Below are 52,749 nucleotides of genomic sequence, written 5' to 3'. Positions count from 1 at the left end.
GTGCGCCGTGCCGAGCGCACCGCCGTCGCCGCCTCGCATGGCGTCAACCTCAATCCGGCGGCGCTCACCTATCTCAATCGTTTGTCCGATCATCTATTCGTCTCCTGCCGCGCGTTGAATGCGGACGGGGAAGGCGACATATTATGGGTGCCGGGCGCTTCGCGCTGAACTATCGGCTTTCGCCAGCGCATTGTTCCTGATATGTTCGCATTCATATTGAGTCGGACCCAAGATCCGTCCGATGCGTTGAGCGTGTGCGATCCACGGGGATGTGGCCTGTGGGGGTGATGGCATTTTCTGGGGATTGATATGGCGACACGGCTCGATCAGGCCGCGACACCCGATGCTTTGCACGCACTGTTCCGGCAGGTGCGATCATTAAGCGAATCTCTCGTCGCCCCGCTCTCCGATGCCGACGCCACGGTCCAGGCGATGGACGACGCTTCTCCCGCCAAATGGCATCTGGCGCATACCACCTGGTTTCTCGAAACCTTCGTGCTGCGCGATCATGTTCCCGGCTATGCGCTGTTCGACGATCGCTGGCCGTTCCTGTTCAACAGCTATTATGAAGCCGAGGGCGCGCGCCACGCCCGGTCCCGGCGCGGGATGCTCACCCGCCCTGCGCTCGATGAAATTCTCGCTTGGCGCCGTCATGTCGATGATGCGCTCGACGCCGCATGGCCCGGCCTGAACGATGCGGCGCGCGGGCTGATCCAATTGGGCTGCCATCATGAGCAGCAGCATCAGGAATTGCTGCAGACCGATATCCTCAGCCTCTTCGCGCTCAATCCGATCGCGCCCGCTATCTGGGGGGAGCCGCGCAACGTCCCCGCCGCACCGCCGGGCGCGATCCGCTGGATCGAAGGCGCTCACGGAATCGTGGAGATCGGGGCCGCAATGGATGGTGTGAACTTCGCCTTCGATTGCGAAGGCCCGCGACACCGTGCCCTGCTCTCCCGTCACGCGCTAGCCGATCGGCCCGTCAGCAACAGCGAATGGCGTGCCTTCATGGATGATGGCGGCTATGCCAATGCGGAACATTGGCTGGCCGATGGCTGGGCCTGGGTCTGCGCCAACGGCATCGAAGCGCCGCTTTACTGGCGGCGTTTTGACGGCGACGATTGGGGTGCCTTTGCGCTGGACGGACTGCATCCGGTCCATCCTGCGGCCCCGGTGACGCATATCAGCTATTATGAGGCGGATGCCTTTGCCCGCTGGGCCGGCGCGCGCCTGCCCACCGAGCCCGAATGGGAAAGCGCGGCGGCCGGAATCGACCCCGCCTCGGGCCATCAGCTTGATCGCGCCGGCCCCGTCCGGCCCCGCGCCGCGCCCGATGGCCACGGTCTCCGGCAGATGTTCGGCGATGTCTGGGAATGGACCGGCAGCGCCTTTCTGCCCTTTCCCGGCTTCCGGCCCGCGCCCGGCGCGGTGGGCGAATATAATGGCAAGTTCATGTCCGGCCAGTTCGTGCTGAAAGGCGCAAGCTGCGCGACGCCGCGGGGTCACAGCCGCCCTTCCTACCGCAACTTCTTCTATCCCCATCAGCGCTGGCAATTCACCGGCGTGCGCCTTGCAAAGGATCTGTGATGCTGCTCGAACGAGACACCGTCGCCCCCGCCGCGCCGTCGGACGCCGATCCCGCCTTCCGCGCCGATGTGCTGAATGGCCTTGTCGATCGGCGCAAGGCGATCCCCGCGCGCTGGTTTTATGACAAGGCCGGATCCGAGTTGTTCGAACGGATCACCGATCTTCCCGAATATTATCCCACCCGCGTGGAAACCGGCCTGCTGAAAGCCTATGGCGGAGAGATCGCAGCGATGGTAGGCAAAGGGCGCGCTATCGTGGAATTCGGATCGGGTTCGTCCGCCAAGACCCCGCATCTGCTGCGCGCCATCAAACCGGCCGCCTATGTGCCGATCGATATCTCGGGTGAGTTCCTGCGCGAATCCGCCGCCGCGCTCGCCGCGGATTTCCCCGAAATCGCGGTCGCCCCGGTGGAGGGCGATTTCATGAAGCCGATTCAGCTTCCCCAGGGCATCGCCGCCATGCCCAAGCTCGGTTTCTTTCCCGGATCGACCATCGGCAACATGATCGCCCGCAGTTCGGTCGATCTGCTGCGCACCATGCGCGAATCGCTGGGCACCGGCGCGATGCTGCTGATCGGGATGGACCGGGTGAAGGGCGAGGACATTCTTGTGCCCGCCTATGACGACGCCGCGGGGGTCACCGCGGCCTTCAATCTCAATCTGCTCTATCGCATCAATCGGGAGCTGGGCGGCACCATCCCGGTAGACGCCTTTCGCCACCGCGCCGTCTGGAACGATCTCTATGCGCGGGTCGAGATGCACTTGGAAGCGACACGTGATCTGGATTTCAGCGTGGAGGGCCGCACCTTCGCCATGCGCGCGGGCGAAACGATCCACACCGAAAACAGCCACAAATACGGCCCCCGCGACGCACGCCTGTTGCTCCGCGCCGGCGGATGGAGCGTGCGGCGCGAATGGACCGACGCGGATGGCATGTTCGCGCTGATCCTGGCGGAAGCCCGGCCCGAACGATTCGCGCCCTGAGCTTGCATCATCAGCCGTCAGCCGCCATCTCAGCAGCATGAACACCCAGACCCCGCCCCTGAAAGCCGCGATCATTCCGGTCACGCCGCTGCAGCAGAATTGTACGCTGCTATGGTGCACAGAAACCAACAAGGGCGCATTCGTCGATCCGGGCGGCGATCTGGACAAATTGAAAGCCGCCGCGGCTCAGGCGGGGGTGGAGATCGAAAAGATCCTGATCACCCATGGTCATATCGATCATTGCGGTGAGGCCGGCGTGCTGGCCAAGGAGCTTGGCGTGCCGATCGAAGGGCCGCATGAGGATGATCGCTTCTGGATTGCGCGCCTGCCCGATGATGGCCGGAAATACGGCATTCACGGCGAAATCTTCGAGCCTGATCGCTGGCTGGTGGATGGTGATCAGGTGACGGTCGGCAATCTGACATTCGATGTGATCCACTGCCCCGGCCATACGCCCGGACATGTCGTGTTTCACCATCCCGAATCGCAGCTCGCCATCGTCGGCGACGTGATCTTTCAGGGATCGATCGGGCGGACGGACTTCCCCATGGGTAATCATCAGGATCTGCTGGATGCGATCACGCAGAAATTGTGGCCGCTGGGGGGAAATACCGCCTTCGTCCCCGGCCATGGCGCGATGAGCAGCTTTGCGCACGAACGCCGCAGCAATCCCTATGTCAGCGATCAGGCGATGGCAGCGGGCTAAGGAACGCCGGCCAACGGGCTGCGTTATGCAGCCGTAATGGTTTTCCGCTGCGCCCTGCTCCCGCTGATCCTGACGCTTGTCGCGTGCGGCGGCTATCCGCGTGATCCTGATGGCACGCTGGATCGGGTGCACAGCCAGCATGTCTTCCGCGTCGGGCTGATTGCGTCCGGCGGCGGGCCGGACGCGGAGCGCTTCATCAAGCGCATTGCAGACGTCACCCATGCCCGCCCCGAAATCCGTCACGGCGGAACCGAGCCGCTGCTGCTCGATCTGGAGCGCGGTGCCCTCGATCTGGTAATCGGCGAACTGGCGGACGACAGCCCCTGGCGCGATCGCGTGACGATCATCGAACCTCTGGCCGAACGCGGCACGCAGAAGCAGCCGATCCTTCTCAATCCCATTGCCAGGAACGGCGAAAACGCGTGGATCATGCTGCTGGAGCGCGAAGCGCGGAACAGCGGCGGGCCAAAGCCATGAGGCACCGTGGCCATCCCGCAGCGATCCGTCAGGATATGGCGCGCGCCGTGCGCCTGGAGTGGTGGAATGTCGGCTGGACGATCAGCATCATCATCGTGATGGGCATCACCATGGGCGGCAGCCAGGCGATGAAGACCGCCTGGGTGGAAGATACGCTGGGGCTGATCCCGCCCCTCGTCTTCCTGATCGCATCGCATTTCGAAGCCCGGCCCTCCACCAAACGGTTTCACTTCGGCTTTCACCGCGTGAACAGCCTTGGCTTTCTGGTCGCCGCAGTCGCATTGGCGACCGTGGGCCTGTTGCTGCTCTGGGATTCGGCCATGACGCTGATCGCGGGCGAGAATGTCACCGTATCATCTGTGCGCTTTCTGGGCCACGATATCTGGCTGGGCTGGTTCATGCTGGCCGCGCAGGCCTATTCGATCATCCCACCGCTGATCATCGGTCGCAAGGAATTGCCCATTGCCGAAAGGCTGCGGGACAAGCTGTTGCACACCGACGCACTGATGAACCGCGCCAATTGGTTGACCGGCGCGGCCGGGATCGCGGGGATCGCGGGCCTTGGCATGGGGTGGTGGTGGGCCGATTCGGCGGCGGCCGCCTTCATCTCGCTCGGCATCATTAGCGACGGCGTGAAGTCGCTGCGCGTGGCGACCGCCGAGTTGGTCGATGGTGTGCCCCGCGCGCTGGACAGCGATGATCTGTCGGACGAGGCCGCTTTGATCGCCAAGGCGCTGCGCGCGCATTTCCCCAAGACCCGGATCCTGCTGCGCGAAACCGGGCGCTATATCCGCGCCGAAGTGATCGGTGCTCATGCCCCGAAGAATTTCGATGCCGATTCGTTCGACATACCCGGCCTGGAATGCCGCTGGCGGCTGGAAAGCATCGCCTTCCACCCGCCCGGCAAGCCCTAGCCGATCGCCGCTACATTGGTCACGATCGGCTGATAGGCCAGAAAAGGCGTGTAGAGCGCAAACAGCGCGAGCCCGATCAGCACCAGAAAGGTCACCGCGATGCCGCCGCCCCGCAGGATCATCGGCTTGCCCGCGTCCATGCCAAAGGCGTGCGCGATCCGGGCGAGCATATAAAGCGAGCCGACCGCCCACAGCCAGTCGCTCGATCCGCGCGAAAGCTCGATCGCGCCGATCAGGATCAGCACGAACGGCGTATATTCCACGAAATTGGCATGGGCGCGCATCCGGGCGGTCAGCGCGGGATCGCCACCATCGCCGATCGAGACCTTGGCGGACCCGCGCACGCGCCCGACGCGCATCGCCAGCCAGATATTGAGCAGCGCTGCCGCCGCGGCCATCGTCAGCGTGATTGGCAAAGTATACATGGCATCCCCCGTTTCGGTTTCGGCGCGAAACTCGCACGCCGGACCATCACGTGCAACGGTGCTTGCAACGCCGCGGAAAATGGGTATACGCGCAGCCTCGCTCGCGACGAGTCCGGCCGCTTCGGCCAGCGGCCCTTATGGGCTGTCGGTTGCCAGATGGACGGCAAGGGCGTAATCGCACATTTGATTTTTTAGAACTGGAACAGGTGCCGCAATGGCTGTCCCCAAAAGAAAAACTTCGCCGTCCAAGCGCGGTATGCGCCGCAGCCACGATGCCTTGAGCGTCGAAAGCTTTCAGGAATGCCCGAATTGCGGCGAGCTGAAGCGTCCGCACAATCTGTGCACGGCGTGCGGCCATTATAACGGACGCGAGATCGTTTCCGTCGAAGCCTGAGTCTTCGTTTCTAAGGAGTATGAAGCCGGTGGGCACATCGCCGCGGATCGCAGTCGACGCGATGGGCGGCGATGAAGGCCTTGCGGTCATGCTCGCCGGAGTCGCACGCGCACGCCATCAATATGAAGGTATGCGCTTCCTGCTCGTGGGCGATGAAGCTCAGATCAAGGCCGGGCTCGAAAAGCACCCCAATCTGAGCGCGGCATCGGAAATCGTGCACGCGCCCGAAACCGTGGCGGGCACCGAAAAGCCAAGCCAGGCGATCCGTCGCGCCAAGGTCACCTCCATGGGTCTCGCCATTCACGCCGTGAAGGTCGGGGACGCCGGCGCTGCGGTCTCCTCGGGCAATACCGGGGCGCTGATGGCGATGGCGAAGGTCGCGCTGCGCACGATGCCCGGCATTGATCGCCCCGCGCTCGCCGCGCTGCTGCCAAGCCTGGGCGAGAATGATTTCGTGATGCTCGATCTGGGCGCGAACACCGAGTGCGACACCCAGAATCTGATCCAGTTCGCGGTGATGGGTGCCGCCTATGCCCGCACCGCGCTTGAGCTGAACCGCCCGCGCGTCGCCTTGCTCAACATCGGCACCGAAGACCTTAAAGGGACGGACGAAATTCGCGACGCGGCCACCATGCTGCGTGAAGCGACTTACCTTCCCATGGATTTCCGCGGCTTCATCGAGGGCGACCGGCTGTCGCGCGGCGAAGTCGATGTCATCGTCTGTGACGGCTTTTCCGGCAATATCGCCTTGAAGACGGCGGAAGGCACGGCGCGATTCGTGGGTGATCTGCTCAAGCGCGCCTTCACCAGTTCGCTGCGGTCCAAGATCGGTTTCCTGATCTCTCGCCCGGCCACCGAATTGCTCAAGCATCATCTCGATCCCAACAATCATAATGGCGCGGTCTTTCTCGGGCTGAACGGGCTGGTGGTGAAGAGCCACGGCAGCGCCAACGAGATTGGCGTGGCAAACGCGATCGGCGTTGCCGCCAAGATGGTGCGCGACGATCTGACCCGGCGGATCACCGACGATCTCGCCAATTTCAAGGCGCATGTGGCGCCGGAGGCTCTGAAGGCATGACACGGCGCGCAGCGGTTTTCGGCACGGGTTCGGCGCTGCCTGCCCGACGCGTCTCCAATGCCGAACTGGCAGAGACCGTCGATACATCGGACGATTGGATCGTGGAGCGCACCGGCATCCGCTTTCGCCATATCGCATCGCCTTCGGAAACCACGTCCACCCTTGCCACCGAAGCCGCGCGCAAGGCGCTGGACGCCGCGGGCATGGAGGCCAGCCAGATCGATCTGATCATCCTGGCCACCGCGACCCCCGATCAGACCTTTCCGGCGAGCGCGACCAAGGTGCAGACCGCGCTTGGCATCGATGATTGCGTCGCTTTCGATGTGCAGGCGGTATGCTCTGGCTTTCTCTATGCCGTGTCGGTGGCAGAAAGCATGATTCGCGCGGGATCCGCCACCAATGCGCTGGTGATCGGGGCCGAGACGTTCAGCCGCATCCTCGATTGGGAAGATCGCAACACCTGCGTGCTCTTCGGCGATGGCGCGGGTGCGATCGTATTGGGCGCGGACGAGAGCGGCCGCGGCGTGCTGGCGGCCAAGCTCCATGCCGATGGCCGCCACAATGACCTGCTCTATGTCGATGGCGGCCCCTCCACCACAGGCACGGTGGGCAAGCTGCGCATGAAGGGCCGCGAGGTTTTCCGTCATGCGGTCACCAATTTGGCGAGCGTGCTGGGCGAGGTGATGGATATGGCCGGGCTGACCGCCGACGATATCGACTGGATGGTGCCGCATCAGGCCAATGCCCGCATTCTGGACGCCACCGCGCGCAAGCTCGGCCTGCCGGCGGAGAAGGTGGTCGTCACCGTCGATCAGCACGCCAATACATCCGCGGCATCCGTCCCCCTGGCGCTCGACGTCGCGGTGCGCGACGGACGGATCAAGAAAAACGACATTGTGGTGCTGGAAGCGATGGGCGGCGGTTTCACCTGGGGGGCTGCGGTGCTACGCTGGTAAAAGCGATTCATTGCATATCGATTCCGTAACGATATAATCAAATGGAGCGCCGCAGAGTCGAGAGGATGATCATGATTGCCGCGACAACACTCACACGCGCCGATCTTGCCGATTCGGTCCACCGTGAAATCGGTCTCTCACGGGCCGAATCGTCCAAGCTGATCGAGCAGATCCTTGGCTTCATGTGCGGGGCGCTGTCCGATGGGCAGAATGTGAAGATTTCCGGTTTCGGCAGCTTCGTGCTGCGCGACAAGGGCGAGCGCGTCGGCCGCAATCCCAAGACAGGCGTCGAAGTGCCGATCGAGCCCCGCCGCGTGCTCACCTTCCGCGCCAGCCAGATGCTGCGCGATCGTATCGTCAAGGCGGGCTGATCCAGTCATGAGCGAAAAGGCCCAGGGTGCCTTTCTCACGATCAGCGAGCTTGCCGAAGCACTCGGTCTGCCCCAGCATATCCTGCGCTATTGGGAAACGCGTTTCCCGCAGCTCCGCCCCCTCCAGCGCGCGGGCAAGCGCCGCTATTACCGCCCCGATGATGTGACGCTGGCAAAGAAGATCGATCGCCTGCTCAATCAGGAAGGCTATACGATCAAGGGCGTGCAAAAACTGCTCAGCGAACGTGTCCCTGCGCCAGCGACGCCCACTGCATCAGCGCCGTCAGGCGTTCCGGCCAGCCCTCGCGCCGATCTCCTGCCGGAGCTCAAACGGCTGCGCACCCATCTCGCGGACGCGCTTGCCGCCGCCTGATCAGATGTCCCGCGCCATGATGTGATCGGTGAATGCAGTATCGCCGACCATGAATTTCTGAGTGCCGATCCGCGCAAAGCCGAACCGCTCATAGAAGCGCCGCGCCGCGACATTCACTTCATAGACGCACAGATACAGCCGGTTGGCCCCCCGTGCGCGCGCCTCTTCGATCACCGCTTCCACCAGACGCCGGCCAAGGCCCGCATTCTGCCATCCGGTGAGTGCATAGATGCGCTTCAGCTCAAGGCCGCCGGGCGGCACCGGCACATCCAGTTCAGGCTCCGTCATCATCGCATAGCCGATCGGCGCGCCCAGCGGCGTCTCGATGATCCACAGCGCCGTGGCGGGATCCACGGCCCATGCCGCATAGCGACTTTCCGAATGCTGATCGGTGCAATGCGCCACCAGCGCGTCGCCCGGATGATCGTGCGCAAAGGCGGTGAGAAAGGTGGCCTGCCCCAGCAGCGCCAGCTTCGCCGCATCGTCAGCCCCCGCCCGACGAAGCCGCGGGGTTTCAGCCATCGATATCGGGGCCGAGGCCCGGATCGAGATCGCGCGGCCGCTTCAGCCGCATGAACCGGCCGCTATTGCTCTTCACATCGGCCCAGTGATCCACATCGAATTGCAGCGTGGCCAGTGCCGCCGTGGGCAATTTCTCTTCCACCGCGTCGCGCAATATGTCCCCCGCCACATCAGGAACGAGCAAAAGGATCAGATCCTCAAGCCCCGGATTATGGCCGCACATCAGGATATGCGCGGCGCTGTCGGGGGCTTCGTTGACCACATCGAGCAAGGTGACGCACGAGGCGAGATAGACGCGCCGATCCCAATTGGGATGAAAGGTGCGGCCCAGCCCCTCATAAAGATGATCGAGCGTCTCCGTGCAGCGCACGGCGGGCGAAGAGATGATGTGATCGTAATCCAATCCCTCGCGGCGGATATATTCGCCCATCAGCCGCGCTCCGCGAATCCCGCGCTTGTTCAACGCCCGATCGAAATCGCGCGCCACCGGATCGTCCCAGCTCGATTTGGCATGACGCAGCAGGGTCAGGGTCTTCATTGCGTCTCCGTCAGCGCAGGCAAGCCCGAGTCTTGCCCCGAAATCATGACGGAGGAAAGACGCTCTTTTACCCGGGTGACGGCCTCGTCCAGCGTCACGCGCAGGATCGGCGTGCCGGGCGGGAAGGCAGTCAGCAACCGGGACGGCATCGCGGCGGACAGCATGACGAACATCCCGCGATCGTCGGCGCGGCGGATCAGCCGCCCGAACGCCTGCGCCATCCGCGCACGGATCAGCCGGTCATCATAGGCGCTGCCGCCGCCTGCCAGACGCCTTGCCGCGTGAAGCACGGTCGGCTTGGGCCAGGGCACGCCTTCCATCAGCACCAGGCGAAGCGAATCGCCAGGCACGTCCACACCGTCGCGCAGCGCATCCGTGCCGAGCAGCGAGGCGCGGGGATCGTCGCGAAAGATATCGACCAACGTGCCCGTATCGATCGGATCGACATGCTGGGCGTAAAGCGGCAGGCCTTCGCGCGCCAGCCGGTCCGCGATCCGGGCATGAACCGCGCGCAATCGGCGGATCGCGGTGAACAGGCCCAGCGTGCCGCCCTCCGCCGCCATGATCAGCCGGCCATAAGCGCCCGCGAGCTGCGCGATATCGCCCTTCTTCACATCCGTGACGATCAGCACCTCGGCCTGCTTGGCGTAATCGAACGGGCTGGGCGATTCAAACCTTGTGGCCGGGCGCATCAGATGATGCGCGCCGCTGCGGGCCTCGGCATTCTCCCAATCGCCGCCGCCCTTCAGCGTGGCCGATGTGATCACCACGCCATGTGCGGGCTTCAGCACCACTTCGGCGACGGGCCGCGTCGGATCGAGCCAGTGGCGGTGTAATCCGATATCATATTCGCGCCCCTCCACCCGGTCGACCGCGAGCCAGTCGACGAAATCGGGGTTGGCGGGACCGCCCACGCGCGACAGCAAGGAGAGCCAGCCCGCCAGCGTATCGGTGCGCCAGCCCAGACTCGCGATCGCCCCCTCGATCCGCGCCCGCGCCTGCGCATCCATCCAGTCCGGCGAATCCTCCATCACCGCTTCGAGGCGCTTACCCAGTTTCACCAGCGGGCGAAGCAAGGCATCCAGCGCTTCGGCGGCATTCTGCGCCGCGCTCACCAAGGCGCCATCGGGCTCGGCCATCTCGGTCTCCAGCCCATAGCCCGCGTCCTCCGCCCCGCCGCGCGCATAGACCGTGCCGCGCACCGCCGCGAGCAAGGCCTCCACCGGCCCAAAGGGCGCACTTTCGTTCAGCCGCTGCAACCAGCCATCGGACGGCAGCAACTGCGCCGCCTGCACCGCAGCGCCGATCGCCGTGCCACCCTCCTGATCATAGCTCGCCACATCGGACAGCCGCGCGGCGAGACCGCGGCGACGGCCCTTCGATCCGCTTTCAGGCCCGGTCACCCAGCGGCGCAACTCGATCGCCTCCTGCCCCGAAAGCGCGGTGGAAAACATCGAATCGGCGGCGTCGAACAGATGATGCCCCTCATCGAACACGATCCGGCTGGGCTTGTTCTGCGCTTCGCGCCCGCGCGCGGCGTTGACCATCACCAAAGCATGATTGGCCACAACGATATCGGCGTCAGCGCTGGCCCGCGCCGCGCGCTCGATGAAGCATTTCCGGTAATGCGGGCAGCCGGCATAGACGCATTCGCCACGCCGGTCGGTGAGCGCGGTCTGCCCGTTGCGGCGAAACAGCGTGCCGAGCCAGCCGGGCAGATCGCCGCCCACCATATCGCCATCCGCGCTGAACCCCGCCCAGCGCGCCACCAATTGCGCCAGGATTGCAGCCCTGCCCTGAAACCCGCCCTGCAGCGCATCCTCCAGATTGAGCAGGCACAGATAATTCTCCCGCCCCTTGCGCAGCACCACCTTGGTGCGACGAATGCGCGCATCGGGGAAAAGCCGCTCGCTTTCGCGGCTCAATTGCCGCTGCAGCGCCTTGGTATAAGTGGAGATCCACACCGGCCCCTCGGCGCGCTCGGCCCAGAGCGAGGCGGGTGCCAGATAGCCCAAAGTCTTGCCGATCCCCGTGCCCGCTTCGGCCAGGATCATATTGGGTTCGTCGCGCCGTTCGCGCGGTTCAAACGCCGCCGTCACCGCCTCGGCATAGCTGCGCTGGCCCGGCCGCGCTTCCGCGCCATGCCCGGTCAGATGGTCCAGCCGGGCGGTCACATCCTCCACCGGCAGCGAGATCGTGCGCGGCGCGGCGCGGGGTGCCTTCTCCTCCCATTCGGGCAATTTGGCGAACAGCCAGCGTTCGTCGCGCACCGGTTTGTGCAGTCGCTCGATTAGCGCGCCCGCCCAGGCCCAGCGCATCCGGAACAAGGATTGTGCGCTGCTCCATGCGCCCTCGCGCTCGGCCCAATGCGGATCGGCGGGGCGCGACAAGAGCGCCTCGGCAGCACGCCGCAGAAACCCCGCAGCCTCCGCATCATTTTCCGGCGGCGCAAGACCGATCGCACGCGCCAGTCCTTTGGGCGTGGGCACGGCAAAGCGCGCGGGATGGATGAAGGCGAACAATTCCAGCAGATCGAGGCCGGAGAGTTCGGGATAGCCCAGCCTTTGCCCGATCAGCGGCGCATTGAGCAGGATCATCGGCGTTTCCGCGGCGCGGGCGATCGCCTCGCCACGGCCTATCGATCGCGTCTCCCCATCAGGAGAGGTGATCCAGATGCCGCCATGGCTGGCATGAAGCGCAGGATATGGGAGCGGCGCGTTCATCCCGCCGCGCGCCGGTTCAGCGGGGTTGCGCGTCCACGATCAGCTTTTCCAGCCGCGCGACATCGGGAATGCCCAGCATGTCGAACCGCTCGGTGGTGCGGCTGCCCTCGCTGTCCACATGGCTGTGCGTCTGGATCCGCAGATCGCCCCAGCCATCCGCATTTTCGCTGCGGTCGATCGGCCCGATCCGGTCGGTAAAAACGCTGGAGACGCTGGCCTTGCGCCCTTCCACCAGACGCATCAGCCGCTTCGACGTAAGCGCATAGACCGTGTTCCGGGCGCGCCGCATCGCCCGCACCGGGGTCAGCATCATCCCGATGCCGACCGCGATGAACGGCAGGCCGAACAGCGGCATGATGATCCCGAATGTCCAGGTCACCGCATCGGGCGTCTTGCTGCTCGCCATCCAGGGCAGCAGCGCCATGCTTTCCCAGACGAGGGCGAATATCGTCCACGGCACCGCGAACAGCCAGATGCCGAAACCGCCCCAGAGCCGGTTTGCGCGGGGCTGCGCGGACCATAATATGCGCTCCCCCGCCGCCATCTCGCGATCGAGCGCCTGTCGCAAAGCGGGCGATAGGGGGGGCATAACCGGCGTCATCATGGTGCCCGCTATGACAGGTCCGGGTTGCGATAAGGTTTCTCATGCAAAGACCGGGCTTCATATCCATCGTGGTTTGCTGCAAAGGCGTCGCCACTGGGTTAGAAGAGACGAGAACAAATGGCAAACGATCCCGCGCTGCGCGCCGCTGCAATGGACTCCAAGGCTTGGCCGTATGAGGAAGCGCGCAAGCTCCTCAAGCGCTATCCCAATGGTGCGCCGGACAAGGGCCATGTGCTGTTCGAAACGGGCTATGGCCCCTCGGGCCTGCCGCATATCGGCACGTTCAATGAAGTGCTGCGCACCACGCTCGTGCGCCAGGCGTTTCACGCGCTCTCGGATATTCCCACCCGGCTGATCGCGTTCAGCGACGATATGGACGGTCTGCGCAAGGTGCCGGACAATGTGCCCAATGGGGAGATGCTGGCCGAATATCTCGGCAAGCCGCTCACGCAAATCCCCGATCCGTTCGGCACGCATGAGAGTTTCGCGCATCACAACAATGCCAAGCTCCGCGAATTTCTCGATCGCTTCGGCTTCGATTACGAATTTCTGAGCGCCACCACCTGCTATCAGGCCGGTCAGTTTGACGAAACGCTCAAGAGCGTTCTGCGTCATTATGACGGGATCATGGGCGTGATGCTGCCCACGCTGCGCAAGGAACGCCAGGCGACCTATTCGCCAGTCCTGCCGATCTCGCAGAAATCGGGCATTGTGCTTCAGGTGCCCGTTACGGTGGTGGACGCCGACAATGGCATCGTCCGTTTCGAGGATGAAGGCGAGATGGTCGAGCAATCGATCCTCACCGGCGCGGCCAAATTGCAGTGGAAGGTCGATTGGGCGATGCGCTGGGTCGCGCTCGGCGTGGATTATGAAATGTCGGGCAAGGATCTGATCGATTCGGTCACGCAGTCGTCCAAGATCGCGCGCGTGCTGGGCGCACGGCCGCCCGAAGGCTTCAATTACGAGATGTTCCTCGATGAGAAGGGCGAAAAGATCTCCAAATCCAAGGGCAATGGCCTCAGCCTCGATCAGTGGCTGACCTATGGCCCGGACGAGAGCCTCGCTTTCTACATCTACCGCGAACCCAAAAAGGCCAAGGCGCTGCACATGGGCGTGATTCCCCGCGCGGTGGACGAATATTGGCAGTTCCGCGGCAATTGGCATGATCAGGCGTTAAAAGAGCGCCTGGGCAATCCGGTGCACCATATCCATGATGGCCATGTGCCAGAGGAAAAGCTGCCGGTGACCTTCGGCCTTCTGCTCAATCTCGTCGGCGTGATGGGCGAAGCGGGTAAGGATCAGGTGTGGGGCTATCTCACCAATTATGTGCCCGATGCCAGCCCGCAAGCCTATCCCGCGCTCGACAAGCTCATCGATCTGGCTCTGGCCTATCACCGCGATTTCGTGGCACCCACGTTGAAGCGCCGCGCACCGGTTGCCAATGAAGCCACGGCGCTGCGCGATCTTGATGCCGCACTGGCGGCGCTCCCCGATGATGCCTCGGCGGAGGATATCCAGAATGAAATCTATGCGATCGGCAAGAATGAAGCGCATGGCTTCGAAAACCTGCGCGACTGGTTCAAGGCGCTCTACGAAACCCTGCTCGGTGCCGAACAGGGGCCGCGCATGGGCAGCTTCATCGCGCTCTACGGGATCGCGAACAGCCGCAAGCTGATCGGCGAAGCGCTGGCGCTGGCCTAGTCCCCAACACCGTCATTCCCGCGCACGCGGGAATCCCGCTTTTCCGCGAAGCATCCGAAGAAAGAAGAAGCGGGATCCCCGCCTTCGCGAGGATGACGGGGCGGGTGAAATCACACCCGCCCCCCCAACATCACTTCGTCGCGGCGATCCAGTCGTCGATCTTCTTCTCGAGCACCGTCATCGGCAGCGCGCCGGTCATCAGCACCTGCGCATGGAAAGCGCGCGGATCCAATTTCGCGCCCAGCGCCTTTTGCGCCTTGGCCTTCAACCGCTGCATCGTGAGCGCACCCACTTTATAGGCCAGCGCCTGACTGGGCATCGCGATATAGCGCTCCACCTCGGCGGTCGCGTCGGTCTTTCCCATGCTTGAATTCTCGAGCATGTAGGTGATCGCCTGATCGCGGGTCCAGCCCTTGGCATGGATGCCGCTATCGACCACCAGGCGCATCGCGCGCAGCATCTCGTCATCCAGCCCGCCGAAGCGCTGATATGGATCGGTTTCCATGCCGAGTTCCTTCCACAGCGACTCCGAATAGAGTCCCCAGCCTTCGACATAAGCGGTGTTGCCGCCATAGCGCATGAAGGCGGGCAGTTCCTCATTCTCCTGCGCCAGGCTGATCTGGAAATGATGTCCCGGCGCTCCCTCGTGGAGATAGAGCGTCTCCATCCCCGGCTTGGTGCGCGACGGCAGATCATAGGTGTTGAAATAGAAGATGCCCGGCCGCGTTTTGGAGGGATCCTTGGCGTCATAGGCACCGGGTTCATAAGAGCCGCCCGCCTGCGTCTTTTCGCGCCATTCCTCATAATAGCGGATTTCGAGCGGCGTCTTGGGGATGGTGGAGAATTGCGAACCGATGGCCGCGTCCACGCGCTTGCCGATGGCGTAGAAGCTGTCGACCATCTCCTGCTTGGTGCTGAATTTGAACTGCGGATCGGTCCGCATATATTCGAAGAACTGCGCCAGCGTGCCCTTATAGCCCACCTGCTTGCGGATCGCCTCCATCTCGGTCTTGATCCGCTTCACTTCGGACAGGCCCAGATCGTGGATCTGGTCGGCGGTATAGGGAAGCGTGGTGCTCTGCTCGATCAGCAGATTGTAGAGCTTGGTCCCGCCCTTCATATGCACCAGCCCCACGCCATCGCGCGATGCTGGCAGATACTCATTTTTCAGGAAATCGCGGATCCGAACATTGGCCGGCTGGATCTGATCGCGGATCATCGCGGTATATTCGGCCTTGAGGCGCGCCTGATCGGCCGCGGAAATCCCCGCGGGGAATGTCTTCACCGGGCCGTAAAAGGGCGAATTCTCCACGCCCTGTGCGATCTGCGTATCGAATTGCTCGATCATGTTCTGCACGGTGAGCTTGGGCTGGGTGACGCCTGACGCCATGCCTTCGCGGAAGCGACCGATCGAGCGATCCAGCAGCAGCACATAATCCTTATGCCGCTTCAGATTATTCTCATAATCCGCCAGCGTCTTGAACGGTGCCGCGCTCTGGCCCGATGCCAGGCCCGGATAGAAGACATGAAAGCCCGCGAAATGATCGATCGGGCGCACGGCCGTCAGCGCCAATATATCCGGCGCATAGCTTTTTAGGTTGTTCTTCGCCTGCCATTCGAACACGTCATAAGCGATCTGGTCGGTGGGATTGAGCGCGGCGCGGTCGATGGCCTTCAGGCGCGCGAGATCCGATTCATTGGCCGCGCGTTCTGCATCGTAATAGGCAGCGGAGATATAATCGCCGAGCCGGTCGGCATAGCGCATATCGCCGCGGAACAGCGCATTGATCGGATTGCGCTTGAGCGCGGCCTCGTCGCTTTCGGCAAACAGCGCCTTCAGCCGGACGTCCGCATTCTGCGCGGCCGCGGCCACGGGAGCGGCCTGCGCCAGTGATGGCGTGGCGGGAAACAACAGCGCTGCCGATAGCAGGAGCAGCGCACGCTTGGTGGATGATGATGTCATGAAGCACTCCGGAAATTCTATGTGTGTTGCCGAAGTATAACAGTGGAGCGCAAACGGCAAGCGGCTCCGGGAGCAGGGAGTCTCCCGGAGCCGCCGCCCGTGCAAATCCTGCCGCGTTTAGCGATAGAAGTTGCGGATCACGTCGACGACATAGCCGCGCCGGGTATCGATCAGCAGCACGTCGTCATAATGGCGCACCCAGCGCTGGTAACGGCCCGGATTGGGCAGGCGATAGCGCCAGGGATCGGCGATCCAGTAGCGCTGTCCATAATAGCCCGCGCCGATGCGAACGCCGGGGCGAAAGGTCTGATACCGCCAGGGTGCCCGAAAATTGCCGCGGGAATAAAGGCTGCGATTCTGGTCACGATAACCGCGCCAGTCGTTGCGGCCCCAATTACGGTTGCGATCCTGCCGATCCTCGCGATATTCCTGCCGCGCATCCCGCACGTCGCGGCGCTGATCGCGCACCTCGCGCGCCGGTTCGCCGCGGCGGACCGCACGGGTCACATCGCGCTGCTCTTCGCGGATTTCCTGGCGATCGCGCCGCAATTCGCCGCGGGACTGCGCCATGGCTGCGGACGGCATGACCGTCGCCGCCATCAGGCCGATCAAAATCAATTTACGCATCACAAAGCTCCTTCATCTCCAGCGGCCCACGTCTCTCGCGTATTCGCGGGTGGCGCTGCCGATAAACAGGCTTTTGCCCGAGTCGGCCTGAACGATGCGGGAATGGACCTGTCAGCGAAACGAAAGCCTGTGTCGCAAAATGTAATGAGCGGGGCGGGCGGCAACTTCGTCTTTGTCATCCTCGCGAACGCCATGACCGCGCTTCTGGTTGAAACGTCCGAAAGAAGAACAAGCGGGATTTCCGCTTTCGCGGGAATGACAGAAAAGGGGCGAGCCCCTCCCCTCAAATCCAGGGGCGCTCGCGATACCATTTGGTCACGATATATTTGGCGCCGGCGGTCACCGGCAGACCGGCGTGCGTCGTCTCCAGATTGGGTGCACCATCCGGGCCGCAATTGTTCCACGCCAGCAGCAATCCCACGCGCGGCGCAATGCTGATCTTGGCGTGTTTGAACGCCGTTTCCCCGCCGCCCTCGGGCTGGTTGAGATAGATCATCACCGTCCAGGTCCGCTGCCCGGCATGGGCTTCCTGCGCCGGCCAATAGGCTTGATCGACATGGAAGAAATCGTGATGCGGCTTGAATTCCTGGCCCTGGGTGTAGCGCTGTCCCTGCAGCGTTTCGCCGTGGCGCGCATCGATCCCCGTCAGCGCACAGATCCGCGTGTCGATCTCCAGCACCAAGGGATCCCAGCGATCGACATTGCAGCTATAGCTGGTGCGATAGCTTACATCCTCCTTGCTCCCGTAAAGGTCGCTTGGCTGGGCGTTGGCGTCGATCATGTCGATCAGCCCCTGGCATTCGGCGGCGCTCAGGAAATCGGGGCGAACGAACAAAGCCATGGCCTTGATTGGCAATTGCTGCACGCCCGGCGCGGCGCGCAGTGTCTTGCTCACATCAGCGCCGATCCCGGCGATGGCCAGCGATGGCGGCCCACCCGGACCGCGATGGCCCGCCGTCTGCGGCGTGCGACGCTGGCTGTCCGCGGGATCGGGCGGCGGCTTGCCCAGGCGCGTGGTGATATGGCTCATCGACGGATACGCGCCGTCAAACGTCCAGATTCGCCACGTTCAGGGCGTTTTCCTGGATGAACTCCCGGCGGGGTTCCACCACATCGCCCATCAATCGCGTGAAGATTTCGTCGGCCACATCGGCTTGGGAGATTTCCACGCGGAGCATCGCGCGATTCTGCGGATCCAGCGTGGTTTCCCAAAGCTGTTCCGCATTCATCTCGCCCAAGCCCTTGTAGCGCTGGATCGACAGCCCCTTGCGGCCCGCCGCGAGGATCGCATCGAGCAATTCGGAAGGCCGCGACACGCTGACGCCCTTGGCTTCGATGACGGGCGCTTCATCCTCGGCATCCGCATCTGCGCTGGCACCCTTTGGCAAGGTGATCAGCCGCGATACACCCGCATAGCTTTCGATCTGCTCGGCGATCAGCGCATGGAGGCGGCGCGCCTCCTGGCTGACGAGGAACGCCGCTTCGATGATGTGATGATCGGTCACCCCGCGCCACAGGCGTTCGAGATGATAGCCGCCCTCTTCGCTGATCCGCCCGCTCCAGCGACCTTCGGGATCAGCGCGGCCCAGCCAGGCGGCCGCCTGCTGGATCGCGGCCGTCCGCCGTTCGGTGCTCAGATCGGGTTCCAGCGCACCCATCAGCGCCAGCCCCTCGATGATGGCGGGATCGTAGCGCCGCGGCACATAACGCATCAGGCTGCGCATCCGGCGGGCATGATCGACAAGCTGCTTCAGATCCTCTCCGAAACGCGCCCCGCCGCTGGTTTCCAGCTTGTTCATCGAAACGCCGGCTTCGACCAAATAATCGTCTAGCCGCGCATCATCCTTCACATAGACTTCGCTCCGGCCGCGCGCGACTTTGTAGAGCGGCGGCTGGGCGATGTAGAGATGCCCCTTCTCGATGATCTCCGGCATCTGCCGATAGAAGAAGGTCAGCAGCAAGGTCCGGATATGCGCACCGTCCACATCGGCGTCGGTCATGATCACGATCTTGTGATAGCGCAGCTTTTCCAGATTGAAATCGTCGCGGCCGATGCCGGTGCCCATTGCCTGGATCAGCGTGCCGATCTCCTTGGACGAGAGCATCCGATCGAAGCGCGCGCGCTCCACGTTCAGGATCTTGCCCTTCAGCGGCAGGATCGCCTGGATATTGCGATCACGCCCCTGCTTGGCCGAGCCGCCTGCGGAATCGCCCTCGACCAGAAACAGTTCGCACTTGCTGGGATCGCGTTCCTGGCAATCCGCCAATTTGCCCGGCAGCGAGGCGATATCCATCACCCCCTTGCGGCGCGTGAGTTCGCGCGCGCGCTTGGCGGCTTCGCGGGCGGCAGCGGCGTCGATGATCTTGGCGACGATCGAACGCGCGTGCGCCGGATTTTCCTCCAGCCATTCCGCCATCTTGTCCGCCATCAGGCTTTCCATCGGCGAACGCACTTCGGACGAGACGAGCTTGTCCTTGGTCTGCGAGCTGAATTTGGGATCGGGCAGCTTGACCGAGACGATCGCGGTCAGCCCCTCACGCATGTCGTCGCCCGTGAGCGACACCTTTTCCTTCTTCAACAGCCCGGATTTCTCGGCATAGCTGTTCAGGGTGCGGGTCAGTGCGGCGCGGAAGGCCGCCATGTGCGTGCCGCCGTCGCGCTGCGGAATGTTGTTGGTGAAGGCCAGCACATTCTCATAATAGGAATCGTTCCATTCGAGCGCGATATCGATCCCGATATCGTCGCGCTGGCCGTTGATCGCGATCGGCTCCGGAAACAGCGGCGTCTTGGCACGATCGAGATATTGCACGAAGGCCGCGATGCCGCCTTCATAGTATAACTCGTGCTCCACCTTTTCGGCGTGGCGCGCATCCACAAGGAAGACGCGCACGCCCGAATTGAGGAACGCCAGCTCGCGATAGCGATGCTCCAATTTCTCGAAATCGAATTCGACGATCTTGAACGTGGCGGGGCTGGGCAGGAAGGTGACCTTGGTGCCCTTCTTGCCGCCCGACGGACCGACTTCCTTCAGCGGCGCAACCGCATCGCCAAAGGCGAAGCGCATATAATGCTCCTTGCCGTCCCGCCAGATGTTGAGATCCAGCCACTCGGACAGCGCATTGACCACCGAGACGCCCACGCCATGCAGCCCGCCGGACACCTTATAGGCATTGTCGTCGGAGGTGTTCTCGAACTTGCCACCGGCATGGAGCTGGGTCATGATCACTTCGGCGGCGGACACGCCTTCTTCCGCGTGAATTCCGGTGGGAATGCCGCGGCCATTGTCTTCCACGGACACCGATCCATCGGGGTTCAGCGTGATCGTGATCAGGTCGCAATGCCCGGCCAGAGCCTCGTCGATCGCATTGTCCGAAACCTCGAACACCATGTGATGCAGGCCCGAACCATCGTCGGTATCACCGATATACATGCCGGGGCGTTTCCGAACGGCGTCGAGGCCTTTCAAGACCTTGATCGAATCGGCGCCATAGTCGTTGGAATTGGGATTTTCGTGGGTGTCTTTGCTCATCACAGGTCCATAGCGATGCGCGCGCGAAAACCCAAGAAAAACTGACTTTGGGAGATGCCGGCAGCCCGCCTCATATAGGGATTGCGCATGTCGGCTTGAAGGGGGTGCCGCGCGGGCGGCGGTCCGGTCAGCCTGCGGTCCAGCCGCCGTCCACCGACAGGTTCGATCCCGTGATCTGCGAGGCCGCATCGCCGCACAGGAACAGGGCGATCGCCGCCACCTGTTCGGCGGTCACGAATTCCTTGGTGGGCTGCCCGGCCAGCAGCACATCGTTGATCACCTGCTCGCGGGTCATGCCGCGCGCCTTCATCGTATCGGGGATCTGGCCTTCCACCAGCGGGGTCCAGACATAGCCGGGGCTGATGCAATTGGCGGTGATGCCGAACGTCGCCACTTCCAGCGCCACGGTCTTGGTGAAACCGGCCAGGCCATGCTTCGCCGTGACATAAGCCGATTTGAACGGCGAGGCGACCAGCGAATGCGCCGACGCCGTCTGGATGATCCGGCCCCATTTGGCCTGCTTCATATGGGGGATGGCCAGCCGGGTGGTGTGGAAAGCCGCGTTCAGATTGAGCGCGATGATCAGATCCCATTTGTCGACCGGGAATTCTTCCACCGGCGCGACATGCTGCACGCCCGCATTGTTGACGAGGATATCCACGCCGCCGAATGCCGTTGCGGCTTCGGCCATCATCGCCTCGATCTGGTCCACCTTGGTCAGATCATGCCCGCTGTAGAGCGCCTTGCCGCCGCTGATGGCTTCCAGCCCCGCGCGTTCCGTCTCGATCGCCGCGGCGTCGCCAAAGCCGTTGATGACCACATTCGCCCCCTCGGCTGCAAACGCCTTGGCATAAGCGAGGCCGATGCCGGAGGTGGAGCCGGTGATGAGCGCAGTCTTGCCTTTGAGGAACATGGGGCGTGTCGTCCTTTAACGCGGGGTCAGATCGAAAGCGGCGGTCTTGCCGTCCAGGATATTGGTCGCGAGCAGCCCCGCCTTGGAAATCGTGCCCTGCACGGCTTCGCGCCCCGCCGCCCAATGCTCGGCCATCGCGCGCGCCGAAAATTCATAATCCCTCGCGCCGCCTTCCCACGCCGTGGCGCGGTAGATGAGCTGGACCACGTTCACCGCGGACTCATGCGCCATCGCCGCCAGAATTTTGACGTCCGCATCCTCCGCCAGCTCGGGCGGGAGCTTGTCAAGCACAGCGCGGATCGCCTCGCGCTCCTTGCGCAGCTTCAACAGTTCGTCGGACACCTGACGGGTGCGGCTGGAAAAGCGGATTTCCTTCTCGCGCGCCATCACGTCCATGATCGTGCGCGGCATCTCGTGCGAGGCGGGAAACAGGTCGATCTGGAACACCAGGAGATCGCCCGACTGGTTATCGAGCACATGGGTGAGCGGCGTATTGGAGACCAGCCCGCCATCCCAATAATATTTGCCGTCGATTTCCACCGGGGGCAGGCCGGGCGGCAACGCGCCGGACGCCATCACATGGCGCGCGTCGATCCGCTCACTGCGATTGTCGAAATAATGGAAATTGCCGCTCTCGATCTCCACCGCGCCCACGGAAAAGCGCATCGGCCCGCTGTTGAGAAGATCCCAGTCGACCAGATCGTTCAGCGTGCCTGCCAGCGCGCTGCTGTCGTAAAAACTCAGCGCCTCGCAGCTTCCCGGCGCGGCCAGCGTCGGCGGCGTCGGCCGGGGGCTGAAGAATCCCGGCACGCCGAAGGTGGCGACGAAACCGGCGGACCATTCATGGATGAACTCGCGCAACTGGTCATTGTGCCACATCGGAAAGCTCGGCAGCCTAGAAGTGACGATATTCCAGAAGGCCCGCAATGCCTCGACGCGCTTTTCGGGCGGGTTGCCCGCGATCAGCGCGGCATTGACCGCGCCGATCGAAATACCCGCCACCCAGTCGATCTCCACGCCGGTGTCAGCCAGCGATTCGAACACGCCCGCCTGATAGCTGCCCAGCGCGCCGCCGCCCTGCAGCACTAGGGCGACCTGATCGGGCAGCGGCAGCGCCGCGTTCTTCGCGGTGCGTTTCCTCGGGGTCTTGGGATCGTTCAACGCCATGATTGTGCGCTGCAATATCAGATTTTCGCGTGCAGAGCCAAGCTCCATTGCCGCTCCGTCCGATTTGCGCCATCAATCGGCGCAAGGAATGTTTTGAGGGAGGTCGCGATGCGGCTCGACGACGAAGAAGAAAGCAGCAGCTTCGAAGACCGTACTGGCGGCGGCGGGCGCGGCGGCTTCGGCTTTCCCATGGGCGGCGGTGGCGGCGGCCTCCGGCTTGGCGGCGGCAAGATGGGCTGCGGCGGCATCGTCATCATCCTGATCATCGCGCTCGTGATGGGCGTGAACCCGCTGCAATTGCTGGGCGATGGCCAGCTTTCCACGCCCGCGCCGACCAGCCAGGTTGGCCAGCCTGCGGGCGCGCCGGGGGCGGACGGCTCCACGATCGATCCAGGGTTGCGCAGCACCGTGCTCAAGGTGCTGGGATCGACCGAACGGCGCTGGACCGATATATTCGCCGCCAATGGCCAGCGTTATGAAAAGCCCACGCTGGTTTTCTATGCAGACAATGATCAATCCGGCTGCGGCGCGGCGCAATCGGCGATGGGGCCATTTTATTGCCCGGCGGACCAGCGCATCTATCTCGACGTCAGCTTCTTCGATGAACTCGCCACCCGCTTCGGCGCCAAGGGCGATTTCGCGGGCGCCTATGTCATCGCGCATGAGGTGGGCCATCATATCCAGACCATCACCGGCATATCGGACAAGGTGCGCGCCGCGCAAAACCGCGCCAGCCGCGCCGAGGGCAATGCGCTCCAGGTGAAGATGGAGCTTCAGGCGGATTGCTATGCCGGCGTCTGGGCCGCCAATGACAAGAACCTCATGGAACCCGGCGACATGGAAGAAGGCCTCACCGCCGCCAATGCCATCGGCGACGATACGCTGCAGAAAGCCGCCGGCCAGCGCCCCGTGCCCGAAAGCTTCACCCACGGCAGCTCGCAGCAGCGGATGCAATGGCTCAAGCGTGGCCTGGACACGGGCGACCCCGCGCAATGCGATACCTTTGCGGGCGGGATTTGAGCGAAGCGCTCAAACTGCGGAGCCATGCGCTACAGCGTGATGACATTACATGGCTCGGTCATTGCGAGGAGCGCAGCGACGCGGCAATCCAAGGTGGCAAAACCGCTATGGATTGCTTCGCTACGCTCGCAATGACAGGTTGGATCGACCTAAAATCATCGCGCTCTAGATTCCCGCGACCCTGCGCAGCTCTAGGTTGATGCGGGTCTGCCACCCGTCTCCGCTTTGCTTGAACCATTCGACCAGGTCACGATCCAGACGGATCGTGACCGGCTGCTTCGGATCATCGGATTTGGGTCTACCGCGTCGAACAATCTTATTTCCTTGAAAGGCATCCGCCTCCTCAAACCATTCGTCATCCAGCACCGGCCTCACGTCATCCGGGTCGATCGCGCTGTTCGTAATATTTTTGTCTTTCTTTCTCATTGGCTTTCCACATCGTAATAATGCGACGTTCATTTTCCCGAGGCGTCCACACAACGATCACCACCACTTCGTCATTTATCATGCCGACAGTGATTGTTCGCTGTTCCTCGCCGCTGTGCTTTGTGTCGGCACGGGAAAGGTAGAAGCCTGAAAACACCTGCTTTGCATCCGCTAGATCGAGGCCACGCTCCGCAATCACTTTTGCGCGTTTGCCCTCGTCATAGCTTTATCGCATATGTCCGGCCTGCTTTATTTATGTGCATACAATAAATCTGATAGGAAGGCAATAATGTACATACGGAAATAATTTGATCCGATGTCGTCAGGGCGATCTGACGCTAAATCCGCACCAGCATCTTGCCCGTATTCTCACCCGAAAACAGCCCCAGAAACGCATCTGGCGCGGCTTCAAGCCCCTCGTGCACCGTCTCCCGGCTCTCCAGCTTTCCGGCCGCGAGCAAGCCGCCCATATCCTGATAGAATTCGCCCATCCGGTCGAAGAAATCGGTCACGATGAAGCCGCGGATGCGCAGGCGCGCAGCGACGATGCGCATGATATAGCGCAGTTGCACGGGCGTCGCGTCATTGTAACCATGGATCATCCCGCACATCGCGAAATGCGCCCCGTCATTGGCCACCGCGAGCGCGGCATCCAGATGGTCGCCGCCCACATTATCGAAATAAACGTCAATGCCCTTGGGCGCGGCCTCGCTCAGCTTTTTCACCAGCGAGCCTTCGGTCTTGTAATCGATCACCGCATCCGCGCCCAGGCTCTTCACCCAGGCGCATTTGTCCGCCCCGCCCGCGCTGCCGATCACGGTCATGCCCTTGGCCTTGGCGATCTGCGTCACGGTCGATCCCACCGCGCCCGCCGCCGCCGAGACGAACACGGTGTCGCCTGCCTTCGCCTGCCCCACGTCGAGCAGGCCGAACCAGGCGGTCATCCCCGGCATTCCGAGCATTCCGAGGAACACCTGCGGCGCTACGCCGAGCGCGGGCAGCTTGGTGAACTGCGCCGCCGGCCCCTGCGCGGAATCGCGCCAGCCGAACATGTGCTGCACCAGATCGCCCACGGCCAGGCCATCCGCCTGGCTTTCGATCACTTCGCCGATCGCGCCGCCGTGCATCGGCTCACCCAGTTCGAACGGCGCGGCATAGCTTTTGGCGTCATTCATCCGCCCGCGCATATAGGGATCGACCGACATCCAGAGGTTGCGCACGCGCACCTCACCCGCGCCGATCGGCGCGTCCGCGATCTCGCACAGTTCGAAATTGTCATGATCGGGCAGGCCCGTGGGCCGTGATTTCAGAGTCCAGGCGCGGGTCATCATCATCTCCTAAAAACGGGCTGGTCGCGCAGTCGCGATCTTGCGGCATCAGTCTAGAGCGAAATCCACCGCACGGCCAATCCGCTACGGAAAAGGTGAGCCCCCCGGGCGGCACGAAGCCGTTGCATCGGGCGCTGGGCGACGTTAAAAAAGCCGTGCAGCGATGCTGCGGCAGGGAGCGGGGCTGTAGCTCAGATGGGAGAGCGCTGCGTTCGCAATGCAGAGGTCAGGAGTTCGATCCTCCTCAGCTCCACCAGCTCCGCCCGTTTCAAAAAAACAGGTGAAATCAGCCCTCGCTGTTCAGCCGATCGACCAATTGCTGGATCTCGGCGGGCTCCAGGATCCAGGTGCGCGTCTTGCGGCCTTCGCGGCGGACGGGCTGGGTCAGCAGGATCCGCGCCTCGGCCTGTGCGAAGGGCTTGAACGCCGCGAAATGCTGAGCGCAATCGCGGATCGTGCCGATCACGGGCGTGGTCCCGTCCAGATCGATGAGCGTGGCGGGCTGGTCCCAGGGGATGGAAAGCATCGGCGTCCTTTCGGGTTGAGACTTCCCTTTTGCAGAAAAGCGCAGCCGATCAAATCCCCTGTCGGCGCTTCCGATATCGTCCGCCAAGACCATTCATGGATCTCACCCCACGGCGCGGTGCGGCTCCGCCAGCCAGGCAGTCATCTCGGCCCCCGGCATCGGCCGGCCGAACAGCCAGCCCTGCAGCCGGGCGCAGCCGGCGCGGCGCATGATCATCGCCTGCTCGGCAGTCTCCACGCCTTCGGCGGTCACCGGCAGATCGAGCGCGTCGCCGATCGCCACGATCGCGCGCGCCATGTCCGCCGCTTTCTGGCGCAGCGCGGCCTGCGCGATGAAGCTCTTGTCGATCTTGATGCTGTCGAACGAAAGCCGGCGCAGATAGCCGATGCTGGCAAAGCCCGTACCGAAATCGTCGAGCGCGATGCGCACCCCCATCGCGCGGAGCTGCTCCAGAATCTCGCGCGCGGCTTCGGGCCGGCGCAGCAGATAGCTTTCCGTGATCTCCAGCTCCAGCCGGTGCGCGGGAAAGCCGGTTTCATCCAGCACGTCGCGCACGGTGCGCGCCAGCCCGCGGTCCCAGAATTGCGCGGGGGAGAGGTTCACTGCCACGTCCACGCCCCAGTGCAGCGCTTCCGAACAGGAGGTCGCGAGCACGCTGCGGCCGAGCGCGATGATCAGACCGCTCTGCTCGGCGATCGGGATGAAGATATCCGGCGCGATCATCCCGTGTTCGGCGTGCGACCAGCGCGCCAGCGCCTCCACGCAGACGATCTGGTGATCGCGGGCGGACACGATCGGCTGAAACACCACGCCGATCTCGTCGCGCTGGATCGCGGCGCGCAGATCGCGCTCCATCCGCTTGCGTGTGTCCCGCCCGGTATCGAGCGAAGGATCATAGACCCGCCAGCAATTCTTGCCCGCGGCCTTGGCGGCATACATCGCCGCATCGGATCGGTAGATCACCTTTTCCGCGGTATCATTGTCGCCGCCCCGGCTTTCCGCCACGCCGATGCTGATCCCCAGCGAGACGCCATAGCCGCCCACTACGAACGGCGCGCGAAACGCCTCGATGATCGTGTCCGCCAGTCGCTCGACCACGCCGATCTCGCGATCGATCAGCAGCATAGCGAATTCGTCGCCGCCCACGCGTGCCAGCAATTCGCCATCGCCGCCGATCATCGGGAATCGCGCCGCCGCCTCGCGCAGCAGTTCGTCGCCGGCACCATGGCCATAAACGTCGTTGGTTTCCTTGAATCCATCCAGATCCATATAGAGCAGGGTGACCGGCGTGCCCGCCCCGAAACAGGCGTCGAGCCGGTCCAGCATCGCGCGGCGGTTGCACAGGCCCGTCAGCGTATCGTGATAGGCCAGATGCTGCGCGCGCGTTTCGCTGAGCTGAAGCGCATCCACCGCGCGGCGCGCGCGGCCCAGGATCATTCCTGCGGCCAGCAGGGCGACGATGCCCACGATCAGGAAGGCGGGCAGGATGTCATGCCGCAGCGCGGTGCCGGGCTTTTGCATCGCCCATGCCAGCGCACCCACGCGCGAGCCGCCCGCGCCATGGAGCGGCACCTGATGCCAGCCTTCCGGCAACGCACCGGTCAGGAGCCTGTATCCAAGCCCGTGGCTTTCGCCGCCCATGCCCGCCAGGAAGGCGGCGTTCACCTCGGTCGCCACGATCATGGCATAGGGGCGTCCGGGCGGCAGTTGCACCTTGGACGTCAGCGGCACGATCGCCGCCACGGAATAGATATAGAGCGTGTCGCCCGCACGGCTAAAGCCCGAAACGATCGGATCGCTGCTGGCCGGCATCTTGCGCACCGCGTCCAGGCTGTGCGCAAAGGCGGGGCCGATCAGCGTGCGGGGGTCCGCGCCCGAACGGTCCCGGCGGCCCTTGCTGTAAGCGTAGATCGGGCGATCCTGGCCATCGACCACGATCACATATTCATAGCCGCGCGTATTGCCGAGATAGGGGCCAAGATTGTCGTCCGCCCAGCCACTGTCGAACCGCTGCACCAGATGAAGCACGGCCTCATCCCACATCGCGTAATCCCGCAGATCGTGAACCACCATTTCGGCGGCGTTGCGGACCGCGGTCTGCACGATCTCGATCTCGCGCGTCTGCTCCATCTTGTCCTGCACATGGGTCAGGTGCAGCAGCATGACGAAGATGAAACTGAAGCTGGTGCCGATCAGCAGCGCGATCGGCAATAGATATTGCGCCGGTAGATATCTTTTAAGTCTGTTTAACCGATCATGCACGCAACGCCTCACAGTCCCCGTCCGGGGCTGTAACCGGCGTTAGTTAACAGAGGCTTAGAGATTGTCCCGCGCGCCACGGACTTTGCTTCCAGAACGGACCCTTTTGCGGGCTTTGAGTGTTCTCCCTTGAATGATGGCGCAGGAAAGCGCATCGGAGCCGCGCAGAAGCTGGGGCGAATCTCGGCATACAGGGAATTGACGACATATGAGTGGTTACAAGGATCCGGCGTTTCAGGATCGCATCGCGCTGGCAGCCGCCGCGCGGCAAAAGGCGCTGGACAAATTGAAGGCGAAGCCGCCGGTGGACGAGGCCGTGCTGGCCGAGCGTCGCGCCGCGCGTGAAGCCAAGGAAGCCGCCGAAGCCGAGAAGCGCGCCGCCCGCAAGCTCGCGATGGAACAGGCCAAGGCCGAAAAGGAAGCTGCCAAAAAGGCGGCCGCCCCCGTGGTCAAGACCGCCGAAGAGCTGAAGGCCGCACGCGACGCGCGCTACGCCGCCCGGAAGAAAAACAAGAAATAGGCCGCTATATCCGGGCTTTCGCCTCTGGCGCGGCCCGGAACAGGCGTTTCAGCATTCGCCGGACCATGATGAGCACGGCCACCGCCGCCAGCGTGAGCGCCACCGCGATCACGACCGCCGCCACCGGATTGGCCAGCGCCAGCAATAGCAATCCGCCCGTCGCGACATCCTCTCCGGTGGAGACCGCGATGTTGCTGAACGGTTCGGGGCTGGCGTTGACCACCGCGCGCGTGCCGGCCTTCGCGCCATGGCTCAAAAGCGCCGCGCCGCCGCCCAGCAACAGGCTCGCGACCTGCCATGCCGGATCCTGCGCATCCACGATCGCCAGCGCCAGCAGGGCGCCGCCCGCGGGCCGGATCAGCGTGTGGACCGCATCCCAGGCCGAATCGAGCCACGCCACCTTGTCCGCAAAGAATTCGACGATCAGCCCCAGCGCCGCGATGCCGATCACCCAGGGATTGGCCAGCACATCGAGCGCCGCCAGATGCTCGGGCAGCGCCACCCAGCCCGTGCGCATCGCCAGCCCCGTAGCGAAGACGCACAGATAGAGCCGCCAGCCCGAGAGCAGGCTGACGCTGGCGGCAAGCCCGATCAGTTCCACAGCGCCCATAAGACAGGCTTGCACAGCCGCGCCGCCCGCGCAAACATCAAAAACCGGTTCCCACGATCCCCTCAACTGTTCTAGCGGGAGAGCATGACCGCGCCGCCCCCCATTCCCGCCGCCACGCTCGTGCTGTTTCGCGCGGGCGACCATGGCGCGCCCGAACTGCTGATGGTGGAGCGCGCGGGCGGCATGGCCTTTGCCGCGGGGGCGCTCGTCTTTCCCGGCGGGCGCGTCGATCCCGACGACCATGCGCTGGCCGCGTCCTTCCCCGCGCACGACGGGGACGAGGCAGCCGCGCGCATCGCGGCGATCCGCGAGACGCTGGAGGAAAGCGGCCTCCCGATCGGCTTTGCGCACATGCCCGACGCGGAAGAGACCTCCGCGATGCGCGCCGCCCTGGCGGCGGGCGAAGCGTTCAGCGCGATCCTGGCGCGGCGCGGCCATGCGCTCGATCCCGAAGCGCTCACCCCCTGGGCGCGCTGGTGCCCCAATTTCAAGGAAGCCCGGTCCTTCGATACGCGCTTCTATATCGCCCGCCTCCCCGCCGGATCGCCTGCCGCTACCGTGGACGAGACAGAGAATGTGCATCTTTTCTGGGCCAGCGCGCAGACCGTGCTCGATATGGTGGCGCGCGGCGAGGCCAAAGCCATCTTCCCCACGCGGCGCAATCTGGAGCGGCTCGCACTCTTCGCCGACTTCGACGGCGCGGCCAGCCATGCAACGAACATCCCCATCCGCCTGATCCAGCCCTGGGTGGAGCCGCATCCCGATGGCGATCTGCTCCGCATCCCCGATGATCAGGGCTATCCGGTCACGACCGAACCCGTGGCGAGCGCCCGGCGCTTCTGATGGCGCGCCGCAGGGCCAGAAGACGCGGCTGGTGCCAGCGCCGGATCCTCACGATCCTGATCGTGCTGACCCTGCTCGCCGGCGCAGCCCTGCTCCTGCTCGCCCGCACCCGCCCGCAGGATCTGCCCTGGACCCCGCTCGATCTCGCCCAGCCCATGGGCCTGTTCACCGGCCGCAAGATCGCCGCGCTCGGCGCTCAACCCGCGCTTTGCCGTCAGCTCATGATCCGCGCCGGCGCGCAGAATGACGTCATGCCGCCCTTCGGGGGAGACGGCGAATGCCGCGTGGCAAATCCGGTCAAGCTCGGCGGCGGATCGCGCGCGATCACGCTGCGGCCGCACAATCCGGCGATGACCTGCCCGGTGGCCGCGGGCATGGCGGTGTGGGAATGGGAGGTGATCCAGCCCGCCGCGCGCCGCATCCTGGGTCAGCGCGTCGATGCGATCGAGCATATCGGCACCTATAATTGCCGCCAGATCCGCGGCGGCGGCCCGCTCAGCCAGCACGCCACCGCCAACGCCATCGACATCGGCGCGTTCATGCTGGGCGACGGCACGAAGGTCAGCGTGCTCGATGACTGGACGAAAGGCGGCCCCAAAGCCCAATTCCTCCGCGCCGTCCGCGACGGAAGCTGCGGCCTGTTTTCGACGGTGCTCTCCCCGGATTACAACGCCGCCCACGCCAACCACCTGCATCTGGATCAGGCCGCGCGCGGGGCACGGGGTTGGCGGACGTGTAAGTGAACTGCCGCCGCTCCCGCAGGAACGGCGGTCTTGAAGCTCACTTCTTCTTGGGCAGGATCGGGTAGTAGACGCCCGGATGCTCAGCGGTCAGATCCACTTCGGTCACGTCAAGATCCCAATGCGAAATCGTGAATTCCCAGCGCTTCTTTTCGCCGGCGACATAAGCGTCAATATCAGGATAAAGCTCCTGAATGATCTCGCCGCGGGTTTTTGTGAGCGGCTTGACCGTGCTCGGCGGCGGGGACACGCTGACGATCATGAAATCCCATGACGGCTCGATCGAGTGGCCGGAATTTGCATAAACGGTCGAACTGGTCGTGACGCCCTGTTTGATCTGATATTCCATGATCGGACGATGCCATTTCAGATACAGCGCCAACCATTCATCCTGCTTGCCGGGAGGTGTCTTATAATAGCTGACGCCCAGGCGCGGGCGGTCCGGCAGCGAGCGCCCTGACAGCGCCTGCGCCGATGCCGAGGTGGCCGCGATGGGTGTCAGAAACGCCCCCATCAGCAATGCGGCGGTCAAACGGACTGATTTCTTCATATTCTTGCCTTTCTCTTCGTTGGAACTGCGTTGGAATGGAGCCGTCAAAACTTTGCGCTGAAGGCCAGGTAGAAACTTCTGCCGATCACATCGTAAGTGCTGGCCTCGGTCGCGCCGGCGACGCCATTGACGATCAGCGGCTGCTTGTTGGTGAGGTTATTGATGCCGCCACGCAGCGCATAATCGTCGCTCACGCGGACCTCGGCGAATGCGTCGAACAGACTGTAGGAAGGCACGCCGGGAGCCGTCGCCGCAGGGTTGGTCGCGCGCGCCGCGGCTTCCATCGCGCCCAGATAGCGCCAGCGTCCGCCCAGGGTCAGCGCTTGGTCGCGATAGGACAGCGTGCCGACGGACTTCCATTTCGGTAGCGATCCCGGCTGGCTGGTGGATGTGCCGCCCACGGTGCCCGCATAATCGGCATAGCTGCCGCCCGGCGTTGTCTGCACCTTGAAGCTGTGGAGATAGGTGACGACGGCGTTCAGATTGAGCGAAGCCTCTGGCGACAGTCCCACTGCATCCAGGCCAATGCGCCAGTCCGCCTGGAAATCGATTCCCCGCGTCTTGTAGCCGCCCAGATTCTGGGTGGGCTGCAACACATTGGTGATCCGGCCCGTGGCTGGGTCGCGCGTGATATTGCTGCAGAAGAAGTTGTCCGCGGCGAGCGTGGGGTTGGAGCCATCGACATTGAAGCATTTCTGGACGCTGAGCAGAGACGAAACGACGCCGATCGCGCCCTTCACGCGGATATCGTAATAATCGACCGACAAGGCGATGTTGGAAAACCATGGCGTCGCAAAGCGCGGGTTGAAGGTGGTGCCAATAGTGTAGGTGTCAGCGACCTCGGGCCTGAGGTCACGATTGCCAACGCTGGTCGCGTCGCTGTCATTCTGCAGACTGGCCCAGCTGTCGATCAGCGCAAGCGGCACCCCCTGAGCGAGGCAGAGCGCGCGCGCCGCGGCAGCATTGCTGCCGGTTCGGGCGGGATTGGCCACGTTGCAGGGATCACCCTGTCCATTCTGAGGAAGGCCGAACGAGGGTGTCGAACCGCTTGGCGCAGCGAACAATTCGCCCACCGAAGGCGCGCGGACGGCGCGGGCATAGCCGCCGCGGATATGCACCGCCGCGATCGGCTCCCAATTGCCGTCTGCCTTGTAGGTGTGGACGCCGCCGGCAAGGTTATAGTCGGAATAGCGATAGCCAAGGCTGAGCTCGAGCGACTTGATCAGCGGGAGATCGGACAGAAGCGGGAGGAGGAATTCGGCATAGGCTTCTTTCACATTGCTCGATCCTTCGCTGGCGCGGGTAAAGGGAACGCCCACCACGTCGCCCGCAGACAGGATCGCATCCGGTCGGTTTTCATAGCTGTTGCGTCGATAGCCCACCCCGGCGGCGAACCGGGCCGCGCCGCCCGGCAACGTAAACAGCCGCCCCTGCAGCGTGGCCTCGACAACATCCTGTTTGAGGATGACGTCCCGCACCGGAGCAGCCACCAGATAAGCCTTGCACGAGTCCGAAAGGGCGTTGATGCCGAACGGATTATATCCGCCCGTGCACAGGCTCGCCCCGCCGTCAGGCGCGGCAATCAACGCCGCGAGCGAAGATTTCAACACCGACCCTGGCGACTGTTCGTGAATGTTCGTCCGCCCGGTCGATCCATAGATTTCCCAGGTGCCATCCAGCGCGCGGAAATGGCCCCGCGCGCCCGCAAGGATCTGATAAGTCTCCAGATTGCGGTTCGTGACGCGCGGCCCGGCTTCATAAAAGCGCTTTTCCAAAGTGACGTTGGCGTTCGGATTCGCCCGTGAGGCGAGCAGAGGCCGGAGCGCCGCCGGGATGAACGCATTGGTGATCGGAATGCTGAGCGATGTGTTGCCCGCCTCGGCCACGCTGAACGTGTCATATTGCGCGTAATTGCCCTGCGCGAAGATCGTGATGTCGTCGGTCAGATCAAAGCTGGCGCGCCCGAAGGCACTATAGCGTTCAAGCGGCGACTGCAGCGTCAGAAACGCGTTCAGATTATTGACCTGCCGCCCCGTGCTGTAAAGTAAACCGCCCTGATTGCCGCGCAGGTTGAACACGCCATTGCTGGCGCTGAAGATCGTGCCGTCCGCGTTGAAGCTCAGTCCCGATCCCCGCACCACGGATCCCGCGGCCACGCCATATTGCGCAAACAAGGCGTCGATACTGGCCTGGCTGGGCGCATTTGCCCCGGGCGCATAGACGCCGGTGGGCAAGCGCAAATCGGTCCCGCCCTGATTGGCGCGGAAGAAGGCGCGCGACTGATAATCGATCGTGTCGCGGTGCGAATAGGAGCCCGAAACAGTGATATTCCCGCGACCGGCGGCGAAATTCGTGCCCGCTGTCACGGTGACATCGGCCGCCGCGCCGTCCCCTTGGGACGATAGGCCATATTGGCCGTCGAGCTGAAGCCCTTCGAACTTCTGCTTGGTCTTCACATTGACCACGCCTGCAATCGCGTCCGATCCATAGACGGCGGACGCGCCCCCGGTGATCACCTCGACGCTGTCGATCAGTGCGCTCGGGATGGTGTTGAGATCTACCACCTGCTGGATATTGGAGGGCTGGAGACGACGCCCGTCGAGCAAGACAAGGTTCCGGAACGTGCCAAGGCCACGCAGATTGAGCGATGCCTGTCCGCTCGTATTATAGCCGGTCTGCGTCGCATTTTCGCCGAGGCCGAACTGGGGAAGCTGCGAAAGAGACTTGTCCAGCGTAAGCTGGCCGGTGTTTTTGATGCTGTCCTGTGTGATCGTGGTGATCGGCGAATCCGAAACATAGTCTCGGCGCGCGATGCGCGATCCGGTGACGACGATATCACCCGTCTCCTCGCCCGCTGCTTCCCCCGATCCTTCTGGAAGCGCCGCATCTTGCGCGAGTGCTGCGCCCGAAATGGAAAGCGCCGCCGCGCCGATCATCAAGCGCGTGAGCACGCTGCCATGGAACGCTGAATCGAGAATGCGCATTGTTTGCTGAGACCCCTTGTTTCGATGGGCCGGCCTTATGCAAATATATTGTCTACTGAATAGATAGAAAATGTTATTTGCATTTCTTGACAGCGAGCGGACATGCGCAATGCGCATGTCCGGAAATCGTGATTATTTTCTGCCGAGGGCCGCGCGCATCGTGTCGCCGTCGATTTCGGGCCGGATCAGCCATATCTCCAAACCAATAAATCCCCCATGCACGAATCTTGCCAATTGTTGCATCGCTCACAAGTTGGTAACCGGTGATCCATGATGACGCGCCTGAAGGAGTGGGCATGAACGACGTTGCGACCATGGAAGCGCCGATGACGGCGGAGGCGGCGCGGGCCGTGACGGATGGGCTGTCGGTGGTCTCGATCGCCAAGGCCTATGACAAGCGCGCCGTGCTGTCTGATGTTTCGCTCTCCGTCGCGCGCGGGGAGGTGGTCGGGCTGCTCGGGCCGAATGGCGCGGGCAAGACGACCTGCTTCTATTCGATCATGGGGCTGGTGAAGCCCGATTCGGGGCGCATCCTGCTGGATGGCGATGATATCACGGGGCTGCCCATGTATCGCCGCGCGATCCTGGGCCTGGGCTATCTGCCGCAGGAAACCTCCATCTTCCGCGGGCTGACGGTGGCGCAGAACATTTCCTCGGTGCTCGAAATGGCGGAGCCGGACAAATCGGTGCGCGCCGCGCGGCTCGATCAGTTGCTCGATGAGTTCGGGCTGCAAAAGCTCCGCAATTCGGCCGCCATGGCGCTGTCCGGCGGTGAACGCCGTCGATGCGAGATCGCACGCGCGCTGGCCGCCACCCCCTCGATCATGCTGCTTGATGAGCCGTTCGCGGGCATCGATCCCATCTCCATCGCCGATATCCGCGATCTGGTGAAGGATCTGAAGCGCCGCGATATCGGCGTGCTGATCACCGATCACAATGTGCGTGAGACGCTCGATATCGTCGATCGCGCCTGCATCATCTATGATGGCCGCGTGCTGTTCGCCGGCTCCCCCGAAGAGCTGGTGGCCGACGAGAATGTCCGCCGCCTGTATCTCGGCGAGGGCTTCGCGCTTTGATTCTCCCACCCGTCATTGCGAGCGCAGCGAAGCAATCCAGAGTTTCGGGACGGATTCTGGATGGCTTCGCTGCGCTCGCCATGACGGTTTAGGGCGCGATAGTCATGGGCCTCGGCCCCCGCCTCGATCTCCGCCAGAGCCAGTCTCTGGTGATGACGCCGCAATTGCAGCAGGCGATCAAGCTGCTTGCGCTCTCCAATCTGGAGATCGAAGCCTATATCGCCGAGGAACTGGAAAAGAATCCGCTGCTCGAAAATGGCGGCGATAGCGAGCGCACCGCCGATACGCCTGACGACAGCAGCGATTTCGCGCCTGAACCATCGGGGGAGGATGCCGGCGCTGCCGATGAATTCGGCGATGTCGCCGGCGATCCCGTCACCGCGGACCGGCTGATGGAGACGGGCGACGCGGGCAGCGATGCCCCGCTCGACGTGGATTATGCCGCCGAGACCTTCCATCATGACAGCGCATCGGACAGCGCACAGGGCATGGATGGCGCGCTCGGCCTCACGGGCGCGACCGGATCGGGCTTCAGCGAGGATGGCCCCGATTTCGAGAGCATGGCCGCGGACGATCTTTCGCTTCACGATCATCTGCTCGCCCAGGCGGGCACCGTGCTGTCTGGCGGTGATTATCTCATCGCCACGCATCTGATCGATCAGATCGACGATGCCGGCTATCTTACTACGCCGCTGCTCGATACCGCGCAGCGTCTGGGTGCGCCGCTGCATCAGGTGGAGGCCGTGCTGGGCGTGATCCAGAGCTTCGATCCCACCGGCGTCGGCGCGCGCCATCTGGGCGAATGCCTCGCGCTGCAGGCGAAAGAGGCAGATCGCTATGATCCCTGCATGGCGCGGTTGCTCGACAATCTCGATCTGGTCGCGGCGGGCAAGATTGCGCAGTTGAAGCGCATGTGCGGCGTGGATGATGAAGATATGGCGGACATGATCCGCGAACTCCGCAGCTATGATCCCAAGCCCGGTCTGCGCTTCGGCGGGGAGCGGGTCCAGGCGGTCACCCCCGATGTGTTCGTGCAACAGCGCGGCGCGGGCTGGGCGATCGAGATCAATAGCGCCACGCTGCCGCGCCTGCTGGTCAACCGCAGCTATTATACCGAGCTGTCCGGCGGGCAGCAGGACAAGAACAGCAAGGCGTGGCTATCCGAAGCGCTCGCCAGCGCCAATTGGCTGATCAAGGCGCTCGATCAGCGGCAGCGCACGATTATCAAGGTTGCAACCGAATTGGTTAAGCAACAGGAAAAGTTTTTCACCCATGGGGTTGCCCATCTGCGTCCGCTGACGCTCAAGATGGTGGCCGATGCGATCGGGATGCACGAAAGCACGGTCAGCCGCGTGACCAGCAACAAATATGTGAGCTGCGCGCGCGGCCTTTATGAACTCAAATATTTCTTCACCAGCGCGATCCAGTCGTCCGACGGCGGCGATGCGGTGTCCGCCGAAGCGGTGAAGAGCCATATCAAGGCGCTGATCGCCGCCGAAGATCCCAAAAAGATCCTGTCGGACGATACATTGGTCGATCTGCTCCGCGACAAGGGCTTCGACATTGCGCGCCGCACGGTCGCCAAATATCGCGAGGCGCTGGGCATCGGCAGCTCGGTCCAGCGGCGGCGTCAAAAGGCGCTGGAGAACAGGGCGGCGTAGATTACAAAAACCGTTTGTCCCGATCGAAGTCGAGGGACGTTGGACCAAGCCCCACTTCCCTCAAATGGGCTCGGGACAAACGGTGGAAACACGCTTCCCCCCTCCCGCCAATTCAGTTAACACGCATCCATCCCCGGGGGACCCTGCGCACAGGGTTGAGAGGCGTCTGCATCGGACGCGACCCGCCGAACCTGATCCGGTTGACACCGGCGTAGGGAGGGAGTGCGGTCATCCACCGCCCTTCATCCCGCAATTGGAGAGTGAAGAGCATGGCCGATATCCCCGCCCGCACCGAGATTGGCGTCACCACCGGACCGATCCGGGGCAGCCGCAAGGTCCATATCGCCACCAAGTCCGGCAGCGGCATCCGCGTCGCCATGCGCGAGATCGACCTCGAGCCGTCCTCGGGTGAGCCCAGCATCCGCGTCTATGACACCTCCGGCCCCTATACCGATCCCGCCGCGCAGATCGACATCATGGCCGGCCTCCTCCCGCTCCGCCGGGACTGGATCATGGCCCGCGGCGATGTCGAGGCCTATGACGCCCGCGCGCTCAAGCCCGAGGACAATGGCCAGCTCGGCCCCGATCGCAGCGGTGGTGTCCGCCCCTTCCCCAATGTGATCAAGCAACCGCTCCGTGCCAAGGCCGGGGCCAACGTCTCGCAGATGCACTATGCGCGCAAAGGCATCATCACGCCCGAGATGGAATATGTGGCGGAGCGCGAGAATCTCGGCCGCGAACGCCTCGCCAGCTATGTGCGCGACGGCGAAAGCTTCGGCGCGTCCATCCCCGATTATGTCACCCCCGAATTCGTCCGCAACGAAATCGCCCGCGGCCGTGCGATCATCCCCAACAACATCAACCACCCCGAATCCGAGCCGATGGCGATCGGCCGCAATTTCCTGGTCAAGATCAACGCCAATATCGGCAACAGTGCGGTCGCCTCCAACGTCGCTTCGGAAGTGGACAAGATGGTCTGGTCGATCCGCTGGGGCGCGGATACCGTGATGGACCTCTCCACCGGGCGGAACATCCACGACACGCGCGAATGGATCATCCGCAATGCGCCCGTCCCGATCGGCACCGTCCCCATCTATCAGGCGCTGGAAAAGGTCGGCGGCGTCGCCGAGGATCTCACCTGGGAAATCTTCCGCGATACGCTGATCGAACAGGCCGAGCAGGGCGTCGACTATTTCACCATCCATGCCGGCGTGCGCCTCGGCTATATCCCCATGGCCGCCAAGCGCGTGACGGGCATCGTCTCGCGCGGTGGATCGATCATGGCCAAATGGTGCCTCGCGCATCATAAGGAGAGCTTCCTCTACGATCATTTCGACGACATCACCGAGATCATGAAGGCCTATGACATCGCCTACAGCCTGGGCGACGGTCTGCGCCCCGGCTCGATCGCCGACGCCAACGACGAAGCGCAATTCTCCGAACTCTACACGCTGGGCGAGCTGACCCACCGCGCGTGGAAGAGCGACGTTCAGGTGATGATCGAAGGGCCGGGCCATGTGCCCATGCACAAGATCAAGGAGAATATGGAAAAGCAGCTCGAAGTCTGCGGTGAAGCCCCTTTCTACACGCTCGGGCCGCTCACCACCGATATCGCGCCGGGCTACGATCACATCACCAGCGGCATCGGCGCGGCGCAGATCGGCTGGTATGGCACGGCGATGCTTTGCTATGTCACGCCCAAGGAGCATCTGGGCCTGCCCGATCGCGACGATGTGAAGGTCGGCGTCGTCACCTACAAGCTCGCCGCCCATGCCGCCGATCTCGCCAAGGGCCACCCCGCCGCCCAGGTCCGCGACAATGCTTTGTCAAAGGCGCGCTTCGAATTCCGCTGGCGCGACCAGTTCAATCTCTCGCTCGATCCCGAGACCGCCGAGCAATATCACGATCAGACGCTGCCCGCGGAAGGCGCCAAGACCGCGCATTTCTGCTCGATGTGCGGCCCCAAATTCTGCTCGATGCAGATCAGCCAGGAAGTCCGCGACTTCGCCAGCAAGCAGAATCAGGGCGTCGAAGGCTTTATCGCGACGGGACCAACGGGCGCGGAGACGGCGGCTGCGAGCAAGGCGGCCGCGCTCAAGGGCATGGAAGAAATGAGCCGCGTGTTCAAGGAGACGGGGTCAGAGCTGTATATGGGGATGGGCGATCGGGAGCATGATTGAGGGGAACGGTAAGTAATTAGAGCGCGATGACTTTAGGTCGATCCACCCCCGTCATTGCGAGCGTAGCGACGCAATCCAAAGCGGTTTTTGCCACCTTTGATTGCCGTGTCGCTGCGCTCCTCGCAATGACGGAGCCAGGTGATGTCATCACGCTCTAAAAACCCCGCCCCTTCATGGGAGGGTTGGCGGTGGATGGCCACCGCTCCAATGAGCCGCCCCATGTCCATATCGACAAGGGCGGCGCATCCATCAAGATCTGGCTCGATCCGGTTGCGCCAAGAACACCGGCTTTCGTAGATCGGAGATCAATGGCATAATCAATATGGTCGCGGAGCATCGCAGCCGGCTGCTGGAGGCATGGCCTGAATATTTCGGTTAAGATTGCCGACGAGCGCGTGGCCGATGTCCGCTGCGACGATGACAGTTTGATCGTGGACCTGATGGATGGCCGCACCATCTCCGTGCCCCTCGCCTGGTATCCCCGTCTCGCCCAAGCCACGCCCCCCAACGCGCGATCTGGGAGATCGCCGGTGGCGGCCATGGCATCCACTGGCCCGAGATCGACGAGGATTTGAGCACGGAGGGCTTGCTCAGAGGTGCGCCTGCGGCGAAGCTGGATTGATGCTGACGGCCTGGGCCAATTACTGCGCCTGGATCAGAAACTCCCAGCGGGTGCCGCCAAAACCGCGCATTTTGCTCCGTGAGCGCGCACAAAATTCTGCTCGATGCAGATCAGCCAGGACGTGTGGGAATTTGCTACATCGTGCGCAGCAGGAGCAAGGCGTCGAAGGTTTCATCGTCACCGGGCTAACGGGGCTGAAATGGCAGCGGCCAGTAAGTCATCCGCGCTCAAGGGCGTGGAAGAAATGAGCCGGGTGTTCGAGGAGACGGGGAGCGAATTGTGTATGGTGCTGGCGGGCGGGAGCATGATTGAAAGAAGGTCTTTCTCTCTTCATCGGAGTTACGCCAGAATTGGAAATTCAATGCTTGTCCTCTCGCCACCAAAGCATGCGGGTGGGCGGTAATTTATAATTAGGGCTATCGAGCGGACAGCGCAGCGCCCAGATGACGCCTTTTAAAGACAACATCAGACAGGAAACTGCCAATATAATTTGAGCCGCGCTGTTCATAATGATCATACCTAAAATGGCACGTCGTCGTCGATTTCGGGATCAAGCGTTTTCGCCCAAGTGGGAAGAATACTTTCTGATGCCTCTCCCGAAACCACAGCTTTAAACTGATCCCAGTGATTTCTAAGTCTATCCCGTATCAGACTTCCCTCTTCTGGATTCCAAGTCCATTCTCTTTGAGCATTGTATCGCCCTCGCCAAAAGTAACCGTGTTCTCTGACCCGTCTCCAAATCATCTGTTCTTCGTGTGTCAAAAGTGATGGTGCGATAAGTGCCAAAGAAACTACTCTGTCGGCTTCATCTACATGCCACAGCTTGGAGACAACTTGCTTGAGCGATAAGTCATAGTCTGAGTCGGCGATATCGGAGAGACGAACTGATCCTAAAGCTTCGGCGACCGCCCATTCTATAAAACTACTCTTCGTGCGCCGCTGAGCGCGGGAGGCCAAATCGCATAGATAGTTCAGTTTGGGGTCGAATCTTACAGTGACCGTTTCTGAGCGGGTGAGCTTTCCGCCTCCCTTTTTTGGGCTAGATTCATTTTTAGATGGAGAAGAGTCCGGCCTCTTGATTGCCATTTCATGCGCACGCTCAAGCCATTCTTTTCGCCCACCGTGCGCCCCGCAACCGAAGCAATGGAAGAATTCCCTTTCATCATTTACAACGAAACTCGGTGTTGTTTCGGTGTGAAACGGGCAAAGGCCCTTCCACTCGCGACCGGCCTTCGTGAGATTCACACCCCGTCCGATTATCTCAGACAGCAAAGGCGAATCGGTTTCTGACGGGTGAATCTTGGGCATGAGTTGAATGTTATACACAGAGCATATGTGTTGTCTATCAATACATGTGTTCTAGCCGATGCAATGCATTGTGGTCACCGCCCTTGAATTGCGGCAACAGTTTTACTTCATCCCCGATCCTTACCTACCTTCCTCGGCCGTCCCCCATTCGCCCCATTGGCCCGCGCCGCTGCCGCTTTCGCGGGCGACGTCATGCTTCCGCCCGCCGTGCCAGTTCGCGCATCCATGCTTTGGTCCCGAACGATCCGGCCATCAGCGCGGGAACGGAAAGGTCCACGTCCAGCGCTTCCCAGTGCAGGCCAAAGCTAGCGCCCGCGATCTCCACCTGCGCCAGTTGATCTGGCGTCGCCGCCTCAAGCCCCTGTCCCAAAGCGGGCGGGAAGGCGAAGGTCGCGCCGCTGGCGAGGTCTACGATGATGCGCTCTGCTTCGCGATCGTAGCGCGCCGCCACCGCGCTTGGTTCATTCACTTCCGCAGCCATCGAGCCTCCCCGTCCCCGACCCAATGTTTGCCATCCTTCGGCGCATCCCACGGGTTCACGACCGACCAACGCCGTTCCGGCAACAGCGGCTCGTCATCGCCTCGGCCGAGCGCCTGCCGCGCCAGATGCCGAAAGCTGCGTGCGGCCTTGGCCTTCCACGGCTTGTCGCTCTTTGCGCAGGTAAAGCCCATGATCGGCGTCTTTTTGCGGCTGCGACTCATCGCCCCTCCAAATCGCTGCCCGCGCATGGACAGCCGACCTGAGTAGCAGAAGAACAAACAAAGCACAAAACCTCTTCCAATGTAGGATTTATTCTGCTTCACACTGGTCGATGAGCAAGCATACGCCCCGCAAAGCCTTCGCGCCCGTCGCCGACGCGTGCGATCCCCCGCCACCCGCATCGCCGCACCCCGCATCGCTGCCTGCGGCCATCGATGACGACGCGCCACCCCCCGAACCCTATGACCCCACCGACTATCGCTGGGTGCCCGTGCGGCGCAAACCGCGGCTCGATGGCTGGACCGAGGAGAAGCAGCGCCGCTTTATCGAGACGCTCGCCGATACCGGGCTGGTCAATGTCGCGGCGGGGGCCGTCGGCATGTCGCGGGAGAGCGCCTATCGCCTGCGCCGTTCAGCGCATGGCGCAGCCTTCGCGCGTGCCTGGGATGCGGCGCGTCATCATGCCGGCGGGCTGATTGAGGACATCGCCTTCGAGCGCGCGATCGAGGGCACCGAGATCGAGGTGCTGGACCGCTTTGGCAATGTGATGGCCACCCGGCTGGTCCACGACAATCGCCTGCTCAAATATCTGCTCAGCCATTTGCGGCCCGAGCGCTATGGCCGGGATCGCCATCTCGCCATCACCCCACCCGCTCTTACCACACCCGCACCCAGCACATCCGCCGCGCAAAGCGAGCCGGGATTGGAGGGCGCGCCTCAAGCGGCGGCCGTGCCCGCGCTGGAAGAGAGTTTGCGCGCCATGGAGCCCGCTTTGCCCGCGCCGCCCGAACAATTGCTGGATGCCGAAACCCTCGCCGACGAACTGGACCTTGCCGAGATGGCCGATGGAATCCTGCCGCACTTCCTCGCCGAGCAGCGCAGGCCGAAAACCGAGCCCGAGATCGCGGCGGAGGCAGCGGCGGCGCGCGAGGCGCGGGGGCTTGCGGCGATGCTGAAGCACAAAGCGGGCGGCATACAGACCCATGAGGAATTTGCGGACGAATGCTATTATCTCGATCCGGTGAGCAATGCCCGCCCGCTTTGCCGCAGCCGCCGGAAAACGCCGACAGTGTGACCCCAGTGTGACCTTTGGCGCGTGACCTTTGGCGCGAGCGCCTTGGTGGAAAGCATGTCGGCAGGGTGCGATTGACGCGATCGTCGCAATAGCGTGTAGGAACCGACTTGCATGACAGACCTCGCCATCCGTGCCCGCCGCGCCGCCTTCAATCGCGCCATTGCAGAGGGTGACGCCACCGCCATCGCCCCGATCCTCGCGCGCGATTGCGTGATGGTTACGGGCACGGACAGCGCGGTGATCGCCGGGCGCACGGCCCAGGTGAAGGTCTGGCAGCGCGAATTTGCCGCGGGGAAAGCGGGACCCGCCGCGCGCCTCATCTATGTCCGCACGCCAGGCAGCATCACCCTCTCTCCGGTCGAGCCAATCGCGCTCGAACAGGGCGCATGGCAGGGCGGCACGGCGCAGGCCGACGGCACGATCAGCGCGCCCGTCGCCTCCGGCCTCTACACCGCCAAATGGCGCGAGACCGGCGGCGAGTGGGTGATCGAGGCGGAAATCTTCATCACGCTGGGCTGATCGGCGGGTGATGAAGGGCTTGCCCTGCGCCCAGAACGATCCACGCCATGGCGACCCACATTGCTGTTCCCGCGCAACTCTGTTATAACGTCCGTATGAACGCACCGCTCAAAATCACCAAGATCGGCAATAGCGCCGGAGTCATCCTGCCCAAGGAGCTGCTGGCACATTTGAATGCCGCGGTCGGCGAATCCCTGTCCGTGGTCGTCACGCCGCGCGGGATCGAACTGTCCGCCGCCGAAACCGATTTCGATGCCCAGATGGCGGCGGCGCGTGATGTTATGGCGCGGCGCAAGCGGGCGTTGAAAGAACTGGCGAAATAGCATGTCCGGCGCATGGATATGGGTTTCGCTCGCGGTGGCCGAGGCCGCCCATGCCGAGCAGCTTGCCGAACATGGCGGGGGCGAGGGGGTGCGCGACGCGGGCTTGCTGGAAAGCGCGATGGCGCGACCTCAGAATCTGGTCACTTATGGCGATCCCGATGCCGCAGCGCTCGCGGCGGCTTATGCCTATGGGATCGCCCGCAATCATCCCTTTGTCGATGGCAACAAACGGACGGCAGCGGTTGTCAGCGAAACCTTTCTGATGCTGAACGGCTATGTCCTGACGGCGACCGACGCAGAACTCGTCGTAGCATTTCTCGCGCTCGCTGCCGGAGACTTGTCCGAAGAAGAGCTGACCGACTGGTTTCGTGGGCATCTCATGCAGGGCTGAAGCGCATAGCCCTGTCCTGCAGCGGCAAATCTGATCCATATTGGCGATGGCTGACTTCAGCGCAGCACGCCCTTCGTCCGCATCCGCAGGGCATAATAGAGGAGCAGGATCGCCACGATATGCAGCGCGGCGCTGAACAGCCATTCGCCGCCGCTGGTGAGGCTTGCGGGCCGGTCGCTCAGCGCGAATTGATAGATCGTGACCAGCATCAGTCCCGCCAGCGACACCGCAAAGGACAAGACCGCCCAGCGGCTGCGCGCGAGCAGCAGGAGCGATCCCGCCAGAGCGCCGAAAACGCCAGCGCCCCAGGCGAGGATCGACCACAAGGGAAAGGCATCGACCCAGGTCATCATCTCCGGCGAAAAGCCCGCCAAATAGTCCGCATTGCGACTGTTGGTCATGGTGAAATCGAAAACGCCGCCGCAATTCCAGAGCGCGCTGATCAGGCTCACCGCCCAGAGATGCCAGGGTGTTTTCGCCGCTGTCCGTGCCTCGTCCCGTGCTAAATCCATGCCAGCCTCCTTCCCCAAAGAGGCATATGGCATAGCATGAATCGGGGCCGTCTACAGCGTCACTTCGCCCTCATCCTCACCGTCCCAATAATGCGCGCGTTCGGCATGGACCTTCAGCAGCACCAGGCCCGGCGTATCCGCGCCCTGCGGCCACCAGCGCTCCAGATCCTTGGTCCAGTGCTTTTCGAACTGCGCCTTGTCGCGGATCAGCTCGGCCCGGCCTTCCACCGCCACGAAAAAAGGCCGCAGCCCGAGCGGCCCGGCCTTGCCCTGCAGCGTCAGGCCCACTGTGGGATCCGCTGCGATATCGCTGACCATCCGGCTGTCCTCGGTGGTGAAGAACCAGCTATCGCCGTCATAATCGACGTCCCGGTTGTTGCTCATCGGTCGCGCGGCGATCGCCCCGCCGTCGGTGCGGGTGGACAGCATCGTGAAATCGATGTCGCGCATCTTTTCGGCGATGTCCTTCAGGGTCTTGGTCATGGCGCTCTCCATTGGCTTGTCTTCACAGAAAGCCGCTGCGCCCGCTTCGGTTCCCTGGCCGTTTCCGATCCCCTCCGGCGCGGCTCAGTCCTGCCGCTTTTTCACGAATTCGGCCCGCAGCACGAGGCCTTTGATGCCTTCGTAACGACAGTCGATTTCCTGATCATCGCCGGTCAGCCGGATCGATTTGATCAGCGTGCCGCGTTTCAGCGTCTGGCCGGCGCCCTTCACCTTCAGATCCTTGATCAGCGTCACCTGATCGCCATCGGCCAGCAGATTGCCGACGGCATCGCGCACTTCGATCCCGCCCGCACGCGCCTCCGTGGCGGCGTCGCTGGCGCTAACCCATTCGCCGCTCGCTTCGTCATAGACATAATCGTCATCGCCCGCGTTCATATCCATGATCTCCCCCGCGGACAGAACATCCGCTGGCGGCGGCTTAGCCGCTCGAGACGCAAAGGGCCAAGGCGCAATCTTCTTTGGGGCAGGGAAGCACCACTCCGCAGGAAGGATCGGACCTCATCACCCCCTGCCCGGATTGGATCCGGACAGAGGCGGGGGAGGGTTTCAACCCGGCACGCAGAGCTGCAATTGCAGGCCGAGTACCCCGATCAACTGGTCTTCGATAAAGGCCTCGCCATAAAAGGACGCCATCAACGACAGAAACGCATATTCGGCAGGATCGCCCGCATAGGGGATCATGGGAACGTCGTGCCATGCCCCCCTGATCTTGATGCTGCCCGTGATCAGGATCACGCCATCATCGGGCAATTCAGCATCCTTCCAGATCATGGGATCATGAAAATCGCCGACCGATCCATCATAGAAATGCAGATTGCCGTCAAATGTCTTCGCAAAGGATCCGGCGGTGATCTTGATCCTATATTTCGCGGATTCATCGACCGCCAGCATTCCGCATGATGCCAAAAGAATGCTGGGCTGCGCGCCGGATCGCAAAACGTCGGTCAGGTTCAGACGCGGCTTGGTCACGGAAATCTTCGTCATCGGCTGTCTCCATCGATATGATCATGCCTCGGTCTGATCATCCACAACGTCTGGATACGCGGTCACGCTGGCCGGATGTTTGGAACACCGACGCTTATCGCGCGCCAGCCCAACCCGGTCCGTTTCGGAGTCATCAATGGAGAAGGACGGCCACAGCGATCATCTGCAGCCCACGCCGACTAACGCCCTTCGCCCGTGCGATCGCTATCGCTTAGAATGGAGGCGCATCTGGAAATACGGACGGATGGGGCAGCGGATTTCAACTCTTCAGCGTCACCAATCCGGATGCGCCGGCTTTGGTCGAAGGATTGGATGCGTTCTGCTTTTTCGGCTTTTCGGCCTTGGGCTTACGGATTTCCTTGCTCGATTTCTTCTGGCTCTTGGCCATGTCCGTCATCCTCGCGGGCGAAATGCCCGTAGAGAGCCTAGGCGATCATGGTCAGCTTGACCCGCAAAATCGTCGGGCTGGTCCATCAACCGGGCATGTCGGTCATCATCGGCAGCCTGGTCGATTCCTCGGCAAGATTGGCGATGACCCGGCGCAGCAGCGACTGCAGCAAATCAACCTCATCGTCGCTCATGCCGGCAGTGGCGATATCGTGGACCTCGGCGTTGAAGGGCGCCAAGATCGCTTCCAGAGTTCGCGCATGGGGCGTAAGATAGATATGGATTTTGCGGCGGTCGGTCTTGCTCTTTTCACGGCGGATCAGCTTGCTGGCTTCCAGGCTCTTCAGCGCCACCACCGTGGTCGGCTCGCGCATACCCACGCGGTCGCTCAATTCCCGTTGCGTAATCCCGTCCTCGCGCCAAAGCTGACGCAGGAAGCGCCATTGCCCCGCCGAAATATCGCGCTGCAGCGTGCGTTTCTCCATAAGTCGCGAAAAACCACGAAAGGCCACACGGGTAAGATAACCGATGCTGTTTTCCGGATCCTTATAATATTCTGCAGGTTGACGTGTTCGATTATCAGGCAAAACGCGGCTCCTAATGGTCGCGTGGACGACAATTCTGGGATGTGCTGCACAACGCCTTAAGCTGATCTCAAATGAGGAGCAAGTGACGTCAAGCGATTGATGTCGATAACTTGACGTTGAATGAGCACGTATATGCCATAAACATGTACAATCAAGATCAATACCATAATGGATGATTTTGGCCGGCCCTGACATCAAGAAACATTCAATATATAAAATGATATACGGTTCAAAAGCAGCCATACGCTTTTGTGACAACGGGCAATGGACTGCGTCCACCGCTCGTTTCCGCTACGATGCTCGACATTCTGAAGTGGTGAATAGATACTGATACGATACCGGACTGCCATCCGGATCCACATCGGGGCTGAAGCGCCAAAGATCACGCGGCCCGAGCAAAATCAGGCATAATAAAATCGTTTCGGCACCAATCAACAACCGATCAGTGCCTGCCCAGTCTTGTAGCGGCGCGCCCTCAACAATAGCTGCGCGCATTCACGCGGGTGCTGATCAATCCAGTTCGACGCGCTTATGTCGTCGTCTTTCCGGGCCGATATAGGGGCCGCGCGCTTTTTCGGCTTCGCGCTTCGACGCTTCGGCCGCTGGCTCCGGAACATTCTGATTCTTGCGCATACACCCCCCAGTGATTTCCGCGACCCAAGTCTTCGATCGATTGATGATGACCGATAGCGGGAATTCTTTAACGGCAGGTTTGTGTTGATTGTCTACAAACCCTTAGCGCAACTATTCTTCCGACATCCCGCCCCGCCGGGTCATTTCAGTTGAAGGCGGTCTGCCCGCCGAGGAATCGCAAATGCGTTGGTTAGGCGGCCGGCAATGATCAAACCGATAAATTTGCCACCCCACATGCGCTGCGCGCCTTTGTCAGAAAATGGCGTTACTACGACCCTTCCATTCCGTGCGTCCGAACATCCGCAGAAAGTGGAATTTCCCGTGTCAGCTTGACGCACTGCATCGGTATGTCGGTCTTGATGCTGCGCACGCCCTTGATGCGTGCAAGATGCTCGGCCTGGAAACGCCTTACGCCTTCCAAATCCTCAGCGACGATCCGGAGCAGGAAATCGCAATCGCCGGCCATCAGGTGACATTCAAGGATTTGATCGAGCTTCGATACTGCCTGAATGAAATGTTCGACCTGGTCCTCATCCTGTCCGGAAAGCCAGACCCGCGCGAACACGGTCATGCCCATGCCCACCTTTGCCGCATCAACCAGAGCGACATAGCGTTCGATCACGCCGGCCTCTTCCAGCAGACGCACCCGGCGCAGACATGGTGAAGGCGACAGCCCCACCTTTCGCGCCAATTCGTTGTTCGCACAGCGACCATCGTGTTGCAGTGCGCGCACGATGCGCTGATCGATGGCGTCTAATCTCATTGGAACGGAATGCCTCATAAAGTGGGAATCGGCGCGATCTATGCCAATATCAAGGCGAAAAGCTGATATATACGCAAGCCCATTCTGCGGACTATGCGCTATTGCTTGCGTGCGTTATCCAATTGGGAAGCACCCATTTGCGACGCACCGAAATGGAGAAGCAATGTCCAGGCAATCAGTTTCGCGGCGGGTTACGGCCCCGTCACTTCGGACGCGCAAAGGCGGCGAAAAGATCGTCTGCCTCACGGCCTATACCGCCCCCATGGCGCAACTCATGGATCCGCATTGCGATGTTCTGCTGGTTGGTGACAGTCTCGGCATGGTGGTTCACGGCTTGCCGACCACCGTCGGAGTCACGCTCGACATGATGATCCTTCATGGCCGCGCCGTGGTGCGGGGGAGTTCACAGGCCTTGGTCGCGGTGGATCTGCCGTTCGGCAGCTATGAGCGTTCAGCGGAGCAGGCCTTCGATGCCGCCTCTCGCATCCTGTGCGAAACGGGTGCCCAGGCCGTGAAAGTCGAGACGGGGCAGGGCGTTGCAGACAGCATTTCCTTCCTGACGGGTCGTGGCATCCCCGTAATCGGCCATGTCGGTTTGCGCCCGCAGGCGGTCCATCTCGAAGGCGGCTTCAAGGCCCGCGGCCGCAGTGCGGAAGAGCATGAACGTGTTTTGGCGGAGGCTCGCGCGACGGATGAGGCTGGTGCCATCGCGATGGTGGTCGAGGGCGTGACGCCCGCATTGGCAGCGGAGATTACCGCTACGGTCTCATGTCCCACGATCGGTATTGGCGCGTCCCATGTCTGTGACGGCCAAATTCTTGTCACCGAAGACATGCTTGGCCTGTTCGACTGGACGCCCAAATTCGTGCGCCGATATGCAGACCTTCGCACCACTATTGAGGATGCGGTGCAACGTTACGCAGCGGATGTGAGGTCCGGCGCTTTTCCGGCATCGACAGAGGAATATCGCCTGGGGTCGCGCACATGACTGCCCCCGCATTGAGCGCGGCGCAACGCGAACGCATCATGGCCAGCTTCGCACGTCAGGGCTTCCTGCGCGGCATGGGCGCGCGAATCGTCGACCTGGAGACCGGGCGCTGCGCGATCGAGCTGCCGTTCGGCGATGCGGTATCCCAGCAGCACGGCTTCTTCCATGGAGGCGCAATCGGCGCGCTTGCCGACACTGCCGGCGGCTATGCGGCCATGACGATGGTTCGCGACGACCAGGAGGTCGTGACACTGGAATATAAGATCAATTTCTTGCGCCCAGCGGTCGGGGACCATCTGATTGCCCAAGGCGACGTGCTGCGCGCGGGTCGTTCGGTGATCGTGGTGCGGGTCGATGTATATGCGGTGGACGGAGGTCGCCAAGTCCTTTGCGCTGCCCTTCAGCAAAGCATCGCACCTGTGCCTGCTACGGGCCCGTAAGCCGGCAGCCAGTGAACATCGCGCTTCTTGCCGCCTTCTGGGCGGTGTCCATCATGTTTGTCATCACCCCGGGAGCCGATTGGGCTTATGCGATCTCCGCCGGGATGCGTGACCGCGCGGTGCCGCCCGCCGTCGCGGGCTTATTGCTGGGTCATCTGGTTGCGACCCTGATCGTTGCTGCTGGGGTCGGTGCCCTGATCGCCGCCATTCCCCTTGCGCTCACCATGCTGACCATCCTCGGAGCCGCTTGTCTGCTGTGGCTCGGCACCGGTCTCATCGCCAATCCGCCAATACCCGTCGCCGCGGATCAGCAGGGCCAATACTCATGGCGGCGCTGGGCAGTGAGAGGGGCCGGCATCAGCGGTCTCAATCCCAAGGTCTTCCTGCTGTTTCTGGCACTGCTACCCCAATTTACGGATGTATCAACGGCTTGGCCGATGCCTTTGCAGATCGTCGCACTGGGTAGCGTCCACATTTTCAACTGCGCCATCATTTATCTGATGGTCGGCTACGCCTCGCGCGCGATATTACGCACCCGTCCACAGGCGGCCAGGGCGGTAGGTCGTGTGTCGGGGATCTTGATGATCATTCTCGCCATCGCTCTCGTCGCAGAGAGCCAGCTTCGGTGAGGATGCCGACCGATCGCGCGATCGCCGGGAATTGCGGTCAGGAATGGCGTAACGGGAGTTGGATCGGCCTGAACAACCTTGGCCGAGAAAGCAGCAAAAATGGAAAACCAGACCGTTAGTGGACGTCTACGGACCCTAACGGACTGGTGCTTGGTGCCAGAAGAGAAACTAATAAATTCATACAGCTAATTGAGATAAAAATTCAAAATAAAATTAGCTGAATAAAAGTACCATATAAAACGCCTTCTTGAATTAACTAAGCAGCGTTTCGAGTCCCTTCACGTTTCTTCCTGAATCTCAATACAACTATTCAAAGTTAGATGAGTTGTTCGTATTTGTCCAGAGATTTTCATAGACGTCCATGGCTTCGTTCTTTCATTTTCAGTCTGACCTGCGTCCTGTTCAAGCGCTGTGGAGCACAAAAATAGGGTATGCGCCGATCTGCGTCACACGTTCGCGGCTTAAGACGTATTCGACGATGAGGGCCTGGTCTGCGGGATCATCGCTCGCAATGATATAATCGAGCCAAAAGATATTGCGGTCTGCATCCTCGGTCATTTCGCCTCCAATCTGCTTCACCCTAAAATGAAACGTGTCTGGAAACAGCCGCCGTAATCATCTGACAGTCAGAATGGATCAAATTTATGAGCGTGCGAAAGCCAATAGCGGATCGATATCATGCGCATCGGCGGCTTTGAGAGCAGCGACATATGCAGCGCGCGTTTTGCCCGCATCTACCAGACTGACGCTGCCCCATGTGAAACGTGGCCGTCCGAGCTGGACGGCGAGCATATCGCCAACCATGCGCGAAAAGCGGCCATTGCCGTTCGGATAGGGATGGATGGCCACAAGCCTATGGCTGAATCTCACGGCAATTTCGTCGGGCGCATAGATTTCATTGGCGACCCAAAATTGCACGTCGTCTATGAGCTGGCGCGTCTCTGTGGGGATGCGATAGGCATCAATGCCAATATTGCGCGGGGTCTGTCGATATTGGCCTGCCCATCGCCAGACCTTGCCGAACATGCGCTTATGCAAGTCATTCAGAAACGCATGATCCAGCACGTCGCGCTTACGTGACGACAGCCATTTGCTTGCCGCAGCGATATTGATCTGCTCGGCTTCGTTCAGTTCACGGCGTAGCGCGATATAGGACGGAATAAGCTGCTCGCGCTCTTCGGCGGTCAAAGGCGTATTGGCTTCGTCATCTTCATCAAACAAAGGATCGGTCATTCGTCATCCCATAGGCCGCGCAGCGCCCCGGATAGAAGATCGTCGATCATGCGTTGCCGCTCGTCGGCAAGGTCGCCCTTTACCATCGCCTGATTTTCAAGACGCATGGTGTGGTCGAGGCGCGATAGCTCCATGCCAGCCTTACGGGCGGCCTGATCGTGCAAAATATCGTCGAGGGGCTTCGTAGGCACGAAGGCATAGACGAGCGTACAGTTCATGGCCTCGGCGGCTTCACGCAGAGTTTTGAACGTTGTCGCGCCCGTGGCCTCGGCCTTTTCGATCACGGGGATACGGGATGGAGAAACCCCCATTCGATTCGCCAGTTGGCGCGTGGTCATGCCTAAAGCTTCACGAATTGCCCTTGTCCAGCCGCGTGACGGCATGGCAATTGGGGCGTGTCGCAGGGGTGCGAGACGCTTTTCAAGGTTCTTTCGCGCGAGGGCTGCTTGATTCATGCTCATGTTTATATGTCCATTCCGAGAAAATTATAACATAAATATGTGAGCAAAACAACGAGATATGATCACTTATATATGAGCGATAAACGAGTCTATGCTCATATATAAGTGTCCTCCCCGTAGCTGAGGCTATCTCAAAACAGCGAGAATTGCCGCGCGGCTTCTATCTGCCGTTTCCATTCAGGGCTGGCGGCTTCTTCGTCCAGCCACTCAATGACCTGTGCAACAACATCGCCGCAAAGCCCTTCGATTGTGCCGGGTTGATGAAAGTGATAGCGATATCCCGTCTCCGTGATGGGAAGGGGTGCGCGGTCCGGCTTAATGCTGTTGATTGCTGCTGAGAAGTGACCCGGGGTTTTCATCGAGAAGTGACCCGTCTGTAGGTTATGTTTCGAGTTTCATTGGTGGGTCAAGATGG

Annotated in this window: 62 protein-coding genes, 1 tRNA gene, 1 pseudogene and 1 riboswitch (1 of these 65 only partly in view); of the genes and pseudogenes, 30 read left to right on the top strand and 34 right to left on the bottom strand. The window is 62.2% G+C overall.

Going from position 1 to position 52,749, the window contains the following annotated elements; all coding sequences use genetic code 11:
• The 6 genes from FHS49_RS17755 to FHS49_RS17730 all read left to right on the top strand — a co-directional run.
• Positions 1-168 carry the 3' portion of a cob(I)yrinic acid a,c-diamide adenosyltransferase gene (locus FHS49_RS17755; RefSeq protein WP_184021718.1) on the top strand. The gene continues 402 nt to the left of window position 1, outside the view, so only the last 168 of its 570 coding nucleotides appear in the window; its start codon lies off the left edge, out of view; it ends in the stop codon at positions 166-168.
• Between the two features lie 141 nt (positions 169-309).
• Positions 310-1,587, top strand: a complete 1,278-nt coding sequence (egtB, locus tag FHS49_RS17750) for an ergothioneine biosynthesis protein EgtB (protein WP_184021441.1) — start codon at positions 310-312, stop codon at positions 1,585-1,587.
• On the top strand, positions 1,587-2,570 hold the full coding sequence (egtD, locus tag FHS49_RS17745) for an L-histidine N(alpha)-methyltransferase (protein ID WP_184021439.1): 984 nt from the start codon (positions 1,587-1,589) through the stop codon (positions 2,568-2,570). Before egtB ends, egtD begins: the two co-directional genes overlap by 1 nt.
• A gap of 37 nt (positions 2,571-2,607) precedes the next feature.
• Positions 2,608-3,276: an MBL fold metallo-hydrolase gene (locus FHS49_RS17740; protein ID WP_184021435.1), complete on the top strand. Its 669-nt coding sequence runs from the start codon at positions 2,608-2,610 to the stop codon at positions 3,274-3,276.
• Positions 3,277-3,312: 36 nt separating this feature from the next.
• Positions 3,313-3,753: a hypothetical protein gene (locus FHS49_RS17735; protein ID WP_184021432.1), complete on the top strand. Its 441-nt coding sequence runs from the start codon at positions 3,313-3,315 to the stop codon at positions 3,751-3,753.
• Positions 3,750-4,667, top strand: a complete 918-nt coding sequence (locus tag FHS49_RS17730) for a cation efflux transmembrane domain-containing protein (RefSeq protein ID WP_184021429.1) — start codon at positions 3,750-3,752, stop codon at positions 4,665-4,667. The genes FHS49_RS17735 and FHS49_RS17730 overlap by 4 nt, the downstream gene beginning before the upstream one ends.
• Here the strand turns inward: FHS49_RS17730 and FHS49_RS17725 are convergent.
• Positions 4,664-5,092 (bottom strand): MAPEG family protein, encoded by a 429-nt coding sequence (locus FHS49_RS17725; protein WP_184021426.1) that lies wholly within the window; start codon positions 5,090-5,092, stop codon positions 4,664-4,666. The genes FHS49_RS17730 and FHS49_RS17725 overlap by 4 nt on opposite strands.
• A gap of 214 nt (positions 5,093-5,306) precedes the next feature.
• Here FHS49_RS17725 and rpmF point away from each other — a divergent pair, with 214 nt between their 5' ends.
• The 5 genes from rpmF to FHS49_RS17700 all read left to right on the top strand — a co-directional run bounded on the left by rpmF (position 5,307) and on the right by FHS49_RS17700 (position 8,264).
• Positions 5,307-5,486, top strand: a complete 180-nt coding sequence (gene rpmF / locus FHS49_RS17720; protein WP_184021424.1) for a 50S ribosomal protein L32 — start codon at positions 5,307-5,309, stop codon at positions 5,484-5,486.
• 28 nt (positions 5,487-5,514) lie between these two features.
• The gene (gene plsX, locus FHS49_RS17715; RefSeq protein ID WP_184021715.1) at positions 5,515-6,564 is read left to right on the top strand and encodes a phosphate acyltransferase PlsX; all 1,050 of its coding nucleotides are present in this window, start codon (positions 5,515-5,517) and stop codon (positions 6,562-6,564) included.
• Positions 6,561-7,520 carry a beta-ketoacyl-ACP synthase III gene (locus FHS49_RS17710; RefSeq protein ID WP_184021406.1) on the top strand — a complete coding sequence of 320 codons (960 nt, stop codon included), beginning with the start codon at positions 6,561-6,563 and terminating at the stop codon, positions 7,518-7,520. The genes plsX and FHS49_RS17710 overlap by 4 nt, the downstream gene beginning before the upstream one ends.
• 71 nt (positions 7,521-7,591) lie before the next feature.
• A complete protein-coding gene (locus FHS49_RS17705; RefSeq protein WP_184021403.1) occupies positions 7,592-7,891 on the top strand; it encodes an integration host factor subunit alpha in 300 nt (99 codons plus the stop codon).
• 7 nt (positions 7,892-7,898) lie between these two features.
• Positions 7,899-8,264: a MerR family transcriptional regulator gene (locus FHS49_RS17700; protein ID WP_184021400.1), complete on the top strand. Its 366-nt coding sequence runs from the start codon at positions 7,899-7,901 to the stop codon at positions 8,262-8,264.
• On the opposite strand, the gene FHS49_RS17695 is transcribed toward FHS49_RS17700, so the two are convergent.
• From FHS49_RS17695 to FHS49_RS17680, 4 genes are read right to left on the bottom strand one after another with little or no spacing between them, the layout of a single operon-like run.
• Complete coding sequence (locus tag FHS49_RS17695) at positions 8,265-8,786, bottom strand: GNAT family N-acetyltransferase (RefSeq protein WP_184021397.1); 522 nt, start codon at positions 8,784-8,786, stop codon at positions 8,265-8,267.
• Positions 8,779-9,324, bottom strand: a complete 546-nt coding sequence (locus FHS49_RS17690; RefSeq protein ID WP_184021395.1) for a SixA phosphatase family protein — start codon at positions 9,322-9,324, stop codon at positions 8,779-8,781. Before FHS49_RS17690 ends, FHS49_RS17695 begins: the two co-directional genes overlap by 8 nt.
• Complete coding sequence (locus FHS49_RS17685; protein ID WP_184021393.1) at positions 9,321-12,047, bottom strand: ATP-dependent DNA helicase; 2,727 nt, start codon at positions 12,045-12,047, stop codon at positions 9,321-9,323. Before FHS49_RS17685 ends, FHS49_RS17690 begins: the two co-directional genes overlap by 4 nt.
• A 16-nt stretch (positions 12,048-12,063) precedes the next feature.
• The gene (locus tag FHS49_RS17680; protein WP_184021391.1) at positions 12,064-12,651 is read right to left on the bottom strand and encodes a hypothetical protein; all 588 of its coding nucleotides are present in this window, start codon (positions 12,649-12,651) and stop codon (positions 12,064-12,066) included.
• 117 nt (positions 12,652-12,768) lie between these two features.
• On the opposite strand from FHS49_RS17680, the gene FHS49_RS17675 reads away from it, so the two are divergent.
• Positions 12,769-14,352: a lysine--tRNA ligase gene (locus FHS49_RS17675; RefSeq protein ID WP_184021388.1), complete on the top strand. Its 1,584-nt coding sequence runs from the start codon at positions 12,769-12,771 to the stop codon at positions 14,350-14,352.
• Between the two features lie 130 nt (positions 14,353-14,482).
• On the opposite strand, the gene FHS49_RS17670 is transcribed toward FHS49_RS17675, so the two are convergent.
• From FHS49_RS17670 to FHS49_RS17645, 6 genes are all read right to left on the bottom strand, one after another.
• The gene (locus tag FHS49_RS17670) at positions 14,483-16,315 is read right to left on the bottom strand and encodes a DUF885 domain-containing protein (RefSeq protein WP_184021386.1); all 1,833 of its coding nucleotides are present in this window, start codon (positions 16,313-16,315) and stop codon (positions 14,483-14,485) included.
• Between the two features lie 117 nt (positions 16,316-16,432).
• Positions 16,433-16,942, bottom strand: coding sequence for an RcnB family protein (locus tag FHS49_RS17665; RefSeq protein ID WP_184021384.1), 510 nt, complete (start codon positions 16,940-16,942; stop codon positions 16,433-16,435).
• 283 nt (positions 16,943-17,225) lie between these two features.
• Positions 17,226-17,972 (bottom strand): prolyl hydroxylase family protein, encoded by a 747-nt coding sequence (locus FHS49_RS17660; protein WP_184021382.1) that lies wholly within the window; start codon positions 17,970-17,972, stop codon positions 17,226-17,228.
• A 16-nt stretch (positions 17,973-17,988) separates the two neighbouring features.
• The gene (gene gyrB, locus FHS49_RS17655; protein ID WP_184021380.1) at positions 17,989-20,472 is read right to left on the bottom strand and encodes a DNA topoisomerase (ATP-hydrolyzing) subunit B; all 2,484 of its coding nucleotides are present in this window, start codon (positions 20,470-20,472) and stop codon (positions 17,989-17,991) included.
• A gap of 127 nt (positions 20,473-20,599) precedes the next feature.
• Entirely contained in the window at positions 20,600-21,385 is a 786-nt protein-coding gene (locus FHS49_RS17650; protein WP_184021378.1) for a 3-hydroxybutyrate dehydrogenase, read from the bottom strand.
• 15 nt (positions 21,386-21,400) lie between these two features.
• On the bottom strand, positions 21,401-22,552 hold the full coding sequence (locus FHS49_RS17645; RefSeq protein WP_184021712.1) for a patatin-like phospholipase family protein: 1,152 nt from the start codon (positions 22,550-22,552) through the stop codon (positions 21,401-21,403).
• A gap of 108 nt (positions 22,553-22,660) precedes the next feature.
• On the opposite strand from FHS49_RS17645, the gene ypfJ reads away from it, so the two are divergent.
• Positions 22,661-23,572 carry a KPN_02809 family neutral zinc metallopeptidase gene (ypfJ, locus tag FHS49_RS17640; RefSeq protein ID WP_184021375.1) on the top strand — a complete coding sequence of 304 codons (912 nt, stop codon included), beginning with the start codon at positions 22,661-22,663 and terminating at the stop codon, positions 23,570-23,572.
• 165 nt (positions 23,573-23,737) lie between these two features.
• Here the strand turns inward: ypfJ and FHS49_RS17635 are convergent, their stop codons facing one another.
• The 3 genes from FHS49_RS17635 to FHS49_RS17625 all read right to left on the bottom strand — a co-directional run bounded on the left by FHS49_RS17635 (position 23,738) and on the right by FHS49_RS17625 (position 25,326).
• A complete protein-coding gene (locus FHS49_RS17635; RefSeq protein WP_184021371.1) occupies positions 23,738-23,998 on the bottom strand; it encodes a BrnA antitoxin family protein in 261 nt (86 codons plus the stop codon).
• Positions 23,949-24,197, bottom strand: coding sequence for a BrnT family toxin (locus tag FHS49_RS17630; protein WP_184021369.1), 249 nt, complete (start codon positions 24,195-24,197; stop codon positions 23,949-23,951). The genes FHS49_RS17635 and FHS49_RS17630 overlap by 50 nt, the downstream gene beginning before the upstream one ends.
• Before the next feature lie 139 nt (positions 24,198-24,336).
• Complete coding sequence (locus FHS49_RS17625; protein ID WP_184021709.1) at positions 24,337-25,326, bottom strand: NADP-dependent oxidoreductase; 990 nt, start codon at positions 25,324-25,326, stop codon at positions 24,337-24,339.
• A 180-nt stretch (positions 25,327-25,506) separates the two neighbouring features.
• Between FHS49_RS17625 and FHS49_RS17620 the strand changes: the two genes are divergently transcribed.
• Positions 25,507-25,582: transfer RNA gene (locus FHS49_RS17620), tRNA-Ala, on the top strand.
• A gap of 30 nt (positions 25,583-25,612) precedes the next feature.
• Here FHS49_RS17620 and FHS49_RS17615 read toward each other — a convergent pair.
• Positions 25,613-25,852 carry a hypothetical protein gene (locus FHS49_RS17615; RefSeq protein WP_184021367.1) on the bottom strand — a complete coding sequence of 80 codons (240 nt, stop codon included), beginning with the start codon at positions 25,850-25,852 and terminating at the stop codon, positions 25,613-25,615.
• Positions 25,853-25,954: 102 nt separating this feature from the next.
• Positions 25,955-28,063 carry a putative bifunctional diguanylate cyclase/phosphodiesterase gene (locus FHS49_RS17610; RefSeq protein WP_184021365.1) on the bottom strand — a complete coding sequence of 703 codons (2,109 nt, stop codon included), beginning with the start codon at positions 28,061-28,063 and terminating at the stop codon, positions 25,955-25,957.
• A gap of 256 nt (positions 28,064-28,319) precedes the next feature.
• Here FHS49_RS17610 and FHS49_RS17605 point away from each other — a divergent pair, with 256 nt between their 5' ends.
• Entirely contained in the window at positions 28,320-28,631 is a 312-nt protein-coding gene (locus FHS49_RS17605; protein WP_184021363.1) for a DUF6481 family protein, read from the top strand.
• Positions 28,632-28,635: 4 nt separating this feature from the next.
• Here FHS49_RS17605 and FHS49_RS17600 read toward each other — a convergent pair whose 3' ends face one another.
• Positions 28,636-29,241 carry a DUF4126 domain-containing protein gene (locus tag FHS49_RS17600; protein WP_184021362.1) on the bottom strand — a complete coding sequence of 202 codons (606 nt, stop codon included), beginning with the start codon at positions 29,239-29,241 and terminating at the stop codon, positions 28,636-28,638.
• Positions 29,242-29,325: 84 nt separating this feature from the next.
• Here FHS49_RS17600 and FHS49_RS17595 point away from each other — a divergent pair, with 84 nt between their 5' ends.
• Both FHS49_RS17595 and FHS49_RS17590 read left to right on the top strand, forming a co-directional pair.
• On the top strand, positions 29,326-30,084 hold the full coding sequence (locus FHS49_RS17595; RefSeq protein ID WP_184021360.1) for an NUDIX domain-containing protein: 759 nt from the start codon (positions 29,326-29,328) through the stop codon (positions 30,082-30,084).
• Positions 30,084-30,827 carry an extensin-like domain-containing protein gene (locus tag FHS49_RS17590; RefSeq protein WP_184021358.1) on the top strand — a complete coding sequence of 248 codons (744 nt, stop codon included), beginning with the start codon at positions 30,084-30,086 and terminating at the stop codon, positions 30,825-30,827. Before FHS49_RS17595 ends, FHS49_RS17590 begins: the two co-directional genes overlap by 1 nt.
• Positions 30,828-30,864: 37 nt before the next feature.
• On the opposite strand, the gene FHS49_RS17585 is transcribed toward FHS49_RS17590, so the two are convergent.
• Both FHS49_RS17585 and FHS49_RS17580 read right to left on the bottom strand, forming a co-directional pair.
• The gene (locus FHS49_RS17585; protein ID WP_184021356.1) at positions 30,865-31,374 is read right to left on the bottom strand and encodes a hypothetical protein; all 510 of its coding nucleotides are present in this window, start codon (positions 31,372-31,374) and stop codon (positions 30,865-30,867) included.
• Positions 31,375-31,418: 44 nt separating this feature from the next.
• The gene (locus FHS49_RS17580; RefSeq protein ID WP_184021354.1) at positions 31,419-34,358 is read right to left on the bottom strand and encodes a TonB-dependent receptor domain-containing protein; all 2,940 of its coding nucleotides are present in this window, start codon (positions 34,356-34,358) and stop codon (positions 31,419-31,421) included.
• A 296-nt stretch (positions 34,359-34,654) separates the two neighbouring features.
• Between FHS49_RS17580 and lptB the strand changes: the two genes are divergently transcribed.
• The 6 genes from lptB to FHS49_RS20020 all read left to right on the top strand — a co-directional run bounded on the left by lptB (position 34,655) and on the right by FHS49_RS20020 (position 39,897).
• The gene (gene lptB, locus FHS49_RS17575) at positions 34,655-35,434 is read left to right on the top strand and encodes an LPS export ABC transporter ATP-binding protein (RefSeq protein WP_184021352.1); all 780 of its coding nucleotides are present in this window, start codon (positions 34,655-34,657) and stop codon (positions 35,432-35,434) included.
• A 104-nt stretch (positions 35,435-35,538) separates the two neighbouring features.
• On the top strand, positions 35,539-37,095 hold the full coding sequence (rpoN, locus tag FHS49_RS17570) for an RNA polymerase factor sigma-54 (protein WP_184021350.1): 1,557 nt from the start codon (positions 35,539-35,541) through the stop codon (positions 37,093-37,095).
• A 124-nt stretch (positions 37,096-37,219) separates the two neighbouring features.
• A riboswitch (TPP riboswitch) is annotated at positions 37,220-37,330 on the top strand.
• A gap of 34 nt (positions 37,331-37,364) precedes the next feature.
• The gene (gene thiC, locus FHS49_RS17565) at positions 37,365-39,275 is read left to right on the top strand and encodes a phosphomethylpyrimidine synthase ThiC (protein WP_184021347.1); all 1,911 of its coding nucleotides are present in this window, start codon (positions 37,365-37,367) and stop codon (positions 39,273-39,275) included.
• 173 nt (positions 39,276-39,448) lie between these two features.
• A complete protein-coding gene (locus FHS49_RS19925; protein WP_343053018.1) occupies positions 39,449-39,592 on the top strand; it encodes a DUF4160 domain-containing protein in 144 nt (47 codons plus the stop codon).
• 123 nt (positions 39,593-39,715) lie between these two features.
• On the top strand, positions 39,716-39,850 hold the full coding sequence (locus FHS49_RS17555; protein ID WP_343053022.1) for a DUF2442 domain-containing protein: 135 nt from the start codon (positions 39,716-39,718) through the stop codon (positions 39,848-39,850).
• On the top strand, positions 39,820-39,897 hold the full coding sequence (locus FHS49_RS20020; RefSeq protein WP_425502724.1) for a DUF2442 domain-containing protein: 78 nt from the start codon (positions 39,820-39,822) through the stop codon (positions 39,895-39,897). Before FHS49_RS17555 ends, FHS49_RS20020 begins: the two co-directional genes overlap by 31 nt.
• A gap of 1,101 nt (positions 39,898-40,998) precedes the next feature.
• On the opposite strand, the pseudogene FHS49_RS20015 reads toward FHS49_RS20020, so the two are convergent.
• From FHS49_RS20015 to FHS49_RS17540, 3 genes and pseudogenes are all read right to left on the bottom strand, one after another.
• Positions 40,999-41,205 (bottom strand): annotated as a pseudogene (locus FHS49_RS20015) (CHC2 zinc finger domain-containing protein); the annotation flags it as partial.
• A gap of 190 nt (positions 41,206-41,395) precedes the next feature.
• Complete coding sequence (locus FHS49_RS17545) at positions 41,396-41,686, bottom strand: DUF2442 domain-containing protein (protein WP_246351000.1); 291 nt, start codon at positions 41,684-41,686, stop codon at positions 41,396-41,398.
• A complete protein-coding gene (locus FHS49_RS17540; RefSeq protein WP_184021341.1) occupies positions 41,671-41,907 on the bottom strand; it encodes a hypothetical protein in 237 nt (78 codons plus the stop codon). Before FHS49_RS17540 ends, FHS49_RS17545 begins: the two co-directional genes overlap by 16 nt.
• A 110-nt stretch (positions 41,908-42,017) precedes the next feature.
• On the opposite strand from FHS49_RS17540, the gene FHS49_RS17535 reads away from it, so the two are divergent.
• The 4 genes from FHS49_RS17535 (at position 42,018) to FHS49_RS17520 (ending at position 44,213) form a co-directional block, all read left to right on the top strand.
• A complete protein-coding gene (locus FHS49_RS17535; RefSeq protein WP_184021338.1) occupies positions 42,018-42,980 on the top strand; it encodes a hypothetical protein in 963 nt (320 codons plus the stop codon).
• A gap of 111 nt (positions 42,981-43,091) precedes the next feature.
• The gene (locus FHS49_RS17530; protein ID WP_184021335.1) at positions 43,092-43,499 is read left to right on the top strand and encodes a DUF4440 domain-containing protein; all 408 of its coding nucleotides are present in this window, start codon (positions 43,092-43,094) and stop codon (positions 43,497-43,499) included.
• A gap of 95 nt (positions 43,500-43,594) precedes the next feature.
• Complete coding sequence (locus FHS49_RS17525; RefSeq protein WP_184021332.1) at positions 43,595-43,822, top strand: AbrB/MazE/SpoVT family DNA-binding domain-containing protein; 228 nt, start codon at positions 43,595-43,597, stop codon at positions 43,820-43,822.
• Between the two features lies 1 nt (position 43,823).
• Positions 43,824-44,213 carry a type II toxin-antitoxin system death-on-curing family toxin gene (locus FHS49_RS17520; RefSeq protein ID WP_184021327.1) on the top strand — a complete coding sequence of 130 codons (390 nt, stop codon included), beginning with the start codon at positions 43,824-43,826 and terminating at the stop codon, positions 44,211-44,213.
• A gap of 56 nt (positions 44,214-44,269) precedes the next feature.
• Here FHS49_RS17520 and FHS49_RS17515 read toward each other — a convergent pair whose 3' ends face one another.
• The 8 genes from FHS49_RS17515 to FHS49_RS17485 all read right to left on the bottom strand — a co-directional run bounded on the left by FHS49_RS17515 (position 44,270) and on the right by FHS49_RS17485 (position 48,601).
• Positions 44,270-44,725 carry a hypothetical protein gene (locus tag FHS49_RS17515; RefSeq protein WP_184021324.1) on the bottom strand — a complete coding sequence of 152 codons (456 nt, stop codon included), beginning with the start codon at positions 44,723-44,725 and terminating at the stop codon, positions 44,270-44,272.
• A 51-nt stretch (positions 44,726-44,776) separates the two neighbouring features.
• Positions 44,777-45,208: a pyridoxamine 5'-phosphate oxidase family protein gene (locus FHS49_RS17510; protein WP_184021322.1), complete on the bottom strand. Its 432-nt coding sequence runs from the start codon at positions 45,206-45,208 to the stop codon at positions 44,777-44,779.
• Between the two features lie 84 nt (positions 45,209-45,292).
• Positions 45,293-45,604 (bottom strand): zinc ribbon domain-containing protein YjdM, encoded by a 312-nt coding sequence (locus FHS49_RS17505; protein ID WP_184021706.1) that lies wholly within the window; start codon positions 45,602-45,604, stop codon positions 45,293-45,295.
• Between the two features lie 171 nt (positions 45,605-45,775).
• Positions 45,776-46,213 (bottom strand): hypothetical protein, encoded by a 438-nt coding sequence (locus FHS49_RS17500; RefSeq protein ID WP_184021320.1) that lies wholly within the window; start codon positions 46,211-46,213, stop codon positions 45,776-45,778.
• Positions 46,214-46,472: 259 nt separating this feature from the next.
• Entirely contained in the window at positions 46,473-46,601 is a 129-nt protein-coding gene (locus FHS49_RS19855; protein ID WP_281397117.1) for a hypothetical protein, read from the bottom strand.
• 85 nt (positions 46,602-46,686) lie between these two features.
• Positions 46,687-47,430 (bottom strand): MarR family winged helix-turn-helix transcriptional regulator, encoded by a 744-nt coding sequence (locus FHS49_RS19720; RefSeq protein WP_246350997.1) that lies wholly within the window; start codon positions 47,428-47,430, stop codon positions 46,687-46,689.
• Positions 47,431-47,478: 48 nt separating this feature from the next.
• Entirely contained in the window at positions 47,479-47,682 is a 204-nt protein-coding gene (locus tag FHS49_RS17490) for a hypothetical protein (protein ID WP_184021318.1), read from the bottom strand.
• Between the two features lie 406 nt (positions 47,683-48,088).
• On the bottom strand, positions 48,089-48,601 hold the full coding sequence (locus FHS49_RS17485) for an Lrp/AsnC family transcriptional regulator (protein WP_246350994.1): 513 nt from the start codon (positions 48,599-48,601) through the stop codon (positions 48,089-48,091).
• Between the two features lie 145 nt (positions 48,602-48,746).
• On the opposite strand from FHS49_RS17485, the gene panB reads away from it, so the two are divergent.
• Genes panB through FHS49_RS17470 form a run of 3 tightly spaced genes read left to right on the top strand, consistent with a single transcriptional unit; the run spans position 48,747 to position 50,640 of the window.
• Positions 48,747-49,571, top strand: coding sequence for a 3-methyl-2-oxobutanoate hydroxymethyltransferase (gene panB / locus FHS49_RS17480; RefSeq protein ID WP_184021316.1), 825 nt, complete (start codon positions 48,747-48,749; stop codon positions 49,569-49,571).
• Positions 49,568-50,011, top strand: coding sequence for a PaaI family thioesterase (locus tag FHS49_RS17475; protein WP_184021314.1), 444 nt, complete (start codon positions 49,568-49,570; stop codon positions 50,009-50,011). Before panB ends, FHS49_RS17475 begins: the two co-directional genes overlap by 4 nt.
• An 11-nt stretch (positions 50,012-50,022) precedes the next feature.
• Positions 50,023-50,640 carry a LysE family transporter gene (locus tag FHS49_RS17470; RefSeq protein WP_184021312.1) on the top strand — a complete coding sequence of 206 codons (618 nt, stop codon included), beginning with the start codon at positions 50,023-50,025 and terminating at the stop codon, positions 50,638-50,640.
• A 402-nt stretch (positions 50,641-51,042) separates the two neighbouring features.
• Here the strand turns inward: FHS49_RS17470 and FHS49_RS17465 are convergent, their stop codons facing one another.
• From FHS49_RS17465 to FHS49_RS17450, 4 genes are all read right to left on the bottom strand, one after another.
• Positions 51,043-51,198 carry a hypothetical protein gene (locus FHS49_RS17465; RefSeq protein ID WP_184021310.1) on the bottom strand — a complete coding sequence of 52 codons (156 nt, stop codon included), beginning with the start codon at positions 51,196-51,198 and terminating at the stop codon, positions 51,043-51,045.
• Between the two features lie 84 nt (positions 51,199-51,282).
• On the bottom strand, positions 51,283-51,873 hold the full coding sequence (locus FHS49_RS17460; protein WP_184021308.1) for a mobile mystery protein B: 591 nt from the start codon (positions 51,871-51,873) through the stop codon (positions 51,283-51,285).
• Entirely contained in the window at positions 51,870-52,334 is a 465-nt protein-coding gene (locus tag FHS49_RS17455; protein ID WP_184021306.1) for a mobile mystery protein A, read from the bottom strand. The genes FHS49_RS17460 and FHS49_RS17455 overlap by 4 nt, the downstream gene beginning before the upstream one ends.
• 131 nt (positions 52,335-52,465) lie before the next feature.
• Positions 52,466-52,693 (bottom strand): hypothetical protein, encoded by a 228-nt coding sequence (locus FHS49_RS17450; RefSeq protein ID WP_184021303.1) that lies wholly within the window; start codon positions 52,691-52,693, stop codon positions 52,466-52,468.
• Between the last annotated feature and the right edge of the window lie 56 nt (positions 52,694-52,749).

The organism is Sphingobium boeckii, from assembly GCF_014199215.1.
GTDB classification, from domain to species: domain Bacteria; phylum Pseudomonadota; class Alphaproteobacteria; order Sphingomonadales; family Sphingomonadaceae; genus Sphingobium_A; species Sphingobium_A boeckii.
The sequence above is the reverse complement of the archived record's forward strand: the minus strand, read 5'-3'. Positions and strand labels throughout refer to the sequence as shown.

Bases quoted from the DNA above. Each gene is read 5' to 3' on its own strand.
- FHS49_RS17710 (WP_184021406.1), top strand. From the start codon at position 6,561: ATGACACGGCGCGCAGCGGTTTTCGGCACGGGTTCGGCGCTGCCTGCC.
- egtD (WP_184021439.1), top strand. From the start codon at position 1,587: ATGCTGCTCGAACGAGACACCGTCGCCCCCGCCGCGCCGTCGGACGCC.
- FHS49_RS17730 (WP_184021429.1), top strand. From the start codon at position 3,750: ATGAGGCACCGTGGCCATCCCGCAGCGATCCGTCAGGATATGGCGCGC.
- FHS49_RS17635 (WP_184021371.1), bottom strand. From the start codon at position 23,998: ATGAGAAAGAAAGACAAAAATATTACGAACAGCGCGATCGACCCGGAT.
- FHS49_RS17695 (WP_184021397.1), bottom strand. From the start codon at position 8,786: ATGGCTGAAACCCCGCGGCTTCGTCGGGCGGGGGCTGACGATGCGGCG.
- FHS49_RS17665 (WP_184021384.1), bottom strand. From the start codon at position 16,942: ATGCGTAAATTGATTTTGATCGGCCTGATGGCGGCGACGGTCATGCCG.
- FHS49_RS19855 (WP_281397117.1), bottom strand. From the start codon at position 46,601: ATGGCCAAGAGCCAGAAGAAATCGAGCAAGGAAATCCGTAAGCCCAAG.
- FHS49_RS17510 (WP_184021322.1), bottom strand. From the start codon at position 45,208: ATGACCAAGACCCTGAAGGACATCGCCGAAAAGATGCGCGACATCGAT.
- FHS49_RS17700 (WP_184021400.1), top strand. From the start codon at position 7,899: ATGAGCGAAAAGGCCCAGGGTGCCTTTCTCACGATCAGCGAGCTTGCC.
- FHS49_RS17680 (WP_184021391.1), bottom strand. From the start codon at position 12,651: ATGATGACGCCGGTTATGCCCCCCCTATCGCCCGCTTTGCGACAGGCG.
- FHS49_RS17530 (WP_184021335.1), top strand. From the start codon at position 43,092: ATGACAGACCTCGCCATCCGTGCCCGCCGCGCCGCCTTCAATCGCGCC.
- FHS49_RS17540 (WP_184021341.1), bottom strand. From the start codon at position 41,907: ATGAGTCGCAGCCGCAAAAAGACGCCGATCATGGGCTTTACCTGCGCA.
- FHS49_RS17690 (WP_184021395.1), bottom strand. From the start codon at position 9,324: ATGAAGACCCTGACCCTGCTGCGTCATGCCAAATCGAGCTGGGACGAT.
- FHS49_RS17520 (WP_184021327.1), top strand. From the start codon at position 43,824: ATGTCCGGCGCATGGATATGGGTTTCGCTCGCGGTGGCCGAGGCCGCC.
- egtB (WP_184021441.1), top strand. From the start codon at position 310: ATGGCGACACGGCTCGATCAGGCCGCGACACCCGATGCTTTGCACGCA.
- FHS49_RS17625 (WP_184021709.1), bottom strand. From the start codon at position 25,326: ATGACCCGCGCCTGGACTCTGAAATCACGGCCCACGGGCCTGCCCGAT.
- FHS49_RS17535 (WP_184021338.1), top strand. From the start codon at position 42,018: ATGAGCAAGCATACGCCCCGCAAAGCCTTCGCGCCCGTCGCCGACGCG.
- FHS49_RS17585 (WP_184021356.1), bottom strand. From the start codon at position 31,374: ATGAAGAAATCAGTCCGTTTGACCGCCGCATTGCTGATGGGGGCGTTT.
- lptB (WP_184021352.1), top strand. From the start codon at position 34,655: ATGAACGACGTTGCGACCATGGAAGCGCCGATGACGGCGGAGGCGGCG.
- rpoN (WP_184021350.1), top strand. From the start codon at position 35,539: ATGGGCCTCGGCCCCCGCCTCGATCTCCGCCAGAGCCAGTCTCTGGTG.
- FHS49_RS17675 (WP_184021388.1), top strand. From the start codon at position 12,769: ATGGCAAACGATCCCGCGCTGCGCGCCGCTGCAATGGACTCCAAGGCT.
- FHS49_RS17740 (WP_184021435.1), top strand. From the start codon at position 2,608: ATGAACACCCAGACCCCGCCCCTGAAAGCCGCGATCATTCCGGTCACG.
- panB (WP_184021316.1), top strand. From the start codon at position 48,747: ATGTCCAGGCAATCAGTTTCGCGGCGGGTTACGGCCCCGTCACTTCGG.
- thiC (WP_184021347.1), top strand. From the start codon at position 37,365: ATGGCCGATATCCCCGCCCGCACCGAGATTGGCGTCACCACCGGACCG.
- FHS49_RS17725 (WP_184021426.1), bottom strand. From the start codon at position 5,092: ATGTATACTTTGCCAATCACGCTGACGATGGCCGCGGCGGCAGCGCTG.
- FHS49_RS17545 (WP_246351000.1), bottom strand. From the start codon at position 41,686: ATGGCTGCGGAAGTGAATGAACCAAGCGCGGTGGCGGCGCGCTACGAT.
- FHS49_RS17670 (WP_184021386.1), bottom strand. From the start codon at position 16,315: ATGACATCATCATCCACCAAGCGTGCGCTGCTCCTGCTATCGGCAGCG.
- FHS49_RS17490 (WP_184021318.1), bottom strand. From the start codon at position 47,682: ATGCGCGCAGCTATTGTTGAGGGCGCGCCGCTACAAGACTGGGCAGGC.
- FHS49_RS19925 (WP_343053018.1), top strand. From the start codon at position 39,449: ATGGGAGGGTTGGCGGTGGATGGCCACCGCTCCAATGAGCCGCCCCAT.
- FHS49_RS17455 (WP_184021306.1), bottom strand. From the start codon at position 52,334: ATGAGCATGAATCAAGCAGCCCTCGCGCGAAAGAACCTTGAAAAGCGT.
- FHS49_RS17735 (WP_184021432.1), top strand. From the start codon at position 3,313: ATGGTTTTCCGCTGCGCCCTGCTCCCGCTGATCCTGACGCTTGTCGCG.
- rpmF (WP_184021424.1), top strand. From the start codon at position 5,307: ATGGCTGTCCCCAAAAGAAAAACTTCGCCGTCCAAGCGCGGTATGCGC.
- ypfJ (WP_184021375.1), top strand. From the start codon at position 22,661: ATGCGGCTCGACGACGAAGAAGAAAGCAGCAGCTTCGAAGACCGTACT.
- FHS49_RS17515 (WP_184021324.1), bottom strand. From the start codon at position 44,725: ATGGATTTAGCACGGGACGAGGCACGGACAGCGGCGAAAACACCCTGG.
- FHS49_RS17595 (WP_184021360.1), top strand. From the start codon at position 29,326: ATGACCGCGCCGCCCCCCATTCCCGCCGCCACGCTCGTGCTGTTTCGC.
- FHS49_RS17605 (WP_184021363.1), top strand. From the start codon at position 28,320: ATGAGTGGTTACAAGGATCCGGCGTTTCAGGATCGCATCGCGCTGGCA.
- gyrB (WP_184021380.1), bottom strand. From the start codon at position 20,472: ATGAGCAAAGACACCCACGAAAATCCCAATTCCAACGACTATGGCGCC.
- FHS49_RS17580 (WP_184021354.1), bottom strand. From the start codon at position 34,358: ATGCGCATTCTCGATTCAGCGTTCCATGGCAGCGTGCTCACGCGCTTG.
- FHS49_RS17650 (WP_184021378.1), bottom strand. From the start codon at position 21,385: ATGTTCCTCAAAGGCAAGACTGCGCTCATCACCGGCTCCACCTCCGGC.
- FHS49_RS17705 (WP_184021403.1), top strand. From the start codon at position 7,592: ATGATTGCCGCGACAACACTCACACGCGCCGATCTTGCCGATTCGGTC.
- FHS49_RS17475 (WP_184021314.1), top strand. From the start codon at position 49,568: ATGACTGCCCCCGCATTGAGCGCGGCGCAACGCGAACGCATCATGGCC.
- FHS49_RS17685 (WP_184021393.1), bottom strand. From the start codon at position 12,047: ATGAACGCGCCGCTCCCATATCCTGCGCTTCATGCCAGCCATGGCGGC.
- FHS49_RS17555 (WP_343053022.1), top strand. From the start codon at position 39,716: ATGGATGGCCGCACCATCTCCGTGCCCCTCGCCTGGTATCCCCGTCTC.
- FHS49_RS17600 (WP_184021362.1), bottom strand. From the start codon at position 29,241: ATGGGCGCTGTGGAACTGATCGGGCTTGCCGCCAGCGTCAGCCTGCTC.
- FHS49_RS17660 (WP_184021382.1), bottom strand. From the start codon at position 17,972: ATGAGCCATATCACCACGCGCCTGGGCAAGCCGCCGCCCGATCCCGCG.
- FHS49_RS17590 (WP_184021358.1), top strand. From the start codon at position 30,084: ATGGCGCGCCGCAGGGCCAGAAGACGCGGCTGGTGCCAGCGCCGGATC.
- FHS49_RS17645 (WP_184021712.1), bottom strand. From the start codon at position 22,552: ATGGCGTTGAACGATCCCAAGACCCCGAGGAAACGCACCGCGAAGAAC.
- FHS49_RS17450 (WP_184021303.1), bottom strand. From the start codon at position 52,693: ATGAAAACCCCGGGTCACTTCTCAGCAGCAATCAACAGCATTAAGCCG.
- FHS49_RS17485 (WP_246350994.1), bottom strand. From the start codon at position 48,601: ATGAGGCATTCCGTTCCAATGAGATTAGACGCCATCGATCAGCGCATC.
- FHS49_RS17505 (WP_184021706.1), bottom strand. From the start codon at position 45,604: ATGAACGCGGGCGATGACGATTATGTCTATGACGAAGCGAGCGGCGAA.
- FHS49_RS17615 (WP_184021367.1), bottom strand. From the start codon at position 25,852: ATGCTTTCCATCCCCTGGGACCAGCCCGCCACGCTCATCGATCTGGAC.
- FHS49_RS19720 (WP_246350997.1), bottom strand. From the start codon at position 47,430: ATGGCTGCTTTTGAACCGTATATCATTTTATATATTGAATGTTTCTTG.
- FHS49_RS17500 (WP_184021320.1), bottom strand. From the start codon at position 46,213: ATGACGAAGATTTCCGTGACCAAGCCGCGTCTGAACCTGACCGACGTT.
- FHS49_RS17525 (WP_184021332.1), top strand. From the start codon at position 43,595: ATGAACGCACCGCTCAAAATCACCAAGATCGGCAATAGCGCCGGAGTC.
- FHS49_RS17460 (WP_184021308.1), bottom strand. From the start codon at position 51,873: ATGACCGATCCTTTGTTTGATGAAGATGACGAAGCCAATACGCCTTTG.
- FHS49_RS17465 (WP_184021310.1), bottom strand. From the start codon at position 51,198: ATGACCGAGGATGCAGACCGCAATATCTTTTGGCTCGATTATATCATT.